49 protein-coding genes are annotated in these 54,122 nt (G+C 54.6%); 14 read left to right on the top strand and 35 right to left on the bottom strand.

Annotated features, from left to right (window positions below; genetic code table 11):
* The 5 genes from GAP13_RS05265 to GAP13_RS05245 all read right to left on the bottom strand — a co-directional run.
* Window positions 1-584: hypothetical protein (locus tag GAP13_RS05265; protein WP_503473373.1), on the bottom strand; the 584-nt coding region annotated here is incomplete at its 3' end.
* A 90-nt stretch (window positions 585-674) separates the two neighbouring features.
* The gene (ilvD, locus tag GAP13_RS05260; RefSeq protein WP_158906918.1) at window positions 675-2,333 is read right to left on the bottom strand and encodes a dihydroxy-acid dehydratase; all 1,659 of its coding nucleotides are present in this window, start codon (window positions 2,331-2,333) and stop codon (window positions 675-677) included.
* Window positions 2,334-2,336: 3 nt separating this feature from the next.
* Window positions 2,337-3,620: a TRAP transporter large permease gene (locus GAP13_RS05255; protein ID WP_158906916.1), complete on the bottom strand. Its 1,284-nt coding sequence runs from the start codon at window positions 3,618-3,620 to the stop codon at window positions 2,337-2,339.
* Window positions 3,620-4,123, bottom strand: a complete 504-nt coding sequence (locus GAP13_RS05250) for a TRAP transporter small permease (RefSeq protein ID WP_158906914.1) — start codon at window positions 4,121-4,123, stop codon at window positions 3,620-3,622. Before GAP13_RS05250 ends, GAP13_RS05255 begins: the two co-directional genes overlap by 1 nt.
* A gap of 9 nt (window positions 4,124-4,132) precedes the next feature.
* Window positions 4,133-5,092 (bottom strand): TRAP transporter substrate-binding protein, encoded by a 960-nt coding sequence (locus tag GAP13_RS05245; RefSeq protein WP_158906912.1) that lies wholly within the window; start codon window positions 5,090-5,092, stop codon window positions 4,133-4,135.
* A 182-nt stretch (window positions 5,093-5,274) separates the two neighbouring features.
* Here GAP13_RS05245 and GAP13_RS05240 point away from each other — a divergent pair, with 182 nt between their 5' ends.
* Window positions 5,275-5,979 carry a FadR/GntR family transcriptional regulator gene (locus tag GAP13_RS05240; RefSeq protein ID WP_158906910.1) on the top strand — a complete coding sequence of 235 codons (705 nt, stop codon included), beginning with the start codon at window positions 5,275-5,277 and terminating at the stop codon, window positions 5,977-5,979.
* Between the two features lie 53 nt (window positions 5,980-6,032).
* Here the strand turns inward: GAP13_RS05240 and bcp are convergent, their stop codons facing one another.
* Window positions 6,033-6,506, bottom strand: a complete 474-nt coding sequence (gene bcp, locus GAP13_RS05235) for a thioredoxin-dependent thiol peroxidase (RefSeq protein ID WP_158906908.1) — start codon at window positions 6,504-6,506, stop codon at window positions 6,033-6,035.
* A gap of 130 nt (window positions 6,507-6,636) precedes the next feature.
* Here bcp and aspS point away from each other — a divergent pair, with 130 nt between their 5' ends.
* The 4 genes from aspS to ccsA all read left to right on the top strand — a co-directional run bounded on the left by aspS (window position 6,637) and on the right by ccsA (window position 11,666).
* Entirely contained in the window at window positions 6,637-8,412 is a 1,776-nt protein-coding gene (aspS, locus tag GAP13_RS05230; RefSeq protein ID WP_158906906.1) for an aspartate--tRNA ligase, read from the top strand.
* A 335-nt stretch (window positions 8,413-8,747) separates the two neighbouring features.
* On the top strand, window positions 8,748-9,560 hold the full coding sequence (locus tag GAP13_RS05225; RefSeq protein ID WP_158906922.1) for a C-GCAxxG-C-C family protein: 813 nt from the start codon (window positions 8,748-8,750) through the stop codon (window positions 9,558-9,560).
* A gap of 94 nt (window positions 9,561-9,654) precedes the next feature.
* Window positions 9,655-10,884 carry a cytochrome c biogenesis ResB family protein gene (locus GAP13_RS05220; protein WP_158906904.1) on the top strand — a complete coding sequence of 410 codons (1,230 nt, stop codon included), beginning with the start codon at window positions 9,655-9,657 and terminating at the stop codon, window positions 10,882-10,884.
* Window positions 10,881-11,666: a cytochrome c biogenesis protein CcsA gene (ccsA, locus tag GAP13_RS05215; protein ID WP_158906903.1), complete on the top strand. Its 786-nt coding sequence runs from the start codon at window positions 10,881-10,883 to the stop codon at window positions 11,664-11,666. Before GAP13_RS05220 ends, ccsA begins: the two co-directional genes overlap by 4 nt.
* Window positions 11,667-11,726: 60 nt before the next feature.
* On the opposite strand, the gene GAP13_RS05210 is transcribed toward ccsA, so the two are convergent.
* The 3 genes from GAP13_RS05210 to GAP13_RS05200 are packed head-to-tail and all read right to left on the bottom strand — an operon-like array spanning window position 11,727 to window position 14,228.
* On the bottom strand, window positions 11,727-12,839 hold the full coding sequence (locus GAP13_RS05210) for a PSP1 domain-containing protein (RefSeq protein WP_158906901.1): 1,113 nt from the start codon (window positions 12,837-12,839) through the stop codon (window positions 11,727-11,729).
* 14 nt (window positions 12,840-12,853) lie between these two features.
* The gene (locus GAP13_RS05205; protein ID WP_158906899.1) at window positions 12,854-13,192 is read right to left on the bottom strand and encodes a bactofilin family protein; all 339 of its coding nucleotides are present in this window, start codon (window positions 13,190-13,192) and stop codon (window positions 12,854-12,856) included.
* Window positions 13,185-14,228, bottom strand: coding sequence for a M23 family metallopeptidase (locus GAP13_RS05200; RefSeq protein WP_158906897.1), 1,044 nt, complete (start codon window positions 14,226-14,228; stop codon window positions 13,185-13,187). Before GAP13_RS05200 ends, GAP13_RS05205 begins: the two co-directional genes overlap by 8 nt.
* 286 nt (window positions 14,229-14,514) lie before the next feature.
* Between GAP13_RS05200 and htpG the strand changes: the two genes are divergently transcribed.
* A complete protein-coding gene (htpG, locus tag GAP13_RS05195) occupies window positions 14,515-16,410 on the top strand; it encodes a molecular chaperone HtpG (protein WP_158906896.1) in 1,896 nt (631 codons plus the stop codon).
* 126 nt (window positions 16,411-16,536) lie between these two features.
* Complete coding sequence (locus GAP13_RS05190) at window positions 16,537-17,235, top strand: SAM-dependent methyltransferase (RefSeq protein WP_158906894.1); 699 nt, start codon at window positions 16,537-16,539, stop codon at window positions 17,233-17,235.
* A 143-nt stretch (window positions 17,236-17,378) separates the two neighbouring features.
* Here the strand turns inward: GAP13_RS05190 and GAP13_RS05185 are convergent, their stop codons facing one another.
* The 13 genes from GAP13_RS05185 to rpsU all read right to left on the bottom strand — a co-directional run bounded on the left by GAP13_RS05185 (window position 17,379) and on the right by rpsU (window position 31,615).
* Window positions 17,379-17,840, bottom strand: a complete 462-nt coding sequence (locus tag GAP13_RS05185) for a PTS sugar transporter subunit IIA (protein WP_158906892.1) — start codon at window positions 17,838-17,840, stop codon at window positions 17,379-17,381.
* A 12-nt stretch (window positions 17,841-17,852) separates the two neighbouring features.
* Complete coding sequence (locus GAP13_RS05180) at window positions 17,853-18,449, bottom strand: hypothetical protein (protein ID WP_158906890.1); 597 nt, start codon at window positions 18,447-18,449, stop codon at window positions 17,853-17,855.
* 152 nt (window positions 18,450-18,601) lie between these two features.
* A complete protein-coding gene (locus GAP13_RS05175; protein ID WP_158906888.1) occupies window positions 18,602-19,507 on the bottom strand; it encodes a hypothetical protein in 906 nt (301 codons plus the stop codon).
* A gap of 296 nt (window positions 19,508-19,803) precedes the next feature.
* Complete coding sequence (locus GAP13_RS05170) at window positions 19,804-21,141, bottom strand: acetate kinase (RefSeq protein ID WP_158906886.1); 1,338 nt, start codon at window positions 21,139-21,141, stop codon at window positions 19,804-19,806.
* Between the two features lie 181 nt (window positions 21,142-21,322).
* On the bottom strand, window positions 21,323-23,296 hold the full coding sequence (priA, locus tag GAP13_RS05165; protein ID WP_158906884.1) for a replication restart helicase PriA: 1,974 nt from the start codon (window positions 23,294-23,296) through the stop codon (window positions 21,323-21,325).
* A 4-nt stretch (window positions 23,297-23,300) separates the two neighbouring features.
* Window positions 23,301-24,083 (bottom strand): uracil-DNA glycosylase, encoded by a 783-nt coding sequence (locus GAP13_RS05160; protein WP_158906882.1) that lies wholly within the window; start codon window positions 24,081-24,083, stop codon window positions 23,301-23,303.
* 12 nt (window positions 24,084-24,095) lie between these two features.
* Complete coding sequence (locus GAP13_RS05155; RefSeq protein ID WP_241864293.1) at window positions 24,096-26,888, bottom strand: glycoside hydrolase family 2 protein; 2,793 nt, start codon at window positions 26,886-26,888, stop codon at window positions 24,096-24,098.
* 5 nt (window positions 26,889-26,893) lie between these two features.
* Entirely contained in the window at window positions 26,894-28,027 is a 1,134-nt protein-coding gene (locus GAP13_RS05150; RefSeq protein WP_158906878.1) for a hypothetical protein, read from the bottom strand.
* Window positions 28,027-29,115, bottom strand: coding sequence for a PASTA domain-containing protein (locus GAP13_RS05145; RefSeq protein WP_158906876.1), 1,089 nt, complete (start codon window positions 29,113-29,115; stop codon window positions 28,027-28,029). The genes GAP13_RS05150 and GAP13_RS05145 overlap by 1 nt, the downstream gene beginning before the upstream one ends.
* Window positions 29,116-29,240: 125 nt before the next feature.
* The gene (gene fmt, locus GAP13_RS05140) at window positions 29,241-30,209 is read right to left on the bottom strand and encodes a methionyl-tRNA formyltransferase (protein WP_158906874.1); all 969 of its coding nucleotides are present in this window, start codon (window positions 30,207-30,209) and stop codon (window positions 29,241-29,243) included.
* 9 nt (window positions 30,210-30,218) lie between these two features.
* Entirely contained in the window at window positions 30,219-30,707 is a 489-nt protein-coding gene (gene def, locus GAP13_RS05135) for a peptide deformylase (RefSeq protein ID WP_158906872.1), read from the bottom strand.
* A 139-nt stretch (window positions 30,708-30,846) separates the two neighbouring features.
* The gene (locus tag GAP13_RS05130) at window positions 30,847-31,326 is read right to left on the bottom strand and encodes a DUF192 domain-containing protein (RefSeq protein WP_158906870.1); all 480 of its coding nucleotides are present in this window, start codon (window positions 31,324-31,326) and stop codon (window positions 30,847-30,849) included.
* Window positions 31,327-31,408: 82 nt separating this feature from the next.
* Window positions 31,409-31,615 carry a 30S ribosomal protein S21 gene (rpsU, locus tag GAP13_RS05125; protein WP_158906920.1) on the bottom strand — a complete coding sequence of 69 codons (207 nt, stop codon included), beginning with the start codon at window positions 31,613-31,615 and terminating at the stop codon, window positions 31,409-31,411.
* Window positions 31,616-31,805: 190 nt separating this feature from the next.
* Here rpsU and GAP13_RS05120 point away from each other — a divergent pair, with 190 nt between their 5' ends.
* On the top strand, window positions 31,806-33,206 hold the full coding sequence (locus GAP13_RS05120; RefSeq protein WP_158906868.1) for a SpiroCoCo family coiled-coil protein: 1,401 nt from the start codon (window positions 31,806-31,808) through the stop codon (window positions 33,204-33,206).
* Window positions 33,207-33,209: 3 nt separating this feature from the next.
* Here the strand turns inward: GAP13_RS05120 and deoD are convergent, their stop codons facing one another.
* The 9 genes from deoD to GAP13_RS05075 all read right to left on the bottom strand — a co-directional run bounded on the left by deoD (window position 33,210) and on the right by GAP13_RS05075 (window position 43,031).
* Window positions 33,210-33,914, bottom strand: coding sequence for a purine-nucleoside phosphorylase (gene deoD, locus GAP13_RS05115; protein ID WP_158906866.1), 705 nt, complete (start codon window positions 33,912-33,914; stop codon window positions 33,210-33,212).
* A gap of 165 nt (window positions 33,915-34,079) precedes the next feature.
* A complete protein-coding gene (locus GAP13_RS05110; RefSeq protein ID WP_158906864.1) occupies window positions 34,080-34,988 on the bottom strand; it encodes a hypothetical protein in 909 nt (302 codons plus the stop codon).
* 280 nt (window positions 34,989-35,268) lie between these two features.
* Complete coding sequence (locus GAP13_RS05105; protein ID WP_158906862.1) at window positions 35,269-35,988, bottom strand: L,D-transpeptidase; 720 nt, start codon at window positions 35,986-35,988, stop codon at window positions 35,269-35,271.
* Between the two features lie 101 nt (window positions 35,989-36,089).
* Window positions 36,090-36,842, bottom strand: a complete 753-nt coding sequence (locus tag GAP13_RS05100) for a histidine phosphatase family protein (RefSeq protein WP_158906860.1) — start codon at window positions 36,840-36,842, stop codon at window positions 36,090-36,092.
* Between the two features lie 122 nt (window positions 36,843-36,964).
* The gene (locus tag GAP13_RS05095; RefSeq protein WP_158906858.1) at window positions 36,965-38,704 is read right to left on the bottom strand and encodes an ABC transporter permease; all 1,740 of its coding nucleotides are present in this window, start codon (window positions 38,702-38,704) and stop codon (window positions 36,965-36,967) included.
* A complete protein-coding gene (locus GAP13_RS05090; protein WP_158906856.1) occupies window positions 38,701-39,801 on the bottom strand; it encodes an ABC transporter ATP-binding protein in 1,101 nt (366 codons plus the stop codon). The genes GAP13_RS05095 and GAP13_RS05090 overlap by 4 nt, the downstream gene beginning before the upstream one ends.
* Window positions 39,802-39,947: 146 nt before the next feature.
* Window positions 39,948-40,922: an extracellular solute-binding protein gene (locus tag GAP13_RS05085; RefSeq protein ID WP_158906854.1), complete on the bottom strand. Its 975-nt coding sequence runs from the start codon at window positions 40,920-40,922 to the stop codon at window positions 39,948-39,950.
* A 118-nt stretch (window positions 40,923-41,040) separates the two neighbouring features.
* Entirely contained in the window at window positions 41,041-41,652 is a 612-nt protein-coding gene (locus GAP13_RS05080; protein ID WP_158906852.1) for an HAD family hydrolase, read from the bottom strand.
* A 2-nt stretch (window positions 41,653-41,654) separates the two neighbouring features.
* Window positions 41,655-43,031, bottom strand: coding sequence for a M20/M25/M40 family metallo-hydrolase (locus GAP13_RS05075; RefSeq protein ID WP_158906850.1), 1,377 nt, complete (start codon window positions 43,029-43,031; stop codon window positions 41,655-41,657).
* Between the two features lie 120 nt (window positions 43,032-43,151).
* Between GAP13_RS05075 and GAP13_RS05070 the strand changes: the two genes are divergently transcribed.
* The 5 genes from GAP13_RS05070 to GAP13_RS05050 all read left to right on the top strand — a co-directional run bounded on the left by GAP13_RS05070 (window position 43,152) and on the right by GAP13_RS05050 (window position 49,319).
* Entirely contained in the window at window positions 43,152-44,231 is a 1,080-nt protein-coding gene (locus GAP13_RS05070) for a BMP family ABC transporter substrate-binding protein (RefSeq protein WP_158906848.1), read from the top strand.
* Window positions 44,232-44,329: 98 nt separating this feature from the next.
* Window positions 44,330-45,889 (top strand): ABC transporter ATP-binding protein, encoded by a 1,560-nt coding sequence (locus tag GAP13_RS05065; protein WP_158906846.1) that lies wholly within the window; start codon window positions 44,330-44,332, stop codon window positions 45,887-45,889.
* Complete coding sequence (locus GAP13_RS05060; RefSeq protein ID WP_158906844.1) at window positions 45,882-46,970, top strand: ABC transporter permease; 1,089 nt, start codon at window positions 45,882-45,884, stop codon at window positions 46,968-46,970. The genes GAP13_RS05065 and GAP13_RS05060 overlap by 8 nt, the downstream gene beginning before the upstream one ends.
* On the top strand, window positions 46,967-47,941 hold the full coding sequence (locus GAP13_RS05055) for an ABC transporter permease (RefSeq protein ID WP_158906842.1): 975 nt from the start codon (window positions 46,967-46,969) through the stop codon (window positions 47,939-47,941). The genes GAP13_RS05060 and GAP13_RS05055 overlap by 4 nt, the downstream gene beginning before the upstream one ends.
* A complete protein-coding gene (locus GAP13_RS05050; protein WP_158906840.1) occupies window positions 47,931-49,319 on the top strand; it encodes an amidohydrolase in 1,389 nt (462 codons plus the stop codon). The genes GAP13_RS05055 and GAP13_RS05050 overlap by 11 nt, the downstream gene beginning before the upstream one ends.
* On the opposite strand, the gene GAP13_RS05045 is transcribed toward GAP13_RS05050, so the two are convergent.
* The 4 genes from GAP13_RS05045 to GAP13_RS05030 all read right to left on the bottom strand — a co-directional run bounded on the left by GAP13_RS05045 (window position 49,316) and on the right by GAP13_RS05030 (window position 53,786).
* The gene (locus GAP13_RS05045; RefSeq protein WP_158906839.1) at window positions 49,316-50,707 is read right to left on the bottom strand and encodes an amidohydrolase; all 1,392 of its coding nucleotides are present in this window, start codon (window positions 50,705-50,707) and stop codon (window positions 49,316-49,318) included. The genes GAP13_RS05050 and GAP13_RS05045 overlap by 4 nt on opposite strands.
* Window positions 50,704-51,357, bottom strand: coding sequence for a tetratricopeptide repeat protein (locus GAP13_RS05040; protein ID WP_158906837.1), 654 nt, complete (start codon window positions 51,355-51,357; stop codon window positions 50,704-50,706). Before GAP13_RS05040 ends, GAP13_RS05045 begins: the two co-directional genes overlap by 4 nt.
* 69 nt (window positions 51,358-51,426) lie before the next feature.
* Window positions 51,427-52,905 (bottom strand): NADPH-dependent glutamate synthase, encoded by a 1,479-nt coding sequence (gene gltA, locus GAP13_RS05035; protein ID WP_158906835.1) that lies wholly within the window; start codon window positions 52,903-52,905, stop codon window positions 51,427-51,429.
* Window positions 52,902-53,786, bottom strand: a complete 885-nt coding sequence (locus tag GAP13_RS05030) for a sulfide/dihydroorotate dehydrogenase-like FAD/NAD-binding protein (protein ID WP_158906832.1) — start codon at window positions 53,784-53,786, stop codon at window positions 52,902-52,904. Before GAP13_RS05030 ends, gltA begins: the two co-directional genes overlap by 4 nt.
* A 92-nt stretch (window positions 53,787-53,878) precedes the next feature.
* Here GAP13_RS05030 and GAP13_RS05025 point away from each other — a divergent pair.
* Window positions 53,879-54,122: hypothetical protein (locus tag GAP13_RS05025; RefSeq protein ID WP_158906830.1), on the top strand; the 244-nt coding region annotated here is incomplete at its 3' end.

Below are 54,122 nucleotides of genomic sequence, written 5' to 3'. Positions count from 1 at the left end.
AGCACCTCCCTGAATGACCGCCCGATCCCACCCCGTTCGAGCCGAATCGTCGAATAGAGCGCCTGTGCCTTCGCCTTTTGGTCCTGCCGCATGCTCCCTGAGCGTTTTCGTGTGCAGTGACTGACATCGAGCACGAAGCCGCTTGTCCGTCCCACCGCAATGGGGATTTCGCTCGGAAAGTACTGCGAGCAGTCGAAGGAGACAAAGCCGTCGATACAGATGTCTTCCTTGCCTCGCCGAGCGCGCAGCATCCGGGCGTGGAGCGCAATACCCTGGCGAGCCAGTCGGTCGATACGGGTCGTAAGCAGCGAAAGCGAGCACCCGAGCGCGCGACTCATCCCCCGTAGGCTCTCCCCGCCTGCCAGCCTATAGAGCACATCCCGGTACGAGACAATGCGCTTGAGATAGTAGTGCGTAGAGAAGGTCTGGGTGGAAAAGCTTGTATGACAGCGCGAACAACGGAACCGGCGCACCTTCCCGAAGGCCTTGGTAGCATACCAGCCAATCGCATAGGCCCAGGGCGAGGCGGGGGCCTCGTGATGGTAGGAACAGTTCGGATTGGGACAAAAGGCAAACCAGTGCACGAATACCCTCCTTGACCGCAGGGGCGGTCATAGAGGTATTCGCACAAACTGACTATCTTTGCTTCAATTCTTTACACAAGGTTGAGAGCACTACTCAAGGATCGCCCCTCTCGCCCCCGATGTCACCGCGCGCCGATATCGATTCAAAAATTCACTCTCAACAGGCTGCACATACGGCTTCCATTCCGCTCTGCGCCGCGCAAGCTCGGCTTCGCCGACAAGGATATCGAGCTTTTTGCCAGGGATATCGACGCGAATAAGATCCCCTTCATGAACCAGCGCAATTGGCCCGCCTTCAGCTGCCTCGGGCGACACATGGCCAACCGCCGAACCCCTGGTCGCACCGGAAAATCGCCCATCTGTGATGAGCGCCACAGTCTTGTCTTTTCCCATTCCCGCAAGCGCTGCAGTAGGCGAGAGCATTTCGCGCATGCCCGGCCCGCCTTTTGGCCCTTCATAGCGAATCACGACGACATCGCCATCGTTGATTTTCTGCGCCATAATGGCTGCATAAGCTTCCTCTTCGCTGTTGAACACGCGGGCAGGCCCGGTATGTACCATCATTTCGGGTGCTACTGCGGCTTGTTTGACCACCGAGCCGAGCGGAGCAAGCGAACCATGGAGCACCGCCAGTCCGCCCTTTTCATGATACGGCTTGTCGAGAGGCCGGATGACATTATCATCTCGCACGCGCGCACGCTTCAAATTGGAGGACACTGTCTGGCCGGTCACTGTCAGCGCGCCTGTCTTGATAAGTCCCCTTTCCGAAAGCCTGGCCATGACTGCCTGCACACCGCCAGCGGCATACAGGTCTTGAATGTGGTGTGGACCGCCCGGCGACATACTGCAGAGGTGTGGCACTCGCTCTCCGATTTCGTTGAAAAGATCGATTGGAAGATCGATGCCCGCCGAATGCGCAATTGCCGGCAAGTGCAATGCGGTATTCGTCGACCCGCCCAGAGCCAGGTCTACGGCAATGGCATTCTCGAAAGCAGCGCGGGTAAGAATATCGCGCGGTTTGATATCCCGCTCGACAAGCGCCATGATTGCTCGCCCCGCATCCTTGGCAAGCCTGTCCCGCTCCGCGTATACCGCAGGAATTGTCCCATTGCCCGGCAGTGCGAGCCCCAAAGCTTCCATCATGCAGTTCATCGTATTTGCAGTAAACATGCCTGCGCAGGAACCGCAGCCGGGGCATGCCACGTTTTCGATCTCAGCAAGTTCCTCATCGCTGATCGTTCCTGCAGCATGTTTTCCTACCATTTCGAACATGGTGGAAAGATCGACATCGCGATTCTGATAACGCCCCGCTAGCATTGGCCCGCCCGATATGACAAGGGCTGGAATGTTGAGCTTGGCCGCAGCCATCGCCATGCCGGGAATGATCTTGTCGCAGTTCGTCACAAGAACAATGGCGTCGAAGGCATGCCCCCTCACCATCACCTCGATCGAATCCATTATGAGCTCGCGCGATGGCAGAGAGAATTTCATCCCGATGTGGTTCATCGCGATGCCATCGCAGACACCGATCGTAGGAAATTCGATCGGTAGCCCGCCTGCTGCGTACACACCTGCTTTGACAGCTTCGGTAATCCGTCGCAAGTGGACATGGCCCGGAATGATCTGGTTATATGGATTCGCGATCCCTATCCATGGCCGCTCGATTTCCCAATCGGCAAATCCATTGGCTTTCATGAGTGAACGATGCGGCGCACGGCTCGCACCTTTCTTTGCCCGATCACTTATCATGTTCTATCCTTTCCCCATCACAAGGCGTGGGAGCACCATCACAATATCCGGAACATACATAACAACAAAAAAAACCAGCGCGAGAATGAGAATCATCGGCAATATCGGCTTTGATATCTTGCCCATCGGCAGACCCGTTATTGCTGATGCGACATAGATATCGATTGCCACGGGCGGCGTCGCCATGCCTATTGCGAGTCCGATTGTGAGCACCACGCCGAAATGGACGAGGTTTCCGCCGACCCCCACAACCGCAGGGATAAATATCGGCGTCAGTATGATCAACGCAGAGGCCGTTTCCATGAACATCCCCGCGAGCAGCACGATGATGCCTATCATCAAATACACGAGGAATGGCACATTGCCCGTCAGCTTGAGCATTGCCGAGGCCACCGCCTGTGGTATCTGATAGAATGCGAGCCCCCAGCCAAACAGCTTCGCGGTCGCAATGATGAACATGATCAGCGCCGATGTCACTCCAGAGCCCACAACCAGCTTGTAAAATTTCTTGAAATCCAGGGCTTTATAGACGAATGCCGCAATCACGATTGAATATACAACCGCCACGGCCGCCGCTTCCGATGGCGTGAAAATCCCCGTAAAGATGCCGCCGAGAATAATCACAGGCGACATAAGCCCCCAGAATGACGACAAAAAGCGCTTGCCTACCACTTTCAGTGGGAGCCGCTCTCCCCTCGGATATCCGCGCACTTTTGCCTTGTATGCAGCCCACCCAATAAGCCCGAGCCCCATCAAAATACCCGGGATGAAGCCGCCCACAAACAGCTTGGCGACCGACTCGCCCGCAATAACGGCATACAGCACCATCGGCACGCTCGGCGGAATGACGACGCCGATGGTTCCCGCTGCCGCAATGAGCGCCGCGGATTCGGCAACATCATACTTCTTTGTTTTCATGTCAGGCAGAAGCGAAGCCCCTACCGCCGCTGTGGTCGCCGCTCCCGAGCCCGATATCGCTGCAATGAACATCGATGCGAGCACCGAAACGACAGAAAGTCCCCCGCGAATCCGCCCAAGTGCTGCTTCCGCAAACGCCACAATGCGCTCCGAAATACCGCCTTTTGCGAGAATGTCCCCGGCAAGCACAAAAAACGGCACTGCAACCAGCGCAAAGGAATTATTTCCTTCGAGGAGTGTCTGGGGAACCATCTGCAAAGGAATACCCATGCTGACAAACACAATGAGCGCCGACAGCCCAATAGCGAGCCCGATAGGCACCCCGATCAGCATGAGCACAAAAAACGCACCGAACAGCAGGTAGCCCATCATGCCTCCTTCTGCCAGACCGCAACCAGCGAGTCGACAATGTGCAACACAATGATGACGCCCGCTATCGGGTACATAAGATAGATCCATCGCATCGAAAGCCCCATGGCCGGCGTCACCTGCGATGCTTCCGATCCCATCATCACCCCGCCGTACCAGACCACGATGCCGAAAAACGCAAGGCCCAGCAGCGCAACAAGCGTCTGCACGAGCCGCCGCGCCAAAGGCCCCAGCCTGTCAAGAACAAATGTCACCGCGATATGACTGCCGCGCTTAAATGCCACAGCAGTGCCCAGAAGGCTCACCCATACCAGCAGAAAACTCGAAAGCTCTTCTGACCATGTCAGCGCAGTAAAGAAAAATCGAAACACTACCTGCAGGAATGTTACCCCCACCAGCACAAGAAGGGACGCAAAGAGCGCCCCTTCTGTCACTTTGTTTACTCCATCACTTAGCAGATGGAGTGGAGAGGCATTCCGGCCGGCCTTGTCGGACTCAGCCATTTCCGCCTCCTACTTTGTCTCCAAAATAGCGTTGATAAGGTCTTTGCCGAATTTATCCGAATAGGTGTCGTAAACTGGTTTGACGGCCTTGAGGAAGGCTGAGAGATCCGGCCTCGTAATGACCATGCCCTTGTCGGCAAGTTCCTTGAGCCAGCCAGCTTCATTCTGGTTATCGTAGTCGCGCTCGTACTGTGCAGCTTCGCGGGCGGCTTTGAGCACTGCTGTCTGCTGGGCAGGTGTGAGCTTCTTCCATGTCATCATGCTCATGATGATTGGCGCAGGCGCATAGGCGTGGCGCGTAATTGCAAGGTACTTCTGGCTCTCGTACAGCTTGAAGGAGACGATGACATTGAGCGGGTTTTCCTGGCCGTCGATCGTGTGCTGTTGGAGCGCGGTGAGCGCTTCGGTCCAGGCCATCGGAACGGCGTTCGCGCCAAGCGCCTTGAATGAATCGACATAGATCGGGTTCTGCATCAGGCGGATCTTGAGGCCCGCGACATCTTCGGGCTTGTTGATCGGGCGCTTGTTGTTGGTAAGGTTACGGAAACCGCGTTCCGCCCAGGCGAGCCCCTTCCATCCCTGCGGCTCGAGGTCAGCGAAAAGCTTGTCCCCTATCGGGCCATCGAGCACTTTGTAGGCATGCTCAGCATCCCTGAAAAGGAAGGGCATATCTACCACACCGAATTTCGGCACAAAATTGACAAAGGGACCGGAAGTGATGACACCTGCATCGACAATACCCATCTTCATGCGCTCAAGAAGGGTTCGCTCATCGCCCAGCACGGCATTGGGGAAAATGGTTACCTTGACTTCGCCGTTCGTATACTTTTCGGTCAGTTCTTTGAATTTTGTTGCTGCTAGATGGAAAGCATCCTGCTCGTTGACAACATGAGCGAGTTTGATATCGATCGCAAAGAGCGGGACACCAACCATCGCCATGAGCATTGCGACTGCCAGTACACGTTTCATACAAAACCCCCTTTACAAAGCTCGGCCTGGCAGAGATGCACGTGAATGCAGCCCTGCTTGCCGCATATGTGTGGTAATACCTTGGTACTACCAGAATTGCACGGATTTTAAAATAAGTATATACTATCGTCAAGAGCTTTTGCGCTAAAACTGATTAAATATGCAAAAATAAGGAATATTGTATGGAAAAAAAGCGAGGAGAACTTGTACAGCAACTGCGCAAAATGATTGCCGAGCCCGGTCGCTTCCCGGATAGCAAGCTCCCTTCGGAGCGCGAACTTGCGCAATCGCTGGGCGTGAGCCGCAACCTCCTCCGCGAAGCAGTTATCACGCTGGAGGCACTGGGATATCTCGAAGTACGCGAGCGGCAAGGTACATTCATCACCGCCCCGGCAGCTGACGATTTTGTGGCAAGCCTGCGGTTTGCCTCGCTCTGGCCCGAAGAAATGCTCTGCCAGCTCATGGAAATGCGCCTTGTGATCGAAGTGCCCATTGCTGGTTTGGCCGCACTTCGCCGCAGCGATGAAGAAGTCAAAGCCATGCGCCGATGCATAGCCGATCTTGAGCAAGCGAGCCTGAGACCCGACGGCGGCGCCTCAGAAGGCGCTCAATGGGATTCGCGCCTGCATATGCTCATCGTGAACGCTGCGCGCAATCCTTTGCTCTCACGCCTGTACGAAGGCCTCGCCGCGACTATGGAACGCTACATCTCCATGAGCCGCGTCATCCTGCTCGCCATCGACGGCTGGCCCGCCAAAATCGTCGCCGAGCACGAAGCCCTTGTCGAAGCCATCGCACGCCAGGACCCCCAGGGAGCAGAGGAAGCACAGCGACACCACCTCGGCTCCGCGCTGAAAGCGCTCAAAGCGCTCACCAAAAAAAATTGAGGCTTTCTGCGCGAGCGTGCGCAGTCGGCCCGCTCAGCACTCAGAAAAAATCTTTACCCAAGGTTGAGAACACTACTGAGCCACTCAAGAACCTCGTCCGCGTGTCCCGCTGGCGTCACCTTCGGAAACACCTTTCGCACTACCCCCTCCCCGTCGATGACAAAGGTGCATCGGATTGTGCCAAAAAACACCCTGCCATACAGTTTCTTTTCGCCAGCGGCGCCATAGGCGTTGATTGTGGTTTTGCCCGGGTCTGACAGCAGGATAAAGGGCAGGTTTTTCTTGGCTGCAAATGACTGGTGCGACTTTTCCGAATCGGCGCTCACACCAACCACTTCGATGCCACGCTTTTTGAATTCGTCATAGCGATCGCGGAAATTGCAAGCTTCGGTTGTACAGCCAGGCGTATTGTCTTTCGGATAAAAGTAGAGCACAAATGGCTTGCCGCGAAAATCCGCCAATGTCCATGTTTTTCCGGATGCATCTTTGAGCGCGAAATTCGGCGCCCGCTCACCTTCTTTAATCATACTCGCTCCTTCTTGCAGACTTTATTTATTCTGGAATATACACAAATATGCCTGCGCCGCCAAAAATCGCCCCCCTGCACCAGCCCGCGTCCTTGCTGATTTTCTTTTCTCCCTATAGAATACGCGTATTATGTTATTTGAACAGCGGACAAACACATGCGGCGAACTCCGCGCCGCCGACATTGGCAAATCAGTGGTTCTCAATGGCTGGGTGCATCGCAAACGCGATCATGGCGGAATCACCTTCATCAATATTCGCGACCGCTATGGCGTCACGCAGGTCGTCGTCGACGCCGATTCTCCGCGCGAGCTTTTGGATATCGCTGCTGACCTCAAGATGGAATATTGTCTTTCCATCCGCGGCACTGTACGCCCGCGCCCCGACACGATGGTCAACCCCTCGATGCCCACGGGCGAAATCGAAGTCAAGGCGGAGCGCATCCAAATTCTCTCGCGCTGCGCTCCTCTGCCCTTCATGATCGACGAGAGCACCGACGCCAAAGAGGATATGCGCCTCACATACCGCTACCTCGACCTCCGTTCCTTTTCCATGCAAAAAAAAATCCGCCTGCGCCACGAGGCAGCCTTTGCCGTGCGCGAATACCTTGTCGGCAATGGTTTTTACGAAATCGAGACGCCGACGTTTATCCGCTCGACTCCCGAAGGCGCGCGCGACTACCTTGTGCCCTCAAGGCTCTACCCCGGAAAATTCTACGCGCTTCCCCAGTCGCCACAGCTTTACAAGCAAATCCTTATGGTATCTGGATTTGACAAATACTTCCAGCTTGCGCGCTGTTATCGCGACGAGGACTCGCGCGGCGACCGGCAGCCTGAATTCACCCAGATCGATATCGAAATGAGCTTTGTGACCCGCGAGGATGTGCTCACGCTCGTCGAAGGGCTCATGGGGCATGTCTTCAAGAAAACGCTGGGCGTCCAGCTGCCTGCGCAGTTCGTGCGCATTCCCTATGACGAAGCCCTGGACCGCTTTGGCACGGACAAGCCTGATTTGCGCTTCGGAATGGAACTGCAGGATTTTGCCCCCTTTGTGGATGAACATTGCAGCTTCCAGGCCTTCCATGAGGTTGTCACCAAGGGCGGTACAGTTAAAGCCCTCGTGGTTCCTGGCAAAGCCGATTACTCTCGCAAGCAGATCGAAGAGCTCGAAGCGAAGGCCAAAGTCTACAAAGCCCATGGCCTTGCATGGATGAAAGTTTCGCCAGCTGGCGTGCTCGAAGGCGGCGCCTCCAAGTTCTTCTCGGATCACGCGCGCATTATCCAGGACCTTGGTGCGAAGCCCGGCGACCTCATTCTCCTCGTCGCGGACGAAAAAAAGAAAATTGCCTGCACCGCCCTCGGCGCTGTGCGCACCCAGCTCGGAAAAGACATCGGCCTCTGCGACCGCGCCGTGTTCGCCTTCGCCTGGATCGTCGACTTCCCCCTCTTCGAGTACAACGAAGAAGAGCAGCGCTGGGAAGCCGCCCACCATATGTTCACCATGCCCCAGGCCCAGTACCACGACAGCCTCGAAGCCGACCCCGGCGCGGTCAAGGGCGACCTCTACGACCTGGTGCTCAACGGCTATGAAATCGCCTCGGGCTCCATCCGCATCCACGACCCCGAGCTGCAGAAGCGCATCTTCCGCATTGTCGGCATGACCGACGAAGAAGCCCAGCGCAAGTTCGGCTTCCTTCTCGAAGCATTCAAATACGGCCCGCCCCCGCACGGCGGCATCGCGCCCGGCTTTGACCGCCTCGTCATGCTCATGGCCGGCGAAACATCAATAAAAGAAGTCATCGCCTTCCCGAAGAACTCCTTTGCGGTGAGCCCCATGGACCAGTGCCCGAACGAGGTGGACGAGCGCCAGCTCAAGGAATTGCATATCAAGATTGAAAAGGAAGAGTAGCGCGTGTAGTGCTCTCAACCTTGTGTAAAATAGTTTGTTGCGCCTGCAAACAATACAGAATCTGCAAACCCCGAAACTGGCCAGCGCTGGTTTCGGGGTTTTTATGCGCTATTGGGGCGCGTATGCTGCCAGCGCTTAGCCGACAGAAAGCAAGCCCTAGTCGTGTACCTCCTGTCTTCAAGACGCCCGACTCTGCACTTCTGCTATATATAATATGTATAATATTATATAAATAATAATATAAATATAAAAATTGAATGAAATATTGCAAAATATTAAAACGATGCTATAATACATACTGAAAATGGAATCTTGTCCTGGAGGAGGGAAAAATTATGGCAGAAGTCGAGAAAATTCTTGAGAAAGATGTTTCGCGCCGAAGTTTCTTGAAGACAACGGGTATTGGTCTAGGTGTCGCTGCAGGCGCTCTGGTATTCGGCACCGGTATTGCGGGAGCCCAGACACAGACAGGGACAGTTGCGGAAGCACCGCTTCCCTATGTCGAGCTCGATCCGGAAGAAGCGCGGCTGAGAGGCCATGCCGGATATTATATGGCTGGCTGTATGTATGGAGCATTTTACGCAATTCTGTCGATGCTTCGTGAAAAAGTCGGCGGACCTTATAACCAGATCCCTTACAGAATGGCTGGATATGGCCGTGGCGGCGCAGCAAACTGGGGAACCCTCTGTGGCGCGCTCAATGGCGCTGCTGCAGCAATCAATCTTGTCGCGCCCGATGCTGACACGAACAAACTTGTTTCCGAACTTCTGGGCTGGTATACGATTACCCCCTTCCCTTCGGATAAGTCGAATGCAATCGCTTCGGCGAAAGGCTTTAAATATGATGCCAAGCCCTATCCTACGCTAGTGCATGTAACCAGCGTCTCCAATTCGCCGCTCTGCCATGCATCGGTCGCCAACTGGATCAAGAAATCCGGCTACGAGCTTGGCACTGCAGAGCGCAAAGAGCGCTGCGCACGACTGACCGGCGATACAGCCGCTCATGCAGTCGAGCTTCTCAATGCATGGAAGGCTGGAACCTTTGTACCGACATTCAAGGTAGATGATCAGACAGCTGCCTGCATCCAGTGCCATGAAGGCGATATGGAAGGCAAGATGGCCTGCACCACCTGCCACGAGCCTCATTAATTACACAAGGTTCAGAACACCAATCAGAGAGCGGGGTAGCTGCCCCGCTCCTTTTGTAGGTATGATGCACATAACCTTGATTGAATGAGGCACAATGAAAGCATTCTTCGATAAACTCTACAACGCGCTGCGCTCAGTAAAGCTGGCGGTCGTTCTGCTGGTGCTGCTTGCGCTGTTTGCGATAGCGGGCGGCATCATTCCGCAGGGCAAGGCCGCTTCTTACTATATTGAGCACTTTTCGGGGGCGGGTTCGCGCATAATCCTTGCGCTTGCGCTCGACCATGTCTTTTCGAGCTTTTTGTTCCTGCTGGTTTCGGCGATATTCGCGATCAATCTGACTGTCTGCACATTTCATCGCCTCACCAACGAATTGTTCAAGCCGCGGGAGAAACGGCGCCACGGACCTGATCTTCTCCATATTGGCCTCATTATCTTGCTTTTTGGCGGCATTCTGACCTCGCGTTCGCGCACCGAAACATTCATAAACTTGCGCAAGGGCGATTCGGCGCGCCTCCCTGGTGGTGCGAAGATTGTGCTCGTCGATCTCAAGTATGAGCAATATCCCGATGGCAGGCCCAAATCCTGGGAATCGACTGTCGCAATCGATAAAAACCCGCCGCCCGAAGCTTCTGCGCCCGTGCTCACTCACGAAGAAGAGGGCGGCGACACCCTGGGGACAACAGGATTTGCTGATCCCACGCTGAATAATTCGCTCTCGAGCGCGAAGGCATCAAGCAGCGAGCCTGCTACTTCTTCTGCTGCGCCCGCCGCACCTGCAATCTCGGCTGAGACTGGAGCCGGCCCTGGGCTTCCATCATCCCCAGCCCCCTCGACGCCCATCGCCGAGCTCCCCCAGTATCGCATTCGCGTTAACACGCCCTTGCGCCTTAAAGGTTACTCGATCTATCAGCAGAACTGGCATACCGAAAAGCAGGTCGTGCTCAGAGATGCGATGGGCATGCAATTCTTCCTTGAGCCAGGCATGCGCGAGACCACAAAAGATGGCTTTGTGCTCTTTATGGCGCTCGACACGTCGCAGGGCGCCGGCGGCGCTGCAGCCGTTGCTGTTGCAGCTGCGCCCGCCGTAGCCGCGGCCCCAAGCGCCATCTTCCTCCTCGAGCAAAACGGCAAGCGCACCGTCGTCAAGGCCGCTCCCGGCGAAAAAATCGGCTCTTTTACCTTCTCAGGCTATATCGACCAGCCGGTTTCCGGCCTCGCGGTTGTAAGCGACAAAGGATACCCCTTTGTGGCGGCGGGCTTCATCCTCGTCATTCTCGGCGTATTCATTACCTATATCCGTAAATTGAAAGGAATACTTGCATGATTGCGACTATTGCGTTCGGGCTCCTTCTTTTGAGCCTTGTCATTCAGATTGTGTTTTTATTCAAAAAAGAAGGCGGACAGGATGGCATTTCGCCGTGGCTGTCGCTGGCAGCAGGCATTCTTCTGCTTGTCGAGATTGTGCGGCGCAGTATTGCGATTCGCTTTGTGGCGCTAACCGGGATGTTTGAGTCGCTCATATTCCTCGCATGCTTCCTGGCGCTCCTTATTTTCGCGCTGCGATATTTCAAATCAGCAAAAGGGAATAGGGTTATCCCGTTCGGCGCTACCATCATTGCAGTGATATTCCTTGCGCTCGCGAGTTCCCCCCTCGCTCCATCAGATATAAAGCCGCCTATACCCGCGCTTCAGTCGGGCTGGCTCGTGCTGCATGTATCCTTTACGTTTATCGGCGAAGTATTCTTCGCGGTAGGGTTTGTGAGCGCGATTCTGCAGCTCGTCAGCAAGGACGAAGAGAAGCGCCGCAGCTACGACCGAATTACCTACACGAGCATTGCCGTAGGCTACCCAATTTTTACCGCAGGCGCGCTGATTTTCGGGGCGATCTGGGCGGAAAAGGCTTGGGGCGTCTGGTGGAGCTGGGATCCGAAAGAGACATGGGCGCTCATCACATGGCTTACGTACACCGCCTACCTACATTTCAGGCTTGTGCGAAAAAGCACGAGCAAGCTGGTGCCTGCGCTTGTCATCATCGGGTTTGTGATTGCGATGTTCACTTTTTTCGGGGTGAATTTCCTCTTGAAGGGTTTGCACAGTTACGCGTAAGGCGGCGCGCCGGGGGCCTTCAAGCCCCGCCCCTCCGCCCTTTACCCAAGGTTGAGAACACTATACTTGCTCTTCCTCGATAATCGTCCAGTGCCCGTCAGCATATTTGAGACGCGCGGCATCCATGTCGAGCAGCCTGCCATCTTCGCCGGCGATCCGTATTCTGTTCGATAGCACATTGACTTCGATCACCTTGAACAAGGTGCCGTCGTATGTAAAGCGGTTGCCCTCGTTCGGAAGCTCTCTGCGCGCATCTCGATAGAATTGGTGTTCGTAGCTGAGACAGCACAAGAGCCTGCCGCATGGACCTGAAATCTTGAGGGAATTGAGCGAAAGGTTCTGGTCCTTGGCCATTTTGATCGAGACAGGATTGAGCTTGTCAGAAAGCCCATGACAGCAGAGAATGCGCCCACAGACGCCACAGCCGCCGGTTACGCGCGCTTCATCTCGAACGCCGATCTGTCGCAGCTCGATACGCGCATGGAACAGGCTTACGAGGTCTCTCACGAGGTCGCGAAAGTCGACGCGGCTCTCAGCAGTAAAGAAAAACAGAATCTTGCCGTCCTCGAGCAGACAGTGGGCGGAGACAAGCTTCATAGGCAGGTTGTGCGCTTCGATACGCTCGCGGCATTTTGCCAAGGCCTCTTTTTCGCGCTCGAGATTTTCGAGGTAGCGGCGGTAGTCGTCGACGGTCGCCGGGCGCTCAATGAGAACAAGTTCATCCGCATTTACCACGCTGAGGTCGCGCACCACTCCCAGCACTTCAACAAGGTCGCGGCCATATTTGGTCGGCGCGATGACGAGAGAGCGGTTTGGAATAATGAATGCTGCTGCAACCACAGCCTGGGCGGCGGAAGGTTCGGCAGTATTGACCGCAAGGCTCACCCTGCATTGTTCCAGCGATGGCGCCTGAGGCTTCTCTTGCGGCCTGGGGCCTTCGAGCGCCGCTTCGAGATCGCACTGCTTCATGAAATGCGTTTCTGAGCCGGTCGGCACATAGTAGGCATGAAATGTTTCGCTTGAATGCAATGTTTTCAGCCGGTAAATCGGCTGCGGAAGCTCTTCGGCATTTGCAGGCGGCGCCTTGCTTTGCTTCGGGGTTTCGTATTCTTCCTCATGGAGGATATCGAACATTTCCTCCGGAAGGTTATGATCAGTATATTCATCGGACATTGTACTCTCCTGAACTATTGCGCATCGCTATTTCGCATAAATTTGCCCTGAACAAGAGCACCGGGCTCCACGACAAGCATTTTGCCAGTGCAATCAGCGCGTACCCGGGCTGTTTCGACATAGCGAACTTCATTCTGAACGATCGCTGTTCCACTGAAAAATCCCGCGACCAAAAGATCCCGTGCACGGATATGTGCATGCATTACCGCATCTTTCGAGATTATCACAGAAGCGCCGCTTATTATATCACCCGAAAATTCGCCATCGATGCGCACCATGCCTGGCGCTTCGATCCGCCCTTCGGCTTTTACTCCCTGCCCTATCACACAATCGGAAAAACCCTGCTTACTCATGATATTCCTTGCGAATATTCAAAAAGCGCAATGGGTCAATAAGGCTCGTCCCGAGGTACACTTCATAATGAAGGTGCGGGCCGGTTGTTTTGCCTGTATTGCCCAGGTACCCGATGACATCGCCTTGAGAAACCCGCTGGCCTTTTTTGACCGCAAAACCACGCAAATGCCCATAGCGAGTGGTAAAACCGTGGCTGTGCTGAATCGTGATTGAATTGCCGAGGCTCGCATTGTAGTGAATGTCGATGACCTTGCCATCGGCAGTTGCCAGAACCGGATCGCCAACGCGGTTCGTCGAAATATCGATACCGGTGTGCAAGTACCATTGCCCTGTCGAAAAAGGGTTCTCGTTCTGGCCGAAATACATGGTGATGTGGCCGAGGTTCCCTTTGATCGGCCAGATGTTCGGCACTTCAGTCATGATATCCTTTTGGCTAGCAAGCACATTGGCTATTTGATCGAGCGCCGCAACGCTGTTGTCAAGCGTCCCTGCGATGCCCTCGAGCCTGAGCACATCGCGGCTCACCGGATCATCGGAAAACCGGCCGGGAATAAGATCCGAAAGCCCTGCGGTTTTAAGGATATTGTCCGCACTCTGCGCAGGATCAGGCTTACCTTTGCTCTGCACTATGGTAACGATCTGCCCCAATTTTTCCTGAAATTGCGCTGTTTTGGAGAGCAAGTTCTCGGTGGTCTCGCGCATCTTGTCGATACTTTCGTTAGCCTTTGCCAGCTGGGTATGCAGCGCCGATGCTTTCAATGCAGCTGCACCATAGGCTGAAATCGAAGCAATCGCGCTGCCTGCAAAAACAAGAGCGGCTACTCCAATTGCTATAAGAGAAAAACGGCTCAGCTCGAGCTTGCGCGCAGGTTTTTCACTCTGAGGAATGACCGCAAAGACAAATCGCGTCCGTCCCCACGAGAAAAAGCGACGCACCGCCACGCGCACGACATCGAGACCGCTCGAAATGCCCTGCACCATGCGCGAATACCAGCGCTTTTCCTTCTCTTTCCAACTGCGCAAGCCCTCAGGCACTGTATCCTCTCCCTACAAAGCAAGCAATTTCAACCCCGCGCTCAAAAGGCGCCTCGGCATGCACGCGCCTGTCGCGCGGCATCTTTCTTGCTGCAAATCCAGCCAGTAAATGTAGCATCGTATGGCTTTGACTGTCAAACCAAGCGGGCTCCGGCAGGCACCTGCCTCCCACAGACGCCTTTCCGCCACCCGCGAATTCACTTTCAACCCAAATTTCGATATATTGGAAACGAACGACCGATCAATCGGTTTCCAGCACATCTTCAGTTTTTCAGGAGAATTGTTCATGGCCAATTACGCATTCAAAACCGAAGTCAACCAACTTCTCAACCTTATCACGCATTCTCTCTATTCGCACAAGGAAGTGTTCCTGCGCGAGCTCATTTCGAACGCTTCGGACGCGATCGACAAACTCAAGTACCTCACGGTTTCCGACGACGCGTTCAAGACCCTCAGCTTCGAGCCGCGCATCACTGTAACTCTCGATGAGGACGCGAAGACCATCACCGTGTCCGACAACGGTATCGGCATGGATGAAGAGGAGCTTGCCGACAACCTCGGCACCATCGCGCGCTCTGGCACCCGCGCCTTCCTCGAACGCCTTGGCGAGAACGAGCGCAAGGCGTCGAACCTTATCGGCCAGTTCGGCGTGGGCTTCTATTCAGCCTTTATGGTCGCGGACCACATCGAAGTGGTGAGCCTCAAGGCCGGAACGGACAAGGCCTTTGTCTGGAAAAGCGACGGCAAGAGCGGCTTCGAAATCGAACCCGCAGTGCGCGCAGGCTTCGGCACCGACGTCATCCTCCATATCAACGACGAAGGGACGGAATACCTCTCGCGCTGGTCGCTCGAAGAGCTTTTAAAGCGCTATTCGAACCACATCGCCTGGCCTATCCACCTCGTCAGCAAGGAAAAAACCTACGCCAAGGACCCCGCCAAGGCCGAGTCCAAAACCGTCGACGAGCAGGTCAACAGCGCAAGCGCCCTATGGCGCCGCCCAAAGCCAGAGCTCACGGACAAGGACTACATCGACTTCTATAAATCCCTCACCGGCGACGAAAAGGATCCCCTGCTCTGGATCCACACAAAGGCCGAAGGCACTATCGAATACAGCTCGCTCTTGTACATTCCCTCGCACGTGCCGGCAGACCTTTACATTCCCACGCGCGAACAGGGCATAAAACTCTATGTCAAGCGCGTGTTCATCACCGACAAGGAACTGCAGATTCTGCCGCCCTACTTCCGCTTTGTGCGCGGAGTCATCGATTCCGACGACCTGCCGCTCAACGTGAGCCGCGAAATGCTTCAGCACAACCGCGTGATGATGACCATCCAGCAGGCCACTCTCAAAAAACTCTTTTCGGAGCTCGAACAGCTCGCCGCGACAAATCCAGAAAAATTCAAGACCTTCATTTCGCTCTTTGGTGTCCAGCTCAAGGAAGGAATCCTCTCCGACTGGACGAACAGAGAACCCTTGCTCAAACTCGTGCGCTTCAAAAGCACGCTCGCCGAGGACTGGACAAGCCTCGCCGACTACAAGAGCCGCGCAGGCGAAGGGCGCAAGACCATCTACTATCTCACCGGCGAGAACGAAGCCCGCTTGCGCGCTTCCCCCTTGCTCGAAGTGTTCAAGGAAAAGGGCATCGAAGTGCTCCTCGGCACGGACGAAATCGACGAGCTTGCTTTTGGCGGCATCGGTGAATACGAAGGCATGCAGTTCAAGAGCGTCCAGCAGGTAGATGCCGAAGAAGAGCTCGGCAAAGACCAGAGCGAGCACAAGGACCGCGGCGAGAAAGCCGTGAAAATCCTCAAGCGCGTGCTCGGCGATCGCGTCAAGGACGTGCGCCTTTCAAAGCGGCTCGGAAAGAGCCCGTCATGCGTCGTTGTGGACAAAGACGAATTCACGCCGCAGTACCGCAAGCTCATGGAACGGCTCACGAACGAGCCCGCTCCCGAGGTAAAACCCATCCTCGAAATCAATGCCGAGCATCCGCTCATCGAGCGGCTTGTGGCGCTCGACACACGCAAGGAGCTGAGCGGTGGCGACCTCGCCACAGTGCAGGAAATCGAAGACCTTTCGCACGTGCTCTTCTACGAAGCCATGCTCGCTGAAGGCGAACACTTCGAAGTCCCGCAGGATTTTGCGGAGCGGCTCAACCGCCTGCTGGCGAAGTCGAGCTGAGGGCCGAATTCTCGCTGGGGCAAAGGGCGCTGCTCAAGTATACTTGTCACGAATAATGAATCAGAATTCGGGCGGATACCCGGACTGAAGATTGAAAACTGGATAGAATAAGATCGAGGAATATAGATGGCCGGCTATGAACGCCCCGATTACTGGACTCTCAAGGCGAAAAAGGAAGGCTATCCGGCTCGTTCTGTCTACAAGCTCGAAGAAATTGTGAGGAAGTTCGGGCTATTGAAGGGCTTTGGAGGGAGGACGGGCGCTGGAAAAGAAGATAGCGTGCGCAGCTCCCCTTCGTCAGGCGCAAGCGGCGCGGGCGCACCCGGCCCCGCCATCCTCGACGTCGGCGCGGCCCCGGGTTCCTGGAGCCTGTGGCTTCTAAGGCAGATGAAGGGCGCGGGTAGGCTTGTCGCAGTCGATATCCAGGACCTGGGAATAGCGCCTGCGGACTCGAATTTTTCGTTTATCAAGGGAAGTATCCTGGTCGATTCAGTGCGCGCACGCCTTCGCGAAGCGGGGCCATTCAACCTCGTGGTCTCCGACGCCGCCCCAGCCACGACTGGTAACCGCCTCGTCGACCAAGCGCGCTCGGAAGAGCTTGTGGAGGCAGTGATGGGGCTCGCACTGGAGGTGCTGGCGCCGGGCGGCGCCCTTGTCATGAAAATTTTTCAGGGCGGTGAAGAAAAACGCCTTATCGCCGAGCTCAAAAAGCACTTCGCGCAGGCGCGCGCCTTCAAGCCCGAGGCCTGCCGTGCCGAATCCTTCGAAACCTACCTCGTAGCGTCGGGGTTTGCCCGACGGGATGAACAAGATAAAAGACTTTGACAGGATGTTCAGGATTTTTAGTGATCAACAGGATGTAGCTTTTAGGGAAAGCCCTAACCCTTTTTCCTGTCTTCTCCCCTAAAAGGGTCCTCATCCTGTTCATCCTGCAAAATCCTGTCATCCTGTCGAGAAGCCTGTCGATCCTAATCCAGCTGCTCAATTTTCTGAATGCGTTCTACCAACGCCGCGCGATCGGGCATGGTTTTTAAAAACGCCACAAAGCTCTCATCTGAAGCCACATGTGCAATTTCCGCCAAGAGCTGCAAATGGCTCGCCTCATCTTTAGCAAGTACTAAAAAGAGCGTATGCACCGGTATGCCATCTAGTGCCTTCCAGTCCACCGGCGCAAACAAGTATGCCACCACAACAATATCGTGCTGCAGACTCTCGCTTCCGAATCGCCGCACATGCGGAATGGCAATACCATTCCCGATCGCTGTGCTCGCCAGATCCTCACGCGCCAAGAGTGCATCGAGCAGCGCTTCTCTGTCCAGTCCCTCCGGCAAGTCAACAGTTTTTACAAGAGCGCCCAGCGCCTCCTGCATGCTTTCGGCATCGGTGAGGTACCAGACGTCGTGCTGCAAAATCAGCTCTTGAAGCGGCATGGATTCTCAGCCTTATTCCAGAGTCTCGGAAAAAACGAATGCCTCTCCGCTATCAAGAATCACTTGCACTTCGTACGTTATCGGCCTTTTGACAGGATGTTTTCCTACAAAAACTAAAAAATAGCTGTTCTGTCCAGAGCCTTCCGAAAAAGACAATTCAGGGATAACTGTTCTCTCTATAGTTGTTTTGCGCCTTTCGTATTCACCGTCATTCGGGCCACCCTCATTCGACACGACATCCCAGAAATGCACGAACTCTGCTTGAGTATATGCTGCAGGGGTATCGGCTCCGGACGGACCTTGTGATGATGCAATCACTTTGATTTTTGTTTGCTTGTCCAAATTGAGCGATATTTTGACGATATAGAAATCGTACGTTTTTCCTAGAACGATTATGCTCGGTTCTTTGAAAGGATTTACAAGGAAATTTGGACCGTATTTAGCAATTTCAGCGTCGGAAGCGCGAGCAATTGCTACTTTTGGGGCTCCTGGATCGTACTTTCTAGCCGTGGCGCATGAAAAGACGAGCAAAGAAACCATAACGGAGATCGCCACACCCAAAACAGAATAGAGCGGCAGCCCTGCAGAGGGGCGCTTCGTTATATTCATATTGCACCTCGAAACTGCATTATTACTAATATTTTATAGCTTAAAGGCGACAGCGTCCATGAGCAAGCATCTCCAATCACTTAAAAAAAGGGCGCGCAATTTTCATTGCGTGCCCTTTTTTCGCATTAGGCTAATAATCTGAATATCTCAGATCAGAACCAAACCTCGAAATCAAACGGGATGGAGAAAGTGCTGGTAGCAGCATTATACTTTACGCCGACAACCATGTCGCCCTGTGCAAAGTTGATAACACCATAAGCCTTGGCAGCAAGGCCGTTGTTTCCGTACCACGCATCGCCATTGTCATACCAGACTTTTACGCCAGCAGAATATTTGTCAGTTAATGCATACTGGGCTTTCACCTGAGCGCCGTAATTGAATGCACCAGTGGCAAGCACGATATCAGCATCGAGGCCGAGGTCGAGATTTTTCACAAGGGCAGAAGAACCAGCGGTCGCATAGATGTAGTTCTTGGTCGGGGTGTTGCGGAATCCGACTCTTGCAACGACGCCTTTGACTGCCTGGATATCAGCGCCTACCCAAATTTCACTGGAAGTGCCAAGGTAGCCGCCGACGAGCTTTGCTACGCCTTTAGCAGTATAGGAAAGCCCTACGTTGGTGTTGGTGAGCGTATCGAGTTTGGAGAATACTGCAAGCCCTACGCCCTGATAGGATACCTGTCCCATCATACCATTCTGGACGTTCGCAATGCGGGTGGAGAAGCCGTTTCCATCGATATAGGAAGTAAGGCGGGCACCACCGGTCTCGCGGAGTCTACCAGCGAGTACTTTAAGCTCGGGAAGAACCTGGTACGATACTGAATAGTTCCTTACCTGCTTGAAAATATCCTCGCCACCAGTTACAGTCGCAGAAAATCCCACGCCGCCGGATGAATAGTTGTAATAGGTCTCGCTGTAGAGCGTCGGGCCCAAACCATCCATAAAGTCGCCATAGGAATCCAGGTACGCACCAAAGGTAGCTACGGCCTTGGGGGCATCAGCTGCAAATACGGCACCGACCATAGCCAATGCGAGAAGCAAAACGATTAGCTTCTTCATGTCTAATCCTCCTTGAAAAGTAGATTGGGGCCTCGCCAACGGCTCGGTGCTCCCCTCTCTAAGTTCGTTCAGAAGTATATATCGGCACTTTTTGTACTGTCAAGCATATTTCATTCAACTTTTTTCATAAAAAATTCAGATTCTTGCGCATTAAAGCAGCGCTTTGCGCCTGCTATGCGCAAAAAGCCATCGAGCGAACTGCATAAAACCTAATTCATCACCTCCTTTATGCCAACTTAGCATAGTATACCACAATTATCGGCACAGGCACAGCAATAATTGAGCCTGCCAACCTTTCACGGGATGCGCGCGACAATGTCCTTAAGCCATGGCTTCTTTTCGAGGTCGCGCTGAAGGCCCTCCGCCCGCGCTTTGTTCACATAGTCGCGGTTCTCGAAATAGTAACGATAATTGGTGTGGACATCATACGTGCCATTGATGAGCGCTACTGTATCTTCGGTCATTACAAGCTCTTCATCGGTCGGAATGACGAAGACGCGAACCTTCGAGCCGGCGCCAGTGATGTCGAGCTCGGCGTTGCGGCACTTCGCGAGGGCGTTCTTCTTTTCGTCGACGATGATGCCGAGCTCTTCGAGACCATGGGTAGCAAGTTTGCGGATTTCGGGGCCCATTTCGCCGACGCCCGCGGTGAAGACGATGGCATCGACATGGCCGAGAGCTGCATAGTAGGCGCCGATATATTTCTTTATGCGATATGCTTCTACCTGCTGGGCAAGAATGGCGATGGGATCGCCTTTTTCGGCGGCGTTTTCGACGTCGCGACGATCAGCCCATTTGGTGGTGAGGCCGAGGACGCCGGACTCCTTGTTGAGTTTCTTCTCGATTTCAGAAGCGGTCATGCCGGTCTTGCGCATGACATGGAAAATGATGCCCGGATCGATGTCGCCGCTTCTAGTGCCCATAACGAGGCCTTCGAGGGGGGTGAGCCCCATGGAGGTGTCGTAGGAACAGCCGTTCTTGACCGCGTTGATCGAGGAGCCGTTGCCGATGTGCGCGATGATGAGGTTCGTCTCGAAGGGATCCTTGCCGAGCAGCACCGCGGCGCGCTTGGCGTTGTAGAGGAAGCTTGTCCCATGGAAGCCGTAGCGGCGAACCATGTATTTTTCATACCATTCGCGTGGAAGGGCGTACATATAGCTCGATGCGGGCATGGTCTGATGCCAGGCGGTGTCCATGACGGCGCAGTGCGGCACATCGGGCAGGATGGTTTTTGCAGCCTCGACGCCCATGAGGTTTGCGGGGTTGTGCAAGGGAGCAAGCTCATTGAGCGATTTGAAGGTTTCGAGGAAGTCGCCATTGATGATCGAGGATTTGGCGAACTTCGAACCGCCATGCACCATGCGGTGACCTACGGCTTTGATCATCGACAGATCGCTGATGACACCCACTTCGGGATCGACGAGAGTTTTGAGGATGAGCTCGATGGCAACGATGTGGTTGGGGCACTCATGCTCGACTTCGTAGTCGGGGCGGCCACGCACTTTATGCGTGATAAATGAGCCGCCGATGGTGACGCGTTCGACAATGCCGCTGGCAAGGACATCCTTTTTGTCCCAGTCATATACCTGGTATTTGACCGAGGATGAGCCGCAGTTGAGGGTAAGAATAACCATTTTAAGACTCCTGGGGAGAAAAGCTTTTCCAGCATTGTAGCACTGATTTTGAAAGCGGGCAAGGAATTGGCTAAAATTTGACTGATTGGGATGGGCAAAAAAAGCACAACTCCCCAAATCTTACGTAAAATTTATTCTTACGTAAGATTTCCAAAAAAAGGCTGCGTGCGCGCAATCCCTCCTACATCATATTCACGGGGTCGATATCGATTTCGAGATACACCGAGGAAGGAAGCTCAATGCGCGGCTTGAGCATCTTCACAAAGTGCTGGAGCGCCTGAAAGCGCCGCGCGCGGAAAATAAGCTGATAGCGGTGGTTGTCTGCGATGATAGCAAGGGGGCATTCGGAAGGCCCAAGCACTTCGATATCCGCAAATTGTGGCTCCTCGGCAAGATGGCGCGCCGCCTTAGCGGCACTTTCAGCAGCATTGCGCGCATCGTGGGCCAAGCGCGAACGAAACACGAGCCTGCACAAGCGTCCTGCCGGCGGAAACTCCAGATGCCGGCGCATCTCCAGTTCCCGCTCAAGAAAGCCCAACACATCGCCTGCCGCCGCGAGGCGAATGATGGGGCTATCGGGCTTGCGTGTTTGGACAAACACAAGTCCATCGGGCCTGTGGCGCCCTGCTCTCCCCGCAACCTGCACAATCAACGAGAAAACCCGCTCCGCCGCCCGAAAATCGGGCATCGCGAGGCCCTGGTCGGCCATCAATATGCCGACCACACGCACTCCAGGGAAATTGAGCCCCTTTGCGACCATCTGCGTGCCCACGAGCATGTCGATCTGGCCGTTCCGGAAGGCGCGCAGGGTCTCTTCGAGCTTCCCTTTCGTTCCAGCGCTGTCGGTATCAAGGCGGGCAAGGCTCATGTCGGGGAAGCGCTCGCGCAGTTCTTCTTCGATGCGTTCGGTCCCATAGCTCGCCCAAGCAAGATCGAGCGAGCCGCAGGTCGGGCAGGCAAGCAGCTTTGGTTCGCTGTAGCCGCAGTAGTGGCAGGTAAGCCGGCCTGAGCTTTTATGGTAGGTGAGCGGGACCGAGCAGTGTTTGCAGGTTATTTCAGTGCCGCAGGTCTGGCAGATGAGCGTGCGAGCGAATCCGCGGCGGTTCAGAAAGAGAATGGCCTGGCGGCCAGCAGTCTTTGCTTCGCGCAGAGCCTCTGCAAGCTCGTCGGAGATAAGCCCCTCGCGCCCGCGCATATCGACAATATGGATGAGCGGAAATGAGCCGCCGGCGGGCCTGGTCGCGAGATCGAAGCGGTGGATCTGGCCTTGCAGACAGGCATGCCAAGCTTCGGGAGAGGGAGTCGCGCTGCCCATCACGAGGCGGGCTTTGGCGAGACTCGCACGATGCATGGCAACCTGGCGCGCGTGATAGCGGGGCGTTGTGCCGCTCTTGTAGCCTGTGTCGTGCTCCTCATCGATGATGATAAGCCCGAGGTCCGGAATGGGCGCAAAGACAGCGCTGCGGGCGCCTATGACGATGCGCGCTTCTTTTTTGGCAATGCGTCGCCATTCGGCGAGCTTGCGCGAGGGGGTGAGGCGCGAGTGGATGATGGCACAGCTTCCTCCAAAGCGCCTGCGAGCATCCTGTTCGACCTGGCGGGTGAGCGCGATTTCAGGCACGAGGTAGAGGACCCCCTGGCCCTTCGCGAGGGCAGCTTCGGCAAGCTGCAGGAATACTTCGGTTTTGCCGGTGCCGGTCGGGCCATACAAATAGAACATGCCTTCAGGCTCAGCAAGAATACCTTGGAGAGCCGCGCGCTGGCCGGGCGTAAGCTCGAGGGGCGAGGAACTCAGCTCGACTTCGTCGAATTCTTCGGAAAGGTCCTGGCGCTCGCGGCGGGCTGAGGGAAGCATGGCGGAGAGCGCTTCTCCAAGAGAGCAGTGATACATCGCGGCAAGCCACTTACCCAGCCCAAGCATTTCGAGATCGAAAAGCGGCTCGGCATCGACAACGCGGAGGATTTCGCGGATGCGAGCAGGGTCGAGGACAACAGAGTCGGCAATCTCTATCGCATACCCCGTCGCTTTGGCCCGTTTTCCGAGTGGCGCCTCGACTCGCATGCCAATCTCGAGCGGGGCAAAACCCGGGTTGCGGTACCAGAAGGTCTCTTCAACAGGGATGGGAAAAGCGACGCGCACAAAGGATGCAGACATCGCGCTACTCCTCGACCCGGGTGGACCCGTCAATGAGCGCGCGGAATCGTTTCAGGTCCTCCCATGCGGGGCGCTTGAGACTCGCATCACGCAGGAGGGCCGAGGGATGAAAGGTAATTACAACTGGAATTCCTTCGAATTCGAAGGTTCGCCCGCGCAGGCGAGAAATGGGGTCGGTGAGATCCAAAAGGCCATGGGCCGCGGTGCGCCCCACGCAGAGAATGAAGCGCGGCTTGAGAATGGCTATCTGGGCGCGCAGGTAGCCGATACAGGCAGCACGCTCGATTGGCGTGGGCTCGCGGTTATTGGGAGGGCGGCATTTGACGATATTGCCGATGTAGCAGTTCGTCTGACGCGACAGTCCGATCGCGGCGAGCATTTTGTCGAGGAGCTTGCCGGAAGCACCCACGAAAGGCAGCCCCTGGCGGTCTTCTTCGGCGCCGGGCCCCTCGCCGATGACAAGCACCTCGGGGTCAGACACTCCTTCGCCGAAAACGGTCTGGGTGCGCGACTCGGAAAGCGCACATGCGGTGCATTCGCTGACTTGCGCTGCGAGCGCTTCGAGCTGAGCCTTGCGGGTTGCAAGGCCCGTTTCGATAGGCAGGTCGCCAGGCAGCGAAATTTCGACTTTGCGCCCGCTGCGGCAGCCATAGCGCAAAAAATCCTCTATTAAAAGGAGGCTGTCGAAAAACTGCTGCGGGGTGATGGGCGGCTTGTCTGTGCCCGGACTTTCTGCGCTGCCTGCGCTTGCTTGGGCTTTTGCTGCATCGAACTCTGATTCGCTCATGCTTCCATTCACTCACACAATCTCAAGCTCGACAAGGGCGGGGCTCTCGAAGCGCGGACTTGAAACGATAATGCGCGCATGCCCCTTCAGGCCCCCTGCAGCAACCCAGAACGCGCTCGCTCCGCCTGCCAGCGCTCGGAGCGAGGGGCCGGTCAGGCTGATCGGGCCCTCTGTCTCAATTGAAAATGGCTCAAAGACAAAGGGAGTGGTGTTCCCGTACTGGTCGACAGCGCGTACGACAATCCGTGTGCTGGACCATTCTTCTTCGCTTACGGCGCAAAGCTGGTTCGAATCCGCCTCTGCAACAAGGCCCTGCGCAGTGCTATCGGCTCCAAATGTGCGCTCTGCTACTTCTTTGCCATTCAGAATACCCACAAGGCGAATCGATTCATCAGCAGAGCCCCAGCCCATGCCATAGCGAATAACGAGCTCTTCGATCTGGCGCATTGAGAGTTTGCGGCGATGCATGAAAAGGCCCATCTGGAGTTTTTCCATCAAGCTCAAGCGGCTCGCCCCTGCTGCCATCGCCTTGCTCGCAAGCTTGCAGAACAAGGCCGCGTCGCGACCCGGCCATCCTTCGGCCTCAATGCGCTTTCCGATTAGGTCATCGATGACGACAGGCGGATGCGGTAGGTTCGCAAAATGTGTCTTGTCGGGGGAAAAGCGCCCGACGAGCGAGGCGCCACGGTACACATCGATCGCATCGCAGTTTGTGAATACATACACCGGGAGCATGCGGGCGGCATCGCGCTCACCCTTGGCGAAGTGCGAAGCAGGCTCGAGTACAAGGCGCTCCGAGGGCGAAACCTGGCTGGCATACAGAAAGCCTGCGTACTTCGGAATGCGGAACATGTCCGCCACGCCATGATAGCAGATGCGGTCTCCTGAGCCAAAATCTTTGTGCGTGTGGTAATCGAAAGCGCACCAGCCGATGCAGCCTGCAATGCGCGGATTGCCCATTGCGGTATCGAGGATATGCGCGTGTCTGAGGCTATGGGCGACGAGGCGCTCTTCCTGATCGAAGCTTTTGGTTGGGAACATATGACCAGTGTGCTCGGTGATGAGGTAGGGAGCCTTCTTGTGGTGTTTGGGGAGCACTTTGGCTGGCTCAGAAATAAAAGGTGTTCCCTCGCCGTCATAGATAAAATCATTGAAGGTATAGACATCTTCGAGCAGTTCACTGTGCGCGATATACCGCACACCTGCGGTCGGGCGGAATGGATCGAGCTCGCGGGCGAGGGCGTTGGTCCGGGTATAGAAATCGTGATTATCCTGCGATTCATTCACGCGCACGCCCCACAGGACAATACTCGGGTGATTGCGGTCACGCAGAATCATGTCGCGCAGGTCGCGAAGGGCATGTTCCTGCCAGGAAGCATCGCCGACATGCTGCCAGCCAGGCAGCTCTTCGAATACAAGGAGACCCAGCTCGTCGCAGGCATCGAGGAAATAAGGCGACTGGGGATAGTGGCTCGTGCGCACGATGATGCAACCGAGCTCCTGCTTGAGCATTTCGGCATCGCGGCGCTGAGCATCCGGGCCCATCGCATAGCCGGTATAAGGGTATTCCTGATGGCGGTTGAGCCCGCGCAGGAAAACACGGCGATGGTTGAGATAGAAGCCGCTCGGACCGAATTCGGCCGTGCGGAAGGCTGTCCGAATTTCTTGCATGTCGACAGCGCGGCCGGATTCATCCAGAAGAGCGACTTCGAGCCTATAGAGAAATGGGTCATCGATATCCCAGAGTCGCGGCTTGTTGACAGCGAGCGAAAGCAAAACCTCTTTTGCTTTTGTCGCGGCATGGCCAGCTGGCGACTCTACAGGGGCGCTCTCCTCGATGATGAGATCATTTCCGCTGAAGAGCTGCGCCCGGATTTTTGCTTGAGGCGGGAGCTGCTCTGCAGCTTCGATTTGGACTTTGACTTCGGCTATCCATTGCCCCTCGAGCATATCCCCCAGCGGCCGCGGCGCGCACCAAACCGTGCCGACCCACGCCCCCGTATGCACCTCCAGGCTCACCCCCCGATAGATGCCCCCGAACACCAGATAATCGACCACACCCCCGAAGGGCGGAGCTCCGGCATCCTCGGAGCTGTCGACCTCGACAAGTATCCATGCCGGCCGCACATTGTGCCGCGCCGATGGCTGCGCGCCTGGCACCGCTGGTCGATCTGATGGGGGCGCCTCTGGCTCCAGCTTTAAATGCGGATCAATCCGCACCTCAAACGGTGTATATGGCCCCGTATGGCTGCCAGCGAGCCGGCCATTCACCCAGACGCGGCAGGAAACGCTTACGCCTTCAAAGCGCAGAAAGATGGCGGGCGCGCCGCTTCGGTGCGCGCTGCTTGGACTAAAATCGTCTTCTTTGTCAGGCGTGGGCACAGGGACGGCGCCTGGCTGGGCGCCGTCCTTTTCACTGGGCGCGGCCTCTTGGCCTAAATTTTCCTTTTTGTCAGGCGAGGCTTCGTCGACATCGCTCCACGCCCGCGCCAGCTGTTCCATAGTCAACAGCTTAGCGTAGCACCCTTTGCGCGCAAATGTGCGCTCGTCGAAGCTGTTTAAGGGGGCGCCGATCATGTCGTGGGGAAGATGCACGGGGATCCAACCAGCGGCGGGCAAGCCCACCGGGGAATCCTGGGTGGCCGCGCCTGCCGCCATAGCCGCGCCCGTGGTTGTTGTCATACCCCTGTCTGTTGTTTTGGCTGCGCCCGCGACTGCATCCGGCCCGGCCCACTCCTCGCTCAAAAAAACCGGCTCCGCGGGCCCTGGCCTGTAGTACCAGCCTGCATTCCACGCGCGCTGCATAGCTTTCACTTTAGCAACATGACCTGCAGAATCTGCAGAATCGGGAAAATGACGCAGACCGCGATGAACACAAGCTCCAGCGTTATCATGCGCTGCTCGGTGGAGTCATTTTTCACAAGCTCGTAGATATTCTGGAGCGCGTTGAGCCGTCGTTCAATCGAGATTTTCCACTCGTCGGTGTTGAAAATCTCGCAAAGCCTGTGGTAGATCGAGCCAAGAAAGTAATCGCCGATGATTTTCGAAGAATTGTCGAGGTTCTCGAGGGTAAAGAGCGCATCGAAGCGCAGGCCCTGAATCTGCGCAAGCTTGAGCCTGAGCGTGCGATCGCTGAATTTTCTGCGATTGCCTGACAGATAGAGACGGCGAATATCCTGCTCGGCTTCGCCCAGCCACTTGTCGAGCAGAAAATCGAGTTCCCGAAGCTCGATAAGCCGGTAATTCGCGTGCTCGGCCATCATGATCACATCGTCATAGTCAGCCGCGGGATCGATGATAAGACAGCGCTCGAGATCGAAAATAGCAATATCGTCTTTTCGGTAACTGAATGGCTTGTTGAGAATCTGTTCGATCTGGCTCATGTGCAAGGTTCCCACCGGCTCGCCGGACAAGAGGCTTGCGGCGACATCCTTGTTCGCATCGATAAAAGCGCGAGGATCCCCTCCCGGGCATTCGAGGAGGCAGAAGGCGGTGTAGGTTTCGCGATCGTTTTTGGTGAGCTCTTTATACCCTGCAACAGCGGTCCGAAGCGCTTCGTGAACCATTTTGAACGAAGATTCCGCAAATTGCTCTATCGAGTTTGCGCTGCTGATATCGCGGATGAGCATATTCGCTTTCTGCGGCAGATCCTCAAAGCGCGACATCGTTTTATATCGAACAATCAGCGTAATGGCGCCATCTTCATAGATTTTCGCCTGTGCGGAGAATTTGTCGAAGCATTTTGAATCGCACTCGTCGGTGCTGATAGATAACACGAGGGGTTTTGGGAGCGTCAGCGACACAGGCGTATCGCGCCTTTTTGCAAACTCCATATCGTGGTGGGCAGGCACAAGCGATGCGACTTTTTTGAGATCGATGGCTCTGCCGATATCGTAGGTGTACAAGTGTATAATTTCGACAGGAATTTCGCCCTGGGCATTCATCACCTCACCTCCTTGCGTGTTACCTCCGCACCACTGACCATAAGAACGAGCACAGACCCGCTCTGCACGGAGAACGGTGCGCTGAACGAGCCACCGGGGTGTTTGACCGAATAAAGAGTCGTTCGTGTGCCATTGGGAACTATTACATCGAGCGCAACTGGTACCGCATAGGGATATTCCGGAAGCGTGTACTCGAAGACGCCGGCAGTGTATCCCTTGCGTGCTGCAGGCGCCGCAATTGTAATCTGGACGCGGTCGAGCTGCTTGAGATTCTTGTCAGCGGGCTCAGATTGCTCGACGACGGTGCCAGGCGCTTCCTTGTCGTGCGCTGCTCGCATTTTATAGCTGAAAATGAGCGGGGTAGTCGCAGCTTTGGATGCCATTTCGCGCAAGGTAAGGCCAAGGAGCGAAGGCATGGCGATGTCCTTGGCTTCGGGGCCTTTGCTGACCACAAGGTCCAGAATGGTCGGGCCGGAGATTTCGGTTCCGGGTTTGGGGTTCTGGTCGAGAATGGTTCCCGGTGCTGAAATATCAAAAATGTAAAGCGGTGGCTCTCTGATGCTGACAAGCCCCTTGGTGGTTGTCGAAAGGCCCTGCAGGTACAGCCTGAGGTCATCGATGTTGCGGCCACTGTAGTCTTCGATCTTGTCGAGCACAGCTCCCCGGCTCACCACCAAATTGATGCGACGCCCTGCTTTGACAATGCTTCCAGGAGGAGGCGACTGATCGAGCACAAGGTTACGATCGAGGGGGTTGTCGGTAAAACGCAAGGTAAGGCGCGGGTAGAGCTCGCGCTGCTGCATTTTAACAAGCGCATCAGCGAGGTCCATGCGGCGGACATCGGGAACCATCGTGCGCTCCTCCCCTTTCAGGGTGAGAAAAAATACAAAGACCGCAAAGATGATCATGACTACAAACATAAGGATCGCAAAGAGCACAAAGGTGCGCTTCTGTGGCTTTGTCCATTCCGAAATGCGCTTGTGCTGTTCGCTTGCGATATCGACAGCCGATTTGACTGCTGCTGTCACTTTTTCGGGAGCTTTGGAGGCTGCTTCTTTTATTGTCTGCGTTATGTCTTTCTTGGCCATGTTCTCATATTCCTTCAATTTCGATGCAAAAAAGCGATGCGAAAGCTCGGTGCGCCGACGCCCTGCCAGGCAAATCACTACTGTGAAGAAAGCACAGCGGTCCGCACGGGCTTCAGCACAATTGGCTACAATAAACCCAATATGGTGCCGATTAAATCCCGCATGCCATTGGCAAATTCGCGGTATCCTGTTGCCTTGCGCGTTGCCAATTGCAACTGCTTCACCGCGAGGAAGCCCTGCCCTGTCTGCACTACCATGCCTTTTGGGGCGACTACTGCGATTATAGTCCCTGGCTGAACATTTGTCACATGCCCGGGCACGTCGGAAGGCGAGAAATCATCGACAGGCTCCGCTTCGAGGATCGAAAGGCGCATCCCCCGAAGGAATGTATAGCTGCCTGGCCATGGATCGAAGGCTCGGATGCGCGCATCGATTTCGCGTGAAGCCCGTGTCCAGTCTATGAGCCCATCTTCTTTCGAAATCTTGCTGCAGTATGTCGGAGTGCCGATCTGTGGCTGGGCTTTGACTGTGCCGTGCTCAATCTGGTCGAGAACTTCGACCACAAGCGGCGCCGCCAGGCGTGCACAGAGTTCCGAAAGGGTGCGTGCGGTTTCTCTCCCCCCAAGCGGAATGCGGGAAACAAGCAAAAGGTCGCCCGTATCCATTTCAGGCGCAATTGTCTGGATGGAAATTCCAGTTTCTGAATCCATGGCCAGAATCGCATGCTGAATAGGGGAGCTGCCTCTCCAGCGAGGAAGAAGGCTCGGGTGCACATTGATGCCGCCTTTCGGAAAGAGTGCCATGAATTTCGGCCCGAAAATTTTTCCATAGGCAAAAGAGACGAGTATATCGGGTTTGCAGGCTGAAATGCCGCTGCGCGCTTCGGCCTTGAGCGTTTCGAAAGTGAAAATAGGAACGCGCTCGCCAAAAATGCGCCGCGCTGCGCTCGCGACTGGAGTCTGCTCCACCTTGAGCCCGCGTCCGACTTTTGAATCGGGATTGGTCAGCACAGCTGCTATTTCATGGTGCGATGCAGCAATCGCCTCCAGAGCAGGAACCGCAATTTCGGGACTTCCGGCGAAAAGAACTCGCAACGAGCCCTCCTACATGTTCAGCATGCGGCTGTAATGCGCAAGCGCCCGCCTTCGTTTTGCAGGCGAAACACGGTCGATAAACAGAATGCCATCGAGATGGTCGTACTCGTGCTGGATGACACGGGCGAGAAGGCCATCGGCGCTAATGCGGAATGGCTTTCCTTTGATATCAAAGGCTTCTATATCAATAGCTGAAGGGCGCACGACAGTAAAATATAGCCCCGGAAACGAAAGGCAACCCTCTTCGTATTCGTTTGTCTCCTTGCTCATGGCGACAATGCGAGGATTTACAAAGATTCGCAAGCGCTCGTCGTCCAACCCGACAAGAAAAAGCCGCTTCGAAATGCCAACCTGCGGGGCCGCCAGTCCGATGCCATGATCGCGCTTCATCGCATCCTGCATATCGATGACGATTTTCTCGAGATCGTGATCGAATGCGCTGATTTCTTGGGCTTTTTCGGTGAGCACTGGATCACCATAGGTTACTATATTGAGCATCCTAATTCCTTATCTACATCTACGCAATCAACATGTGTACTGCTGATAAATTACTGCATGAAATGGATTCTGGCAATTATCGGGACGCTGCTGGGAACAGCGGCTTGGCTTTACACAAGGTTGAGAGCACTACCCTTTTTTATAGAGGAGGAATGGCGACCTTGTCTCCTACCTTTACACCAGCGCGGCCGAACCAGCCTTGCGGCACTTCCAGCGCGTAGCGGATACTGCGGGCTGAGGGCCGCGGTTCTTCGGAATACGGAACAAGATCAAGTATCTGGACAATGGTGCCATCAGAAATGATATAAGCGATCGATAGCGGCAATTTCGTGTTTTTCATCCAAAACGAAACCTGCTGGTCGCGGTCGAAAACGAACAACATGCCTTCGCCATCGCGAAGCGAGGTGCGATACATAAGACCGCGGTTGCGCTCGGTCTCCGTCATGGCCACTTCCGCTTTGACCGTCGCTTCTCCAATAGTCAGGGTGACGGTTTTCAGCTTGGGATTCGGCTTGTCAATTCCTTGGCTCGAGGTATTTTGCCCGCACGCAGCGAAGAATATCAAGATCAGACTGCATACAGCAACTGCTGACAATAAGGATGCATATCTGGGTCGCATGGTCTCTCCTCATTCTCAAAAAAGAAAAAAGCCGCTCTCAGTAAGCGGCTCGTGTCGCGGACGGCTTAAGCCGCCCTAACAATCAGTATTTGCCTTCCTGTGATTTGCGGGTTTTTTTCATGAGCTTGCGTTCGAGCGCTTTCTTTTCTCTATTTCGGATAGCAGATGGCTTTTCGAAGTATTCACGGCGTTTCCACTCTCGGATAATGCCTTCTTTCTCGACCATTCTCTTGAAGCGTTTCAATGCTTTCTCGAGGGGCTCATTGTCCTCGACGATAACCTGGCGGATAGTCCTCACCTCCCTTCAATTCGCGGAGTGCATTGTAACTGAAGGAAATAATTTGTCAAGCACTTAGGTGGCAAGCGGTTGGAATTTTTATAAACAGCGGCTTAGGCGCGCCCCTGAATTGAAGCGCGCCATGCTGCGGCACTTTTGCAAAACTGCTTTGAGCGGTATACTTTTGCAAAAGGAGCACAGCATGCTGTTTTCAGTAGGAAATCTGGTGACGCTGGCCATTGTCGTTGCGATGTTCGGTGCGTATCACCTGTTGACTGCCGATAATCGGTCTCTTGAAAAATTAAAACGCATGGGGGAGAAACTTAAGGACGAGCTTGGCGCCTATGTCGAATCGAAGGCCGAAGAAATAAAGCATTATGGCATCGATCTGGATGTGCAGCAGAAAGCGGCAAAGGTCGTGCTCGAAAAAATTCAGGAAGCACAAGCGACTATCGACTCAGAATCGGAATCGATCACTGCAATTGCAGACCGGTTCAAGGAATATGACGAAATTCTTTCCCAGCTCATGGACATGACAAAACGCGTCGACCAGAATATCGCGCATCTTGCTGAGAAAAATGAATTCATTGAAGCACTCGCGCGCCGCCTCGAAGTCGCGGGCAAAAAGATGGACGCAATCGAGGCAGACCTGCCGAAAGTCAAGGATCAATTTGCGCAAGATGCAAAGCGGATCCTCGATGGTTTCCGCGATGACATTCTGGATCAGCTCAATGAGCGCCTGACTGGAATTGTCAACCTGTTCGATCAATCCAAAGGCGACGCGGAGTCCGCCATTGCGCAAGCATCTGCATTGAACAATCAGATCGATCAGAAAACAGAGCTAGCGCTCGAAAAAGCAGCGTCGCGCGCACAGAACATCGAGGATGAGGCATTCCAGACCCTTCGCGCCCGCCTTGCCGCCGACTTCAAAGAGCTTTCACGGCAGACCGATGAACAGATCGCTGCCCTTTCGCAGAAGCTCGATATGCTCGTGCAAAGCGTCCAGGCCAAGCTCGGCGAAACGAATGCATCGACCGAGGCGCAAGTGAAAGAAAGCCAGCGAAGGCTATCCGAGGCCAAGGCCTCAATTGCCGCGATGTCGGCAGAAATGGTTCGAATCCAGAAGGAAACCGCCGAAGCCTCAGCCGCCCTCGCTGCCAAATTCCAGGCCGAGCGCGCCTCGCTCGAAGAGCAATTTGCACAGTTCGGCCAGGCGTTTGAAGCCCATCGCGCATCGTTCGAAAAAGAATTCATGTCCGAAATTTCCGCGCTGCGAGAATCGCTTGAGAACGCAAAAACACAGGCCGAGACGCTCCGGGCTGCCGCCGAGGGCAATGTATCCGCCGCGCTCAACGAATTCGAACAGGGCATCTACAAGGATCTCGATTCGCACAAAGCAGCCGTCTATGAGCAGGTAGATAAGTGGCTCTCTTCCATGGACGCCAAAATACGAAAAATTTCGCAGGATGCCGTGGAACAGCGCAAAGCCGAAGAAGCGCGCCTCGCCCAGGAAGTAAATGCAGAGCTGAAGCGAATAAAAGACAGCCTCTATACGCAAGCCCAGAAAATCGAGCGCGATATAGAGGCTTTAAAAAACGTCTAAAAATCAGGCTAGAATCGCAACGAGCGCGACTTCCATCATCGATCGGAAGGAAAGCTGGCGCTCTTGTGCATTTGTGGCTTCTCCTGTAACAAGGTGATCGGAAATGGTGAGCACCGAAAGCGCATCGCATCCATACTTAGCAGCAAGGGTATAGAGTTCGGCTGTCTCCATTTCGACAGCTAGGACGCCGAATTTGGCCCATAGTTTCCACTGCTCGGGATCTTCTGTGTAGAACATGTCGGAGCTGAGCACCGGACCGGCGAATACTCGCAGCGCGCGGGCGGTGGCGGCATCCCAGGCCGCTTTCAAAAGCGTAAAAGAAGCCGTCGGCGCATAGTCCATACCCCTGAAACGCACCTGATTGACTGCTGAATCCGTGCTGGCGCTCATTGCGAGCACGATATCGCGAACTTTCACATCCTCGCGCATGCTCCCGCACGTGCCGACGCGAATAAGCCGCCTGACGCCATATTCCCGGATAAGTTCGTTTACATAGATCGACAGGCTTGGCATGCCCATGCCAGTACCCATGACAGAAACAAGCTGGCCTTTGTAAGTTCCCGTAAACCCGAGCATGTTGCGGACTTGATTGAAACATATCGGATTCTCAAAGTAGTTCTCTGCGATGAATTTCGCGCGGAGCGGATCGCCCGGCAGAAGGATCTTGTCAGCGATTTGGCCTTTTTGTGCAGCGATGTGTATGCTCATTGTTTTTGTCCTTTCGGTCTTGCAATATGCAGTCATTCAATCACAGGAATCCGGAAAATGGCAATCCCTCGGCATGGATGGCGGCAGGTGCCGAGCCAGCTCACTTGCTGAGCCAGCTTCACTTGCTGGCGCTGCCGAATTCGCGCCCGCCAACTCATCCCTCGCTCATTTCCCGGCGCCGCGGCGCGAAATTGCGAACGCGTAGACCGGCCGGAGGTATCTCGATTCTCCGAGCATCAGATCCAGCAGCACTGCATTTGAAAGCGCGTGGTCACCTGCCAGCACGGCAGAAAGCCCACTGGCATAGACTTCATTGATTGGAGTGGGGCCTTCTGTCCGGAATCGCAGATCACCGTTATCTTCGCGCCATAAAGAAACCTGGAACCCTTCTGTGTTTTCTGTATCATCCGGTTTGGTCTGGACATACATAGCCTTGTTGTTTTCGGGGAAGGTCCATTTGCCTTTTTCGAGAGTTGAGTCACCCTTCTTGATCTCAGAAGGCATTTCTGGCGCTGCTTGGTCAATCGAATAGCTTTCGGAATAATTTCCATCAGTCGAAGCGAAAACGAGCGCCTTGTCCAGCTTTGCCGATAACTTCTGCTGCCCTGATACATCGATGCTGCTGTCTTTCAGCTTGAGCGTTGCTGACCACGACTTCTTGTCAGCCCCTGAAGCAGCAAGCGTTATTTCGTCGCTGGAGCGAGTTACATTGTAGTGAATTGCTTCAACCTCACCGTCGCTGGTGCGCTGATACACAATCCCGCCCGATATCTGCCCGGAAGGGTCTGCAAGGAGGCGAAATACATATGTATCAAATCCATATGATTCCACATAACCAAATCCTGTATGCTTGTACACAAGCAAAATACTTTCGTTCTTGCGCTCGATGGCAGGCATTTTGGTTGCTGCCTCGGGATGCGGCGCCCCTGACTCAGAAGTTTTGGGCTGAGAAGCAGCTTGCTGCGGCACAGTCTGGAGCGGCTTTTCAGTCACTTTGGCCTGTTTGCAGGATGCGAGCATGAAGAGCACAACAATGCCGGCCATAAAGAGGAAAAAGAAATAATTCTTTTTCATACAACGCCTCCTTGATTACAATATAAATTATATCACTGGCCCTTGAAAGGCGCAGATGATATTTTCGCTTATTGATTCATAAAACTCTCATCAAACTCTTCATCAAGCTATAGAAAATTGCCATAGAAAACCCGCCCCCTTGTCCGCCTAAAGCCCCTCGCGCAGAAAGGGAGCGGTTTTTTAATCTTCCTCAGACCTCTTTAACTTTCTTCAGGCCTTGGGGCCTTCTATTCCATTTCACGAATCTTTTTTTCACGAATCTCTTTCTTTTTTTCATGGTTCACCAATCCCTCATGCGCGCTCGCGATGGCGGCACAAGAATCTTCTGCACAGCTTTCGGGTTTTCCTGCTTATCCGCCTCTAGAATTCTCGCCAGCGTCGCGACATCATCCTGCCTCAGCACAAGGCAGCCATATGATTTCGATACATTGAATGGATTTGTGTTCGCATGAAGCGCATAGCCAAGGTCCTTGAATATTCCGATCGGAATCTGGCCTCCCGCACCGTCGTTCTCATAGACTTCTACTCTCCCAATTGCATTAGTAGAAATAAAATATGGCCCATACTTGTCATCGCGCGGCTTAATCGCAGTGATGGTCCAGTAGCCCTCCGGGAAAGGCGACGGCTTGGTCGTCGTTGACACTGCTGCCGCAAGCTCACGGCCATCCCTGGTTGCGGGCATAAAAGGCGCATTCGTCGTATTTACAATCCGATTGTGCACATCCAGTTCCAGCACTTGCTTGGGCGGAATGCGACCCAGCCTTGCCTCATACTCGTTGTCGATTACATTTACGATGAGTTTGGTTCGATCCGGATTCAGCGACATACGCACATCACCTCCCACGATTGCGGCACATTCATCCTGGTCGAGAGGTATCCCATGAATGCCTGCCCAAAACGCGGGGTCAGACGGTTCGCACCCACTTTCGAATGCGAACGGCTGCATGGCTGCTCCCAAGAGCAAACACACAGCGACAGCAATTGCAGTTCTTATGCGCATACAGCACCTCCTCACTGCATAGACGCACAGAACGAGAAAAATGATTCAGAATTTGAAAAATTTTTGAAGGCAGATTTTTGCGGCGGACAGCGCGCACATTCTCAGAAAACGGGCTTCGGACCTTCCGGCGCCGCGGGAGGATGGAAATTGATCGCTGTCCATTGCACGAAGGCTGGATTGCCCTTTTTAACCATTTCTATTTCATATTCGGATATGCCGCAATTCGACATCGGGAGCAAGGGCAGCCAGCTATGTACGCCCATTGTCGACTTGAGAAGCCACTGCACAAGGCCTCCATGTGTCATACACACAATGCGGGAGGTGCCCTGCTGTCCCAGCTCGAGAATTTTCTGCCATACGCACAGGGCGCGCGCATAGAGCATCGAGGAAGATTCCGCACCGGGAACTGCATCCCAGCTTCTTGCGAGAAATTCATTCCATATTTCGGGGTACTTTCGTGCCGCCGTATCTGGATCTACCCCTGAAAAAATACCCGTATCCAGCTCGATGAGCATGTCCGCGAACTCGATTGCCGAGATACCTGCAGCCTCCCCAACAATTTCTGCCGACCGCCGCGCCCGCTGCATCGGGCTTGCAAGCATTATTTCCGGCTTGAATTGGGAAAGCCACTCGCCCGCTGCCCTCGCTTGCTTTTCCCCCTGCGCGGAAAGCGGAAAATCGAGGCGCCCCTGATAGGTATTCCGTGCATTGCCCTCACTCTGGCCATGGCGGAGAATAAACACGCTCATGCTATGGTCAAGCACGGAAAAGAATTCGCCATCTGCCTGCAATCGCTGCAAGGCGGTGGTTTCTTCATCGCTCAGCGAAAATTTCGATTCAAATCGGGGATACATAGTCCCTGCACTATAGAAAATTTTGGGCGGCGGGACAATATGGCGCGCACGTCGTTTTGGCTCTTGCGCTGGCGAAGATAGCAACTTTGCAACTCGCACGCTGCCCCGCGCGACCCCGCGCCCTACGCCGCGATAAACGTCTCGCTGCCCCTGTTGAAGTACTTGTTCACAATGAACATAGCCACACCCGTCACCACGAGCAGGATTGTCGACATCGCGCTCGCGGTTCCGAAATACCCGTCGGCCACCGACAGATAAATCTTTATTGGCATCGTCATTGTCTTGCCGACGTACAGAAGAATCGATGCCGACAGCTCATTCATCGATGTAACCCAACTCATTATTGCGCCGGAAATAATTCCACCCTGCATAAGCGGCAGCGTAATCGTTCGGAAGGTTCTTCCCGGAGGCGAGCCGAGATTGATGCCCGCTTCCTCGAGCGCAGGATCTATCTGTTTGAGAATCGAAGCCGCGGAGCGGACCGAATACGGCAAGCGCCGGATAAAGTAAGTCAGAATAATAATCGTCGCGGTTCCGGCCAGAATAATCGGCGGCCTGTTGAATGCAACAATGAATCCAATGCCCAGCACTGTCCCCGGCACCATGTAGGGAATCATGAGGAGCGGGTCCAGCGCGCGGACTGCCGCATTTCGTTTCCGTGCAATGACAAATCCGAGCAAAGTGCCCACTGACGCAATGAGCAGCACCGCGATAAGCGAATACAAAAAGCTGTTCATAACAGTTTTTGGCACATCGAAAAAAATCTGACGGTAGCTATCAAGGCCAAAACCGGACTTGAACACCGGCCCCGATGTCTTTCTAAAGCTGTAATACACGATGACCGCGAGCGGCAGCGTCGACAAAAACACAATAAGATAACACACAAAATGCGCCACCACGGACTTTATGCCCTTGAGCTGCTTGACGATCGGCCTATTCACCAGCATGCTCGCGTATTTGCGCCGCGAAGACATCCACTGCTGAAGCACAATCACCACCGAAGCGCAGAGCATGAGAATGATGGACACTGTCGACGCCATGCCCGGTGTTTCGCTGATTTCGCTTGTATAGAGGTTATAAGCCAGCGTCGGCAAAACAAGATAATTACCGCCAATAATCATAGGGGTACCGAAATTCGACAGCGACATCATGAACACAATGAGCGCGCCTCCGGTGACCGAGGGAATGATCATCGGCAAAGTGATATCAAAAAATGTCCGGACCGAGCGCGCGCCGAGGTTCTCTGACGCTTCTTCGAGCGACCGGTCGATGGTCATGAGCGCGCCCGCCGTCATGAGCGATATAAAAGGATAATACTGGAGCGTATCGGCGAGTACGATGCCAAGCGGCCCGTAGATTGGCGGCAGATTGATGCCGATCGACTGGAACATAAGCCTCAAAAAACCATTTCTGCCCAGCATGGTGATCCACGAGTATGCGCCAATGAAGGTCGGCGAGAGCAGAGCCAGCACCGAGAGCGTTGTGAGAAGATTCGTCCCGCGAATCCGGTACCGAGTCGTGAAAAACGCGAGCGGAATCCCCAGCACAATCGAGAAAAAAGTTGTCAGAAGCGCAATGACTATCGAGTGCCAGAATGCGCGCAAATAGTACATTTTGGAAAAAAACTCTTTCCAGTTCGACATGGAAAAGGCTTTGGTCGTTTTGTCCAGAAAACTGTAGCGGAAAATGTCAAACAAGGGATAAATAAGAAACACAACAACAATCGCAAACCCAGCAAAAATGACCAATGTCCAGAAGTCTGCGCGGCGGCCCGGATGCTGCAGGCTGGACCGGCCTGCCGGCAAGCCCGAGTTTCCGGGAGCTGTCGCTGTCCCCCTCCTGGTTTCTGCAGCCTGGCTCATTGCTGTGCTCCTTTGCCGATACGCAGACCTGACTTCGGATCAAAAAGAAGAATGGATTCTACTGGCACTGCAAACGCGACCGGCGCCCCTTTCTGAGGCATATCCGCTTCCCGTGGCCTGTGCCGATCCACGGTGATGAGCTGACCTTCCACATCGAGCTCGAATCGGGCAACCGAGCCCATGAAGCTTACGGTCTTCATAAGGCCTGTGATTTCGTTCTTTCGGCCCGCGGCTTCAGCTTCGACCATATCCTCCGGGCGGAATGCGACAACAACTTCCTGCAAGTCTTTTGTTCCTTCAGCAGGAATCAAAAGCGAAAGGCGGCCAAGTCTCGCGCGACGCAGGTTACCCTCGGCCCCTTCTTCGAGGTGCATGGTGAGCATGTTGATTTTGCCGACAAAATAGGCGACAAACATGTTCTGAGGATTGGTATAGATTTCCCAGGGCTTGCCTATCTGCTGAATAACCCCCTGATTCATCACCGCGATACGGTCGGAAATCACGAGGGCTTCTTCCTGATCGTGGGTGACATAGATTGATGTAATGCCAAGAGCCTTCTGCACGGCGCGGATTTCTTCGCGCATTTCGATACGGAGCTTGGCGTCGAGGTTGGAGAGCGGCTCGTCAAAAAGGAGGACGCGCGGCTCGATTGCCATGGCGCGGGCGAGGCCGACGCGCTGCTGCTGACCGCCGGAGAGCTTTTCGGGGGTGCGCTGTTCGTAGCCTTCGAGGTGGACGCTTTTGAGCGCAGCCGAAACTTTACGTGAGATTTCATCTTTCGGCAATTTTCGCACGCGCAGACCGTACGCCACATTGTCGAACACAGTCATGTGCGGGAACACTGCGTAGTTCTGGAACACCATGCCGGTATTGCGCTGATACGCAGGCACATTATTGATGAGCTCTCCATCGATGTAGATATCGCCCTTATCCTGATGATAGAAACCGGCGATCGTCCGCAAAAGCGTCGTCTTCCCGCAGCCGGACGGGCCGAGCAGTGTAAAAAATTCGCCTTTGTCGATCTCAAGATTGATGCCGGAAAGAGCCTTCACCTCTCCGAAGTGCTTTTCGAGATCAATGATCTGTATTGAAGCCATGCTGTTCCCTCGCGATAGAAGAATGTTGAAATTCTACAAAACAGCAGCTGGTAGAGCAATGCCTCCGGAAATGAATCAAAAAAGGCCGCCAGCTTTGGTTGCCGGCGGCTTTTGTGCATCCTGGGACTAGTGCTCCCAACCTTGTGCTAGAGCCCGAGCTCCATCGCGATATCGACAAACTTCTTTACAAATGCGTCTTTGTTCTTGGCAGCCCAGCCGAAATCGTAGGGGATGGTCTTAACCTGCGAGAGGGGGACAAGACCCTTGGGGTCCTTGGTGTCAATGCGCACAGGGCGGCGCGCCATTGCATCGACCAAATATTCCTGAACTGGTTTGGACAGGCACCAGTCGATGAATATCTTCGCATTTTCGAGGTTGGGAGCGCCTTTCAGAAGCGCAATGCCGTCAGGAGCGGCTACCGTGCCATCGGTCGGATAGACAATCGCGACTGGACCACCGCCGGCAAAATACCTGAATGCATTGTCTTCGAGGGTAATGCCGACCGCCTGCTCGCCATCATTGACGAATTTGGGAACTGCGCCTGATGATGCCGAGATCACCATGTTCTTCATGATGCCCTTGTAGATATCCCAGCCCTTATCGCCATAGATCGAAAGTACATTGCACAGCTGCATATACGAAGAGCCCGACTTGTCGGCGCGCGCTGAGGAAATGTTCTTTTTGAAGCGGGCATCCATGAGGTCAGTCCAGCTCTTAGGATACTTGTCCGGCGTGAGCATTTTGGTGTTCACGATGAACACGTTCATGATGCCGGTATAGGGCAGCCAGTTGGTGCCGACTTTGTATACCGGGTTGATCTTGTCCCATTCCTTGGGAGTATAGGGAGCGAGAATCTGGTTTTCTGCCTCGAGCTGCTCGCCGCCGATACTCCAGATGACATCGGCCTGGGGCCTTGCCGCTTCCGCTTTGGCTCGTTTGATCACATCGCCCGAACCCATTTTGACATACTCGACCTTGATGCCCGTTTCTTTTTCGAACATCGGGACGAGCGCATTGATGATCGTCTCTTCATGCGCAGTATAGACGACCACTTTGCCGCCCGCTGCCCACGCGGATACCGCGATGAGCAGGCACAGAGCCACTACAGCAAATTTTTTCATACAACCTCCTGTGGCAGCGATCGCAGGAATTCCGGTCGGGGGAACGAAAGGATTGCCCTGCGCACATCCCGACCCGGCCCCCGGAAACCGCTCACCTTCTTGAATATGCTTACATTCTCTATTGTAGCATATTGTTCAGAACCTGTGAGAGATTATGTATGCAAAAATCGTAACAAAACGCACTCATGCCGAGAGAGCGGGCGGCCTGGCAGTATTGTTCGATGTCATCGATATAGAGGCAATCCGCAGGATCGAGTCTGGCATATTCGAGGAGCTTCAGCCAAATTCTAGGATCGGGCTTCATGGCGCCCACCTTGTAGGACAGAATGTAGAGTTCGGGATATGTGCCGAGAATTTCATTGTCGAAAATCACCGACGCATGCAAGAACGAAGTATTCGAGAGCACGAAAGTGCGCATGCCGAGCTTCGCGGCCGTTTCCAGGCCTTTTTCGCCGTCGGGATTGGGAATGATGATGCGCTTGTAATCCTCTACGAATTCTTCATATGAATACGATGGACCGAGGCCAGCCATCTCCTGCACCCGTCTGAAATATTCATGGGAATCGAAGCGGCCCGTCTCGAATTCGAACTCGAGCTGGGTGCCCCACAGCGCCCGGAGAAGCTCATCGGCACTCATCTTTGATGTATATTGAGCCGCCTTGCGGACAAAACTCTCTCTGTCGATGCCGCACAGTACATTGCCAAAGTCAAAAATTACTGCTTTGAACATGGTCAGTCCTTGAAAGAATAGGTTTTTTCTTCAAAACAGCTATCAAGATAGGCGAGGTATGCTGCTTTGTCGAGAGTTGGCTTGAATGCAGACCGGATTTCCTGAGCTTTGCGACCGCCATCGGCGCCAAGATCGAGCACGAGGTCCGCGAGAATGCGCCCAGGGAGAATATACGCACGCTCCGGATCAGAAGCCTTGAAGTCAGCGCTGTGAATCGTTCCCGAAAAGCCGGAAAATCCAAGCTGACATGCTGGCACGAGACATGCTACATCGCCGATATCATCGGAAGCATAGGAATAATCATGCAAATCAATTGCTGTCTCGGGCAAAAAACGCGCAGCGGACGCTGCCAGTCGCACACCGAGTGCATCCGATGGACGGAAGGGCTGATATCCTGGCGTCGTGCTCACCGTCACAGAGGCGCCAACCGCCATGGCTCCTGCGCCGAGGGCTCTATCGACTTTGCGGGCGGCATTCTGGATCGCCTCGATACTAGCGCCGCGGATGTAGGTTTCGATGCGTGCCCGGTCTGGCACGGTATTCACGGTTGTGCCGCCTTCTTTCAGTATGGGGTGGACGCGGATATGGTCGCTGTCGCGGAATGTCTCGCGCTGGCTGTGAATGGCCATAAGGGCAATCACCGCGGCATTGAGCGCATTCACGCCCTGGTCGGGCGCTGCTCCCGAATGAGCCGCCTTGCCGACAAAGAGCGCCTGTTTAGCCACAAAACCATTCAGCGTCCCATTGACAGTGGCCATGCGCTCCGGGCTGTCGGCCATCGAATGATATTTGATGACACATGCCGCATCATCGAAGACTCCGAGGCGTATGAGCTCCTGCTTGCCGCTTAGATAGCGGATTTCGCCTTTTACGCGCAGCGCCTTGCGCTCATCCAGATGCGTATATTCCTCTGCTGGCGCGCCGACTAAAGAAAGACGAAAGCCTAATTTTTCTGGAATACCCAGAGCATGCAGCGCGGAAAAAACTGCCAGCATGATGGACATTTGCGCATGGTGACCGCAGGAGTGCATAATGTCGTTCGGAGCGCCCCGCGTTGGAAGTGCATCCATATCCGCAAGCAGCACAAGGTTGGGAGCACCAGCAGGACCGATTGTTGCACGGATTCCAGTGCGCGCCAGCCCTACCTCAGCTTTTACGCCACACGCAGCAAGCTGGCGTTCAAGCTCCTTCATTGTCTCGAATTCTTCGAATCCCGCCTCAGGAATCGACGCGAGCCGGAAAGCCAGTTTTATTGTTTCTTCCCTTTGCGAAAGAATTTCTGCATCGACAGCTGTTTTCAGTTCGGAAATATTCATGACATCACCATACCCCGCGCCTTTGGTCCATGCAATATACTTCGCCGCGCCGAAGCAATTCATTCGGCACAAGGTTGGAAGCACTACATTCCCCCTTGACCGCAGGCCAATTTAGTGGTTCTTTTTACAATCATTACTGCAGAAATATACATTTCTGCATATCGACCTCGAAAAGGAGCGCATATGAAAAAACTGAAAGTGGTAGTTTTGCTCTTGATTGCAGCAATTTTTCTCTTCCCCTCCACCGCACAAACCCAGAAAAAGGCAAATGTTTTCCTTTTAATCTCAGGCTCTCTGGGAGATAAGGGATTCAATGATTCAGCGCGCGGAGCGCTTGATATGATCAAGCAAAAATACGGCGCCAATGCAACTGTAAAGTATACCGAGCTCGGCACCGACGTCGCCAAGTTCGCTCCAGCCCTGGAAGACGCGGGGGCAGAAGGTTATGACGTCGTCTTTTGCTCGAACAATTTCAACTCAGCGGTCCAGGAAGTCGCCGCGCGCTATCCCAAGACTCTCTATGTCATGTACGACGGCTGGATCAAAGAGGACATCGGGAATGTCTATTCGATTCAATACAAGAATTCCGAAGCCGGTTACCTTGCAGGAGCACTCGCAGGGCTCATGACCAAGTACACAGCCGATCCGAAAATCAATGCAGACAATGTCATCGGGTTTGTGGGCGGTCGCGATATCACCGGTATCAATGACTTCTTCGTTGGGTACATTGCGGGTGCCCAGAAGATGAATCCATCGATCAAGATCATTTACAACTATGTAAACTCGTTTACCGACACCGCCAAGGCCAAGGATCAGGCGCTCGTGCAGTACAAGTCCTACAATGCCGATATCGTGTATCATGCAGCGGGGCGAGCAGGCCTCGGTGTCTTCGATGCCGCAGTCGAAACCGGAAAGTATGCAATCGGTGTCGATACTGACCAGGCGAGCCTTTTCGGCAATGAGCCTAAAAAGGCTGACCTCATTCTCACATCGACCATGAAGCGCGTCGATCTCACCCTTTTCCAGGCCTTCGAAAAATTCATGAATGGTGAAAAACTTGGTGGCAAAAAAGTCTATGTCGGCGCTGCGGAAGGCGTCATCGCGTACGCGCCCTTCAACAAGGCCATGCCTGCTTCGATCAAGACAGAGCTCGAAAAACTCCAGGCTGACATAAAAGCGGGCAAAGTGAGCATCCCGTCCGCTTTCTCCATGACTGCCGATGAGATCAACAAAATGAGGGATTCTGTCAACGCAGCGAAATAAGCCATTTGCCTGCGACGGCTTTTTCACAGTGATATGAATGCCTGGCTGCCCCCTTCCGGGCGGCTGGGCTTAGATTTATTCGCACACCGGAGCCAACAGTGAACTACATAGTCCGGACAGAAAAGCTTTCAAAAATCTATCCCAACGGCACATTCGCCAATAAATCGGTTGATTTTGCCGTGATGGAAGGCGAAATCCATGGTCTTGTCGGCGAGAACGGCGCCGGCAAGACGACTCTCATGAAAATGCTGTATGGCGAGGAGCAGCCGTCCCAAGGCAGTATTCTCATCGATGAAAAGCCTGTTTCGCTTGCTTCCGAATTCGATGCAATCAAGGCCGGTATCGGCATGGTACATCAGCATTTCATGCTCGTGCCATCTCTTACCGCGGCCGAAAACCTCGTACTTGGCAAGGAGCCAAAGCGAAAACGTACCCGAACCTTCGATCTTGCGGCCGCTGTCAGCATAACCGAAGAGCTGTCAAAACACTACAACCTTCCTGTTTTTGCAAAGGCGCGCGTTGCCGACCTTTCGGTCTCGATGCGCCAGAAACTCGAAATACTGAAGGCTCTCTATCGCGGCGCGCGCATTCTCATCCTCGACGAGCCGACTGCCGTGCTAACTCCGCAAGAAACCGAAGAACTCTTTGTCGAGCTCAAAACGCTGAAACAACAGGGCAAGACCATTATCTTCATCAGCCACAAGCTCAAGGAAATTTTCAACCTTTGCGACCGCGTCACCGTCATGCGCGATGGCAGAATGATCGCCACGCATAATGTCGCTGATGTAGATGTACACCAAATCTCCAACGAAATGGTCGGGCGCGAGGTTCGTTTTGAAATCGCGCGTCCACCGATGGCGCCAGGAGAACCAGCGCTCAGGGTGCGCGAGCTCTCCTATGTCGATGATTTCGCAATTCCGAAGCTCAAGCATGTTTCGTTCACTTTGCGGCGCAATGAAATACTCGGCGTTGTCGGCGTCGACGGAAATGGCCAGACGGAGCTGGTCGAAATTATCACCGGCAACGAAAAGGCGCTTTCGGGCAAAGTGTTCGCCTATTCGACCGAGGTTACCAATCGCTCGGCTGGCTTTGTTCGGCGCTGCGGCATTGCGCATATCGCCGAAGACAGAATGACGGTTGGCACCGCCTTACCAGCCAGCATCGAACAAAACCTCCTTGCCGACCGCTACCGTAATAGGCAATTTTCCACAAGGGCTGGCTTTCTCCGCAGTCGCGAAATGGCCGCCTATGCCGGCAGGCTCGTGCACGAATACGATATCCGATGTAATTCAGCGAATCAGCCTGTCGCGAGCCTTTCCGGAGGCAATATGCAGAAAGTGGTCGTCGCACGCGAATTCACGGCAAATGCTTCGATTCTTGTTATTTCCGAGCCAACGCGCGGCGTCGATATCGGCGCGATCGAATATATTCACACAAAAATCATGGAAATGCGCAGCGCCGGAAAGGCCATTCTGCTTGTTTCGTCAGATCTGCAGGAAGTGATGGCACTGTCAGACTCACTCATTGTCATGCATGAGGGCGAAATTGTCGCCTACTTCCCCGATGCCGCAGCGGTCACCGACAAAGAGCTCGGCCTTTACATGCTGGGCATCAAGCGCCAGAGCGATGAAGAACTCAGGAAGGTACTCCATGAATAGCATAAAACGCTTTTTTACCGACAGAGAATCGCTTGCGCCGGCGCTGGTGACTCTGTTTGCCGGGCTTTTTTCGCTGCTGGCCGGGATTGTGCTCATTTTTATCGTGAGCAAAAACCCTGTGCAGTCTGTGCGCAACTTCCTGCTCGCGCCATTTTTGCGCTCGTACAATTTCTACTACCTTCTTATTGTCATGGTGCCAATCACCTTTACGGGGCTGGCGCTTTGCATTGTGTACCAGTTACGCTACATGAGCCTCATTGTCGATGCGAGCTTCTATACCGGCGCAGTCGTTGCGACAGCACTTGGAACCCTCATTTCGCTGCCATCAGGGGTCCATCCAGCGGTTGCGATGATCGCGGCAGGAATTGTCGGGGGGCTTATCGGGCTTTTGCCCGCAATTCTCAAGATACGGTGGCGGGCAAATGAACTTGTTTCCTCGCTCATGCTGAACTATGTATTCTATTTCCTTGGCAGCTTTGTCATTCTGTATTACCTGCGGGACCGGAGCCAGACGATTCTCTCTTCACTCCCCTTTAAGAAAACATTTCTCTTGCCGCGCCTCGTGGCGAATACACAGCTTCATGTGGGGTTTCTGATTGCCGCTGGATTTGTCGTGCTTGTCTCGATTTTCCTGTATCGCACGAGGTGGGGCTATGAAATCAGGCTGACTGGCGCAAATCCGCGCTTTGCCATGTATGCGGGGATTCCCGTAACCAGTGTCATTCTCTATGCGCATTTCATTTCGGGCTTTCTGGGTGGCGTTGGCGGCGCGGTGGAGATGTCGGGGCTGTACCGGGCGTTCATCTGGCAGATGAATCCATCGTACGCCTGGGACGGAGTGATTGTCGCGATGCTCGCACGAAGGAATCCGAAATTTGTGCCGCTTTCGGCGCTCTTTTTTGCGTATCTGCGCGTGGGAGCTGACTTTATGTCGCGCCGCGGCGATGTGGCGTTCGAGTTCATCACGCTTTTGCAGGGGCTTATCATCCTCATTCTTGCTTCCGATCGCATCGTGAATTACTTCAGAGAGCGCCAGCTCAGGAAACAGTTGCTCAAAAACAGCCGGAGGGAAAGCAGATGATCCACTTTATTGCCGGCGTGGTCACTTCCGCAAATTACTGGTTCATTGTGCTGCGCTCGACAGCGCCGATTCTGCTTGTAACCCTTGGGGCTGTGATAACGGCGCAAGCGGGAATCATGAATATGGCACTCGAAGGTTCGATGCTCTGGGCTGCGCTGACAGGCGTCATTGTGAGCGCAGCGACGCAGAATGTATGGATCGGGCTCTTGGCTGGAATAGGGGCTTCGGTGCTGGTGGCGCTCGTGCTTGGATTGTTCGCGCTCAAACTCCATGCAAATCCGGTGCTCAGCGGTGTAGCGCTCAATCTCGTGGCGACGGGCGGAACCGTGTTCGTGCTGTTCTCGCTTACCGGCGACAAAGGGATTTCATCGTCACTCGCCAGCAAGGTGCTGCCTTCTCTTTCAATTCCTGTCGTAAAGGACATCCCGTGGATTGGAAAAGTAGTGTCCGGGCAGAATATCGTGGTGTATATCGCGGCGGTTTCGGTGGTGGTGATCGACCTTATTCTACGGCGTTTCGCGATCGGACGGCGAATCCGCGCGACCGGGGAGAATGTAGAAGCAGCACGCGCGGCGGGAATCAATCCGGTGCGCATCAAATTTTTTACGCTCATCATATCGGGCATCCTCGCCGGATTTGCGGGATGTTTTCTGTCGATGGGCTATACATCGAATTTCACGTCGGGAATTGCGGCCGGGCGAGGCTATGTCGCCAATGCAGCGCAGGTGGTGGCGGGCGGCACAGCAGTGGGCTCGATCTTTGCGGCGATGCTCTTTGGCCTTACGGACGCCATGGCGACGTATTTGCAGAATATTGGGCTTATGCCTGAGCTCATCCAGGCGCTGCCCTACGCAGTGACCATTCTTGGCTTTGTGGTTGTGACGTTTGTGCGCGACAGAAGGGAAGCTGAGCGCAAGCGCAAGCTCTTCGCGGGTACGGCGATGCAAAAGGAAAAAGCCGATGCAGCCTGAAAATCCGCTCGACAGGCGGCCGGTCCTCTTGCCTGACCTCTGCATTCGCGGGGGCGCCGTCCTTACGCTCGATGCCAAGTGGCGCATATTCGACCCCGGCTTCGTGGCGATCAAGGACAGCCGCATTGTGGCTGTAGGTCACCTCGCCGAAGCCGAACAGTGGCCCGCGCGTGAAACTTTGGATGTGAGCGGAACCCTCATCATGCCTGGCTATGTCAATGCACATACCCACATTTCCATGAGCCCGTTCCGCGGCGCGATGGAAGATGCGCCCGACAGGCTTACGCGGTTCATTTTTCCGCTCGAAAATGCAATGGTCAGGTCGAAACTTGTGTACGATGCAGCGATGTTCACGATCGCCGAGATGGTGCGTTCAGGAACGACGTGTTTTGCAGACATGTACTATTTCGAAGAGGAAGTGGCGCGTGCGGCAGATGCCGCAGGAGTACGCGCGCTCGCAGGCGAGACGGTTGTCGATTTTCCCGCCCCTGATGCAGACAGGCCATACGGCGGCATCGAGCGCGCGGAGCACCTTGCCAAAGACTGGAAGGGACATCCGCGCATTCGGCCGTGCCTTGCGCCGCACGCGCCCTACACGGTCGACGCGTCCCACTTGGCGGAAATCGCCGCCCTCGCGGAAAAGCTCGATATCCCTGTCATGATGCACGTAGCGGAGATGGATTCTGAACATGCGCGCTTTTCGGCGACGCACGGCTCGGTGCTGCGCTATCTCGACACGACAGGCATATTGTCGCCGAGGCTCATCGCAGTCCACATGCTCTACCTCGATGAAGAGGATATTGCGCTTGCCGCGAAGCGCGGCATTTCGGTTGCGCACTGCCCTGTCTCCAATGCAAAATCCGGCCGGCCGATTTGCCCGGCATGGAGGCTAAGCGAAGCTGGGGTATCTGTTGGGCTTGGTACTGACGGGCCTCTTTCCGGCAACACCATGGACATGCAGACAATCACTTCGATGTACCCAAAACTGCAGAAAGTGCGCGAGCACAGGCGCGACATTGTGCCGGCCAGGACAGCGCTCTATGCAGCGACCATGGGAGGCGCGCATGTGCTTGGCCTTTCCGCAGATATCGGCTCGCTGGAGGAAGGCAAGCGCGCGGATATCCAGGTTGTGGCGCTCGATGACTTCAATGTGCTGCCGGTGCACGACTGGTATGCGACTGCGGTGTATGCGCTGCAGGCGCATAATGTGCGCGATGTGCTTGTGGACGGCAGGTTTGTTCTCAGGGATGGAAAGCTGCAGTTTGCCGACGAGCGCGAACTCAAGGAGCGGCTTTTGTATCATGCGCGGCAATCCGCCGCGACAATCCGCGCGCTTCAGCCTGCACCCATGCACCCGCACCACACGGCAGGCACTTAATAATCCATCGTCGACCGATACGTCGGCACGCTCCGGTGCTCATCCTTAGCCCGCGCCAAGCGCTCGGGCTTGCTCACTAGCAAAAAACCCGCATAGGCAAGGCTAGCCCCTGCATAGCGCGCTGCTTTCATCGCCCACGCGCTTCCCGATGCCGCACAGGACTGCCAGGTGTGCGCCCCCACCCCAAGCGGCCACGTCGCCGCATTCATCTGCCCCGTGGGCACAACATACGAGACATCGCCCGTATCGAGTGAGCCACCGATGCGCTTGCCTTCGCCAAAATCCCCGACTTCGAGGTGCAAAGGCTGCTTCAGGAGGCTCAAAGGCGCCCCGATGGGCGCAAGTGTCGCCTGCCTATCAGCAGGTGCAACCTTTTTCTGGAGTTCGCGGGCAAATTCGATTTCTTCGGGCGTCGGCTCGGGCAGTGGAATGGCTGTCATCGCTTCAAGAATCGTATCCTGAATTGGCGTATTGGGAATAAAATCGCATTTGCCCGCTTTGATTTCGATGCTTGCTTTTGTTTCGGTCATGAGTTCGGCGCCGTGGATGGCTTTTCGGACGCGTTTCATCACCTCGTGCACGCTCTGCGCATCAGGAGCCCTCACATACAGGTGCACCGACGCGTGTTCAGGCACAATATTGGGCTTTGCTCCGCCATCGCTTATGACATAGTGAAAAAGCGTCCCTGGCGGCACATGCTCGCGCATGAATTCAATCGAAAGATTGAATAACTGGACAGCATCGAGAGCTGAGCGGCCCGCATGAGGCGCCATGCCCGCGTGGCTCGCTTTGCCTTGGAAAGAAACAACAAAAGAAAGATTCGCGCTTGTCCGATAGCGATGCGGCGTATTGACATCAGCAGGATGCCACGTCATTGCAGCATCGACATCATTGAAGCGGCCGGCTTTAACCAGCGGAATGCGCCCGAGCGATTCCTCTGCTGGGCAGCCATAGAACCGCACACGTGCGCGCATTCCTGTCTGCGAAAGCAAAAACACCAGCCCTTCCGCAGCGACCAGAGACCCCATTCCAAGGAGGTTATGCCCGCACGCATGCCCTGGCGCGCCTGCTACCACAGGCTGCCGTTCGGTTGCGCAAGCCTGGGACATGCCTGGCAGCGCATCGTATTCACCCATGAATGCAATAACCGGCCCGCTCTCCCCCCATTCGGCACAGAACGAATATGGCATTTCCGGAAATTCCTGCACACGGAAGCCGCGGGCTGCAAGACGCTCACGATACACAGCAGAAGAACGCGCTTCTTCATGCGAAACCTCGGGATGCTCCCAGATGTCGCGCGCAATGCTGTCATAGACTTCTGCATTTCTGGCAACAAAGACGGCAAGGTCTGCGCTGCAGGCTCTATTTTCAGATATATTTTTGGTCATAGCGACGATTTAGCCTTTACCCGCTCCTTTGCATCGAGAGCGGGTTTGAAATTCGATTTGAGCGAGAGCGATGTGTTGAACGCTTCGTATGCTCGGCGGTACTGCCCCAATACTTCTTTTACAATGCCGAGCCGATACCACCAGTAGTACATATTTTTTTCGAGCGCAACCGCAGTGGAAAATGCAATGTCTGCATGCTCGTATTTCTTTATCCTGAAATATATTTCGCCCACATAATAATAGGCGCTCGAACGGCGGTCGTCGTTTTCCGGCGAAAGCGTGAAATACCGGCTGAATGCGGAAAGCGCTTCATCATTCTTGCCAAGAAAATAGAGCGCTTCTGCCATGGTTTCGAGTATGCGGTAGTCCTGGCGGGAATTGAGCACCGACTGGGCATATACGACAGTGTCGACATATCGGCGGAGGCGGAAAAGGTTCCATGTCTTGAGTGTCTGCAAATCGGGGTTGGCAGCGTCGGTCGCAAGAAGGCGCTCGGTCATGGCAAGCGAGCGCTGGAATGCTTGCTGGCTCTCGGCCTGGCGGGTTTCGGCCATCTCGAGGCGGCGCCCTTCCCAGAACAAGGAAAGCGCGGCGTTGTAGGTATCTTCTGCCCACAATTGCCCGACTCCCCCCACAATACTGCTCAGCATTAAAAAAAGAGAAAAAAACCGAAGGGGAATCAGCCTGCCCCGTGACACCCTGCCAGCCTCCTTGTGTTTTTACTGCAAAATCTCGTTTATAGCCTGCGCTGCCCGTCTGCCCTCACCCATTGCGAGAATGACTGTCGCTGCTCCCAATACAATATCGCCACCCGCATAGACGCGCTCGATGCTTGTTTTCTGTTTTTCATCGACGAGAATATGCCCATGCTTGTCTACCTGGAGTTCGGGCGTCGTGTGCGATATGAGCGGATTGGATTCATTGCCGATTGCTACAATAACAGTATCGAAAGGAATGATCTGCTCGCTGCCGCGAATGGGCACGGGGCGGCGGCGGCCTGATTCATCGGGTTCGCCCAGCTCATAGGAGAGCACTTCGAGGGCTGCTACCCTGCCACGGTCATCGCCGAGCACGCGTGTCGGGCTCTTTAGAAAATCGAAAATAATGCCTTCTTCCATGGCATGCGCAACTTCTTCGGCCCGAGCTGGCATTTCCTCGCGGGTGCGGCGATAGAGCACACGCACTTCTTCAGCCCCGAGCCTGAGGGCCATGCGAGCCGAGTCCATTGCCACATTCCCGCCCCCGAGCACCGCAACACGGCGGGACGGATAGATCGGCGTTCCTGCCATGCCGCGCATATAGGCTTTGAGAAGATTCGCTCGGGTCAGATATTCGTTTGCACTGAAAACGCCAACATAGTTCTCGCCCGGAATATTCATGAATTTCGGCAGTCCAGCGCCAGTACCGATAAAAACCGCGTCGTACCCATCTTCGCTCATGAGCGCGCGCAATGGCCTTGTCCTGCCAACAAGAAAATTGAGTTCGAAATCCACACCCATGCATTCGAGCACTTCGGCCTCAGACTGCACAAGCACTTTCGGAAGCCTGAATTCTGGGATGCCGTAGACCATGACACCGCCCGGCTTGTGGAAGGCTTCAAAAATAGTGACTTCGTGGCCTTCGCGCCGTACATCGACCGCGCAGGTGAGACCTGCGGGGCCTGCACCGACAATCGCGACTTTTCGGCCAGTAGGAGGCGCAACGTGCGGCATTTCCATTGCACCCTGGGCACGCTCGTAATCGGCAACGAACCGTTCGAGCCTACCAATCTGCACCGCTTTTTCAACGCCGCCGAGCGCTTTCCCAACTGTACAGGGAGCCTGGCACTGCGTTTCCTGCGGACAGACGCGGCCGCAAATCGAAGGCAAAAGATTTGTTTTCTTTATAATCTTAGAGGCGCCCAAAAAATCGCCTTCCTTAATTTTTCCGATAAAGCCCGGGATATCGATGCGCACGGGGCAGCCTGAAATACAGGGAGCATTCTTGCACTGCAGACAGCGCTCGGCTTCGAGCATGGCCTGGGCTGGTGTGTAGCCGAGGGCAACCTCTTCCATATTGCTGCGCCGCGCAGCCGGGTCCTGGGCCGGCATGTCCTGCGGAGGAATCTGGAGCCTGATTTTTGGCGTTATGGGAGCGGCGCGGAGTTTTGCAAGTTCCAATTCTGCATTGTCCATGGTGAAGTCTTCCTTGTGGCTCATTTTGCGGACTCCTTGTCGGCAGCATGCGCCTCGAGCTTTGCAATCTGCATTTCGAGGTGGCAGCGATCGTGCGCTTCTTTTTCGATTTCCTTGTAGGTGCCAAGCCGCATCATCATGCCATTCCAGTCGACAAGGTGCGCATCGAATTCGGGGCCATCCACGCACACGAACTTCGTCTGATCTCCGATCGCCACACGGCAGCCGCCGCACATGCCCGTTCCATCGAGCATGATAGTGTTGAGCGAAGCAAGCGTCTTTACGCCAAACGGGCGCGTCGTTTCCGCGCAGAATTTCATCATAATAGGCGGGCCGATCGTCACCACAATGTCCGGTGGGGGAGATTGCATGCAGAGTTCTTTCAGGGGCTCGGTGACAAGCGCTTTGCGTCCGAACGAGCCATCGTCGGTCACGACGATGTGCTCATCAGCTATCGCTACAAGCTCCTTCTGCATGATGAGCAGGTCCTTGGTGCGCGCGCCGGATATTACGGTGACTCTGTTGCCCGCTTCCTTCATGGCTTTTGCAATGGGATACAAGGGCGCAAGCCCGATGCCGCCCCCGACACAGACTGCCCAGCCAAAGCGCTCGATATGCGTGGGGTTCCCCAAGGGGCCGAGAAGCACAATTTCATCACCAGGATTTTTCAACGCAAGCTTGTGCGTGCTCGCACCGACAGTCTGAAAAATAAGAGTTACTGTGCCGCGGACAGGATCCGCATCGGCAATGGTAAGTGGAATTCGCTCTGAATATTCTTCATCATACATAACGATAACGAATTGCCCGGCCTTCCGCTCGCGGGCGACAAGAGGCGCTTCCACTTCGATTCGGAATACCTCTTCCGATAATTGTGTCTTCGATACAATTCGGTGTGTTCCATGCATGAATGACTCCCGCCTCATTGTAAACAGCACTTGCGAATTTTGTCCATGCGTAGCGGGACAATTCCGCTCGCCTATGATACCATAACAATATAATGAGTATTCCCCATTTTGCAGGCAAATTTTCTTCAAAACCGCTTTTCAATCCAACAGATTTTCTGGCCTATCTTGAGCGAATCGGCAAGCCGCTTTCGCACCGTCCGGCTCCAGATGCAGTCATCCTGAGTTATCAGAAAAGCCTCTTTGATCATGTGGTCGAGCACTATCCAGTCGAGCGCGCGCAGGGGTACTTTGGCCAGTTTATTTATTACCTTGATGGGCCACGAAATATACCACAAA

The sequence above is a fragment of the Rectinema subterraneum genome (assembly GCA_009768935.1).
GTDB lineage: Bacteria > Spirochaetota > Spirochaetia > Treponematales > Rectinemataceae > Rectinema > Rectinema subterraneum.
The sequence above is the reverse complement of the archived record's forward strand: the minus strand, read 5'-3'. Positions and strand labels throughout refer to the sequence as shown.

Bases quoted from the DNA above. Each gene is read 5' to 3' on its own strand.
- GAP13_RS05220 (WP_158906904.1), top strand. From the start codon at position 9,655: ATGAAAGCATTCTTCGATAAACTCTACAACGCGCTGCGCTCAGTAAAG.
- GAP13_RS05210 (WP_158906901.1), bottom strand. From the start codon at position 12,839: ATGTCCGATGAATATACTGATCATAACCTTCCGGAGGAAATGTTCGAT.
- GAP13_RS05050 (WP_158906840.1), top strand. From the start codon at position 47,931: ATGCAGCCTGAAAATCCGCTCGACAGGCGGCCGGTCCTCTTGCCTGAC.
- GAP13_RS05245 (WP_158906912.1), bottom strand. From the start codon at position 5,092: ATGAAACGTGTACTGGCAGTCGCAATGCTCATGGCGATGGTTGGTGTC.
- GAP13_RS05240 (WP_158906910.1), top strand. From the start codon at position 5,275: ATGGAAAAAAAGCGAGGAGAACTTGTACAGCAACTGCGCAAAATGATT.
- GAP13_RS05080 (WP_158906852.1), bottom strand. From the start codon at position 41,652: ATGTTCAAAGCAGTAATTTTTGACTTTGGCAATGTACTGTGCGGCATC.
- GAP13_RS05190 (WP_158906894.1), top strand. From the start codon at position 16,537: ATGGCCGGCTATGAACGCCCCGATTACTGGACTCTCAAGGCGAAAAAG.
- def (WP_158906872.1), bottom strand. From the start codon at position 30,707: ATGCTCAATATAGTAACCTATGGTGATCCAGTGCTCACCGAAAAAGCC.
- GAP13_RS05150 (WP_158906878.1), bottom strand. From the start codon at position 28,027: ATGAATGCCCAGGGCGAAATTCCTGTCGAAATTATACACTTGTACACC.
- GAP13_RS05030 (WP_158906832.1), bottom strand. From the start codon at position 53,786: ATGCATGGAACACACCGAATTGTATCGAAGACACAATTATCGGAAGAG.
- GAP13_RS05185 (WP_158906892.1), bottom strand. From the start codon at position 17,840: ATGCCGCTTCAAGAGCTGATTTTGCAGCACGACGTCTGGTACCTCACC.
- GAP13_RS05045 (WP_158906839.1), bottom strand. From the start codon at position 50,707: ATGACCAAAAATATATCTGAAAATAGAGCCTGCAGCGCAGACCTTGCC.
- GAP13_RS05175 (WP_158906888.1), bottom strand. From the start codon at position 19,507: ATGAAGAAGCTAATCGTTTTGCTTCTCGCATTGGCTATGGTCGGTGCC.
- GAP13_RS05095 (WP_158906858.1), bottom strand. From the start codon at position 38,704: ATGAGCCAGGCTGCAGAAACCAGGAGGGGGACAGCGACAGCTCCCGGA.
- GAP13_RS05225 (WP_158906922.1), top strand. From the start codon at position 8,748: ATGGCAGAAGTCGAGAAAATTCTTGAGAAAGATGTTTCGCGCCGAAGT.
- GAP13_RS05170 (WP_158906886.1), bottom strand. From the start codon at position 21,141: ATGGTTATTCTTACCCTCAACTGCGGCTCATCCTCGGTCAAATACCAG.
- GAP13_RS05180 (WP_158906890.1), bottom strand. From the start codon at position 18,449: ATGAATATAACGAAGCGCCCCTCTGCAGGGCTGCCGCTCTATTCTGTT.
- GAP13_RS05100 (WP_158906860.1), bottom strand. From the start codon at position 36,842: ATGTATCCCCGATTTGAATCGAAATTTTCGCTGAGCGATGAAGAAACC.
- aspS (WP_158906906.1), top strand. From the start codon at position 6,637: ATGTTATTTGAACAGCGGACAAACACATGCGGCGAACTCCGCGCCGCC.
- GAP13_RS05145 (WP_158906876.1), bottom strand. From the start codon at position 29,115: ATGGCCAAGAAAGACATAACGCAGACAATAAAAGAAGCAGCCTCCAAA.
- GAP13_RS05060 (WP_158906844.1), top strand. From the start codon at position 45,882: ATGAATAGCATAAAACGCTTTTTTACCGACAGAGAATCGCTTGCGCCG.
- GAP13_RS05155 (WP_241864293.1), bottom strand. From the start codon at position 26,888: ATGCAGCGCGCGTGGAATGCAGGCTGGTACTACAGGCCAGGGCCCGCG.
- gltA (WP_158906835.1), bottom strand. From the start codon at position 52,905: ATGAGCCACAAGGAAGACTTCACCATGGACAATGCAGAATTGGAACTT.
- GAP13_RS05090 (WP_158906856.1), bottom strand. From the start codon at position 39,801: ATGGCTTCAATACAGATCATTGATCTCGAAAAGCACTTCGGAGAGGTG.
- GAP13_RS05160 (WP_158906882.1), bottom strand. From the start codon at position 24,083: ATGAGCGAATCAGAGTTCGATGCAGCAAAAGCCCAAGCAAGCGCAGGC.
- GAP13_RS05110 (WP_158906864.1), bottom strand. From the start codon at position 34,988: ATGAAAAAGAATTATTTCTTTTTCCTCTTTATGGCCGGCATTGTTGTG.
- GAP13_RS05070 (WP_158906848.1), top strand. From the start codon at position 43,152: ATGAAAAAACTGAAAGTGGTAGTTTTGCTCTTGATTGCAGCAATTTTT.
- bcp (WP_158906908.1), bottom strand. From the start codon at position 6,506: ATGATTAAAGAAGGTGAGCGGGCGCCGAATTTCGCGCTCAAAGATGCA.
- GAP13_RS05105 (WP_158906862.1), bottom strand. From the start codon at position 35,988: ATGCGCATAAGAACTGCAATTGCTGTCGCTGTGTGTTTGCTCTTGGGA.
- GAP13_RS05085 (WP_158906854.1), bottom strand. From the start codon at position 40,922: ATGAAAAAATTTGCTGTAGTGGCTCTGTGCCTGCTCATCGCGGTATCC.
- priA (WP_158906884.1), bottom strand. From the start codon at position 23,296: ATGTCTGCATCCTTTGTGCGCGTCGCTTTTCCCATCCCTGTTGAAGAG.
- GAP13_RS05205 (WP_158906899.1), bottom strand. From the start codon at position 13,192: ATGAGTAAGCAGGGTTTTTCCGATTGTGTGATAGGGCAGGGAGTAAAA.
- GAP13_RS05040 (WP_158906837.1), bottom strand. From the start codon at position 51,357: ATGCTGAGCAGTATTGTGGGGGGAGTCGGGCAATTGTGGGCAGAAGAT.
- GAP13_RS05250 (WP_158906914.1), bottom strand. From the start codon at position 4,123: ATGGCTGAGTCCGACAAGGCCGGCCGGAATGCCTCTCCACTCCATCTG.
- GAP13_RS05055 (WP_158906842.1), top strand. From the start codon at position 46,967: ATGATCCACTTTATTGCCGGCGTGGTCACTTCCGCAAATTACTGGTTC.
- ccsA (WP_158906903.1), top strand. From the start codon at position 10,881: ATGATTGCGACTATTGCGTTCGGGCTCCTTCTTTTGAGCCTTGTCATT.
- deoD (WP_158906866.1), bottom strand. From the start codon at position 33,914: ATGAGCATACACATCGCTGCACAAAAAGGCCAAATCGCTGACAAGATC.
- ilvD (WP_158906918.1), bottom strand. From the start codon at position 2,333: ATGATAAGTGATCGGGCAAAGAAAGGTGCGAGCCGTGCGCCGCATCGT.
- GAP13_RS05120 (WP_158906868.1), top strand. From the start codon at position 31,806: ATGCTGTTTTCAGTAGGAAATCTGGTGACGCTGGCCATTGTCGTTGCG.
- GAP13_RS05075 (WP_158906850.1), bottom strand. From the start codon at position 43,031: ATGAATTGCTTCGGCGCGGCGAAGTATATTGCATGGACCAAAGGCGCG.
- htpG (WP_158906896.1), top strand. From the start codon at position 14,515: ATGGCCAATTACGCATTCAAAACCGAAGTCAACCAACTTCTCAACCTT.
- GAP13_RS05255 (WP_158906916.1), bottom strand. From the start codon at position 3,620: ATGGGCTACCTGCTGTTCGGTGCGTTTTTTGTGCTCATGCTGATCGGG.
- GAP13_RS05130 (WP_158906870.1), bottom strand. From the start codon at position 31,326: ATGCGACCCAGATATGCATCCTTATTGTCAGCAGTTGCTGTATGCAGT.